Annotated in this window: 41 protein-coding genes and 1 pseudogene (2 of these 42 only partly in view); 26 read left to right on the forward strand and 16 right to left on the reverse strand. The window is 67.7% G+C overall.

The window, feature by feature from the left end; genetic code table 11:
• Positions 1 to 59, forward strand: a protein-coding gene (gene prfB / locus ACAM26_RS10245; protein ID WP_123140238.1) for a peptide chain release factor 2 (it extends 1,040 nt beyond the left edge of the window). Within the gene, positions 1 to 59 belong to an annotated coding region that runs on past the window's edge; the region does not span the whole gene.
• Between the two features lie 16 nt (positions 60 to 75).
• The gene (gene lysS, locus ACAM26_RS10250; protein WP_123140239.1) at positions 76 to 1,605 is read left to right on the forward strand and encodes a lysine--tRNA ligase; all 1,530 of its coding nucleotides are present in this window, start codon (positions 76 to 78) and stop codon (positions 1,603 to 1,605) included.
• Between the two features lie 17 nt (positions 1,606 to 1,622).
• Here lysS and ACAM26_RS10255 read toward each other — a convergent pair whose 3' ends face one another.
• Entirely contained in the window at positions 1,623 to 2,666 is a 1,044-nt protein-coding gene (locus ACAM26_RS10255) for a folate-binding protein YgfZ (protein WP_369613558.1), read from the reverse strand.
• 217 nt (positions 2,667 to 2,883) lie between these two features.
• Between ACAM26_RS10255 and ACAM26_RS10260 the strand changes: the two genes are divergently transcribed.
• Positions 2,884 to 4,716, forward strand: a complete 1,833-nt coding sequence (locus ACAM26_RS10260) for an RNB domain-containing ribonuclease (protein ID WP_369613559.1) — start codon at positions 2,884 to 2,886, stop codon at positions 4,714 to 4,716.
• Between the two features lie 130 nt (positions 4,717 to 4,846).
• On the opposite strand, the gene ACAM26_RS10265 is transcribed toward ACAM26_RS10260, so the two are convergent.
• Together ACAM26_RS10265 and ACAM26_RS10270 are read right to left on the reverse strand one after the other, a co-directional pair.
• Positions 4,847 to 5,374 carry a DUF882 domain-containing protein gene (locus ACAM26_RS10265; RefSeq protein ID WP_123140242.1) on the reverse strand — a complete coding sequence of 176 codons (528 nt, stop codon included), beginning with the start codon at positions 5,372 to 5,374 and terminating at the stop codon, positions 4,847 to 4,849.
• Between the two features lie 345 nt (positions 5,375 to 5,719).
• Positions 5,720 to 5,998: a hypothetical protein gene (locus tag ACAM26_RS10270; RefSeq protein ID WP_369613560.1), complete on the reverse strand. Its 279-nt coding sequence runs from the start codon at positions 5,996 to 5,998 to the stop codon at positions 5,720 to 5,722.
• A 120-nt stretch (positions 5,999 to 6,118) separates the two neighbouring features.
• Between ACAM26_RS10270 and ACAM26_RS10275 the strand changes: the two genes are divergently transcribed.
• Positions 6,119 to 6,811, forward strand: coding sequence for a lytic transglycosylase domain-containing protein (locus tag ACAM26_RS10275; RefSeq protein ID WP_369613561.1), 693 nt, complete (start codon positions 6,119 to 6,121; stop codon positions 6,809 to 6,811).
• A gap of 24 nt (positions 6,812 to 6,835) precedes the next feature.
• Here the strand turns inward: ACAM26_RS10275 and ACAM26_RS10280 are convergent, their stop codons facing one another.
• The gene (locus ACAM26_RS10280) at positions 6,836 to 7,057 is read right to left on the reverse strand and encodes a hypothetical protein (RefSeq protein ID WP_369613562.1); all 222 of its coding nucleotides are present in this window, start codon (positions 7,055 to 7,057) and stop codon (positions 6,836 to 6,838) included.
• A 108-nt stretch (positions 7,058 to 7,165) separates the two neighbouring features.
• Positions 7,166 to 8,020: a pentapeptide repeat-containing protein gene (locus tag ACAM26_RS10285; RefSeq protein WP_369613563.1), complete on the reverse strand. Its 855-nt coding sequence runs from the start codon at positions 8,018 to 8,020 to the stop codon at positions 7,166 to 7,168.
• 177 nt (positions 8,021 to 8,197) lie between these two features.
• Here ACAM26_RS10285 and ACAM26_RS10290 point away from each other — a divergent pair, with 177 nt between their 5' ends.
• The 4 genes from ACAM26_RS10290 to ACAM26_RS10305 all read left to right on the forward strand — a co-directional run bounded on the left by ACAM26_RS10290 (position 8,198) and on the right by ACAM26_RS10305 (position 12,508).
• A complete protein-coding gene (locus ACAM26_RS10290; RefSeq protein ID WP_123140244.1) occupies positions 8,198 to 9,475 on the forward strand; it encodes a bifunctional O-acetylhomoserine aminocarboxypropyltransferase/cysteine synthase in 1,278 nt (425 codons plus the stop codon).
• Positions 9,476 to 9,512: 37 nt separating this feature from the next.
• Positions 9,513 to 10,430 carry a bile acid:sodium symporter family protein gene (locus ACAM26_RS10295; RefSeq protein ID WP_123141813.1) on the forward strand — a complete coding sequence of 306 codons (918 nt, stop codon included), beginning with the start codon at positions 9,513 to 9,515 and terminating at the stop codon, positions 10,428 to 10,430.
• A 483-nt stretch (positions 10,431 to 10,913) separates the two neighbouring features.
• Positions 10,914 to 11,840 (forward strand): protein-methionine-sulfoxide reductase catalytic subunit MsrP, encoded by a 927-nt coding sequence (gene msrP / locus ACAM26_RS10300; protein WP_369613564.1) that lies wholly within the window; start codon positions 10,914 to 10,916, stop codon positions 11,838 to 11,840.
• Positions 11,840 to 12,508, forward strand: a complete 669-nt coding sequence (locus tag ACAM26_RS10305; RefSeq protein WP_369613565.1) for a sulfite oxidase heme-binding subunit YedZ — start codon at positions 11,840 to 11,842, stop codon at positions 12,506 to 12,508. Before msrP ends, ACAM26_RS10305 begins: the two co-directional genes overlap by 1 nt.
• Here the strand turns inward: ACAM26_RS10305 and ACAM26_RS10310 are convergent.
• A complete protein-coding gene (locus ACAM26_RS10310; protein WP_123140248.1) occupies positions 12,460 to 12,789 on the reverse strand; it encodes a hypothetical protein in 330 nt (109 codons plus the stop codon). The two genes, ACAM26_RS10305 and ACAM26_RS10310, sit on opposite strands and share 49 nt — an antisense overlap.
• Before the next feature lie 1,070 nt (positions 12,790 to 13,859).
• On the opposite strand from ACAM26_RS10310, the gene ACAM26_RS10315 reads away from it, so the two are divergent.
• Complete coding sequence (locus ACAM26_RS10315; protein ID WP_369613566.1) at positions 13,860 to 14,519, forward strand: class I SAM-dependent methyltransferase; 660 nt, start codon at positions 13,860 to 13,862, stop codon at positions 14,517 to 14,519.
• A 284-nt stretch (positions 14,520 to 14,803) separates the two neighbouring features.
• Positions 14,804 to 15,532, forward strand: a complete 729-nt coding sequence (locus ACAM26_RS10320; protein WP_369613567.1) for a nuclease-related domain-containing protein — start codon at positions 14,804 to 14,806, stop codon at positions 15,530 to 15,532.
• 42 nt (positions 15,533 to 15,574) lie between these two features.
• On the opposite strand, the gene ACAM26_RS10325 is transcribed toward ACAM26_RS10320, so the two are convergent.
• Both ACAM26_RS10325 and ACAM26_RS10330 read right to left on the reverse strand, forming a co-directional pair.
• Positions 15,575 to 18,661, reverse strand: a complete 3,087-nt coding sequence (locus ACAM26_RS10325; RefSeq protein ID WP_062276108.1) for an efflux RND transporter permease subunit — start codon at positions 18,659 to 18,661, stop codon at positions 15,575 to 15,577.
• Positions 18,658 to 19,764, reverse strand: a complete 1,107-nt coding sequence (locus tag ACAM26_RS10330) for an efflux RND transporter periplasmic adaptor subunit (protein WP_123140253.1) — start codon at positions 19,762 to 19,764, stop codon at positions 18,658 to 18,660. The genes ACAM26_RS10325 and ACAM26_RS10330 overlap by 4 nt, the downstream gene beginning before the upstream one ends.
• A gap of 213 nt (positions 19,765 to 19,977) precedes the next feature.
• Here ACAM26_RS10330 and ACAM26_RS10335 point away from each other — a divergent pair, with 213 nt between their 5' ends.
• Complete coding sequence (locus ACAM26_RS10335; protein WP_369613568.1) at positions 19,978 to 20,700, forward strand: class I SAM-dependent methyltransferase; 723 nt, start codon at positions 19,978 to 19,980, stop codon at positions 20,698 to 20,700.
• A 13-nt stretch (positions 20,701 to 20,713) separates the two neighbouring features.
• On the opposite strand, the gene cysZ is transcribed toward ACAM26_RS10335, so the two are convergent.
• Positions 20,714 to 21,934: a sulfate transporter CysZ gene (gene cysZ / locus ACAM26_RS10340; protein WP_123140255.1), complete on the reverse strand. Its 1,221-nt coding sequence runs from the start codon at positions 21,932 to 21,934 to the stop codon at positions 20,714 to 20,716.
• A gap of 192 nt (positions 21,935 to 22,126) precedes the next feature.
• On the opposite strand from cysZ, the gene amrS reads away from it, so the two are divergent.
• The 4 genes from amrS (at position 22,127) to ACAM26_RS10360 (ending at position 29,292) form a co-directional block, all read left to right on the forward strand.
• Positions 22,127 to 23,200 carry an AmmeMemoRadiSam system radical SAM enzyme gene (gene amrS, locus ACAM26_RS10345; protein WP_369613569.1) on the forward strand — a complete coding sequence of 358 codons (1,074 nt, stop codon included), beginning with the start codon at positions 22,127 to 22,129 and terminating at the stop codon, positions 23,198 to 23,200.
• 92 nt (positions 23,201 to 23,292) lie between these two features.
• Entirely contained in the window at positions 23,293 to 27,156 is a 3,864-nt protein-coding gene (locus ACAM26_RS10350) for a PAS domain S-box protein (RefSeq protein WP_369613570.1), read from the forward strand.
• 30 nt (positions 27,157 to 27,186) lie between these two features.
• Positions 27,187 to 28,101, forward strand: a complete 915-nt coding sequence (locus ACAM26_RS10355; protein WP_123142432.1) for a response regulator — start codon at positions 27,187 to 27,189, stop codon at positions 28,099 to 28,101.
• A 12-nt stretch (positions 28,102 to 28,113) separates the two neighbouring features.
• Positions 28,114 to 29,292, forward strand: coding sequence for a response regulator (locus tag ACAM26_RS10360; RefSeq protein ID WP_369613571.1), 1,179 nt, complete (start codon positions 28,114 to 28,116; stop codon positions 29,290 to 29,292).
• 10 nt (positions 29,293 to 29,302) lie between these two features.
• Here the strand turns inward: ACAM26_RS10360 and ACAM26_RS10365 are convergent, their stop codons facing one another.
• From ACAM26_RS10365 to recC, 4 genes are read right to left on the reverse strand one after another with little or no spacing between them, the layout of a single operon-like run.
• Positions 29,303 to 31,672 carry a Lon protease family protein gene (locus tag ACAM26_RS10365; protein WP_369613572.1) on the reverse strand — a complete coding sequence of 790 codons (2,370 nt, stop codon included), beginning with the start codon at positions 31,670 to 31,672 and terminating at the stop codon, positions 29,303 to 29,305.
• The gene (gene recD, locus ACAM26_RS10370; RefSeq protein WP_369613573.1) at positions 31,669 to 33,708 is read right to left on the reverse strand and encodes an exodeoxyribonuclease V subunit alpha; all 2,040 of its coding nucleotides are present in this window, start codon (positions 33,706 to 33,708) and stop codon (positions 31,669 to 31,671) included. Before recD ends, ACAM26_RS10365 begins: the two co-directional genes overlap by 4 nt.
• Complete coding sequence (recB, locus tag ACAM26_RS10375; protein ID WP_369613574.1) at positions 33,705 to 37,421, reverse strand: exodeoxyribonuclease V subunit beta; 3,717 nt, start codon at positions 37,419 to 37,421, stop codon at positions 33,705 to 33,707. Before recB ends, recD begins: the two co-directional genes overlap by 4 nt.
• Positions 37,411 to 40,902 (reverse strand): exodeoxyribonuclease V subunit gamma, encoded by a 3,492-nt coding sequence (gene recC / locus ACAM26_RS10380; protein ID WP_369613575.1) that lies wholly within the window; start codon positions 40,900 to 40,902, stop codon positions 37,411 to 37,413. The genes recB and recC overlap by 11 nt, the downstream gene beginning before the upstream one ends.
• A gap of 291 nt (positions 40,903 to 41,193) precedes the next feature.
• Here recC and ACAM26_RS10385 point away from each other — a divergent pair, with 291 nt between their 5' ends.
• The 6 genes from ACAM26_RS10385 to ACAM26_RS10410 all read left to right on the forward strand — a co-directional run bounded on the left by ACAM26_RS10385 (position 41,194) and on the right by ACAM26_RS10410 (position 48,521).
• On the forward strand, positions 41,194 to 42,852 hold the full coding sequence (locus tag ACAM26_RS10385) for an acyl-CoA synthetase (RefSeq protein ID WP_369613576.1): 1,659 nt from the start codon (positions 41,194 to 41,196) through the stop codon (positions 42,850 to 42,852).
• Positions 42,853 to 42,949: 97 nt separating this feature from the next.
• Positions 42,950 to 43,702 (forward strand): electron transfer flavoprotein subunit beta/FixA family protein, encoded by a 753-nt coding sequence (locus ACAM26_RS10390; protein WP_123140265.1) that lies wholly within the window; start codon positions 42,950 to 42,952, stop codon positions 43,700 to 43,702.
• A gap of 15 nt (positions 43,703 to 43,717) precedes the next feature.
• Positions 43,718 to 44,647: an electron transfer flavoprotein subunit alpha/FixB family protein gene (locus ACAM26_RS10395; RefSeq protein WP_132229684.1), complete on the forward strand. Its 930-nt coding sequence runs from the start codon at positions 43,718 to 43,720 to the stop codon at positions 44,645 to 44,647.
• 16 nt (positions 44,648 to 44,663) lie between these two features.
• On the forward strand, positions 44,664 to 46,439 hold the full coding sequence (locus ACAM26_RS10400; RefSeq protein ID WP_369613577.1) for an acyl-CoA dehydrogenase: 1,776 nt from the start codon (positions 44,664 to 44,666) through the stop codon (positions 46,437 to 46,439).
• A 10-nt stretch (positions 46,440 to 46,449) separates the two neighbouring features.
• Positions 46,450 to 48,093 (forward strand): electron transfer flavoprotein-ubiquinone oxidoreductase, encoded by a 1,644-nt coding sequence (locus ACAM26_RS10405; protein WP_369613578.1) that lies wholly within the window; start codon positions 46,450 to 46,452, stop codon positions 48,091 to 48,093.
• A gap of 14 nt (positions 48,094 to 48,107) precedes the next feature.
• Positions 48,108 to 48,521, forward strand: coding sequence for a MaoC family dehydratase (locus tag ACAM26_RS10410; protein ID WP_132229629.1), 414 nt, complete (start codon positions 48,108 to 48,110; stop codon positions 48,519 to 48,521).
• Positions 48,522 to 48,560: 39 nt separating this feature from the next.
• Here ACAM26_RS10410 and ACAM26_RS10415 read toward each other — a convergent pair whose 3' ends face one another.
• Complete coding sequence (locus tag ACAM26_RS10415) at positions 48,561 to 49,235, reverse strand: TetR/AcrR family transcriptional regulator (protein WP_223806074.1); 675 nt, start codon at positions 49,233 to 49,235, stop codon at positions 48,561 to 48,563.
• 505 nt (positions 49,236 to 49,740) lie between these two features.
• On the opposite strand from ACAM26_RS10415, the pseudogene ACAM26_RS10420 reads away from it, so the two are divergent.
• The 3 genes and pseudogenes from ACAM26_RS10420 to ACAM26_RS10430 form a co-directional block, all read left to right on the forward strand.
• Positions 49,741 to 49,875: pseudogene (locus ACAM26_RS10420) on the forward strand (helix-turn-helix domain-containing protein); the annotation flags it as partial.
• Positions 49,876 to 49,887: 12 nt separating this feature from the next.
• Positions 49,888 to 50,109, forward strand: a complete 222-nt coding sequence (locus tag ACAM26_RS10425) for a hypothetical protein (protein ID WP_369613790.1) — start codon at positions 49,888 to 49,890, stop codon at positions 50,107 to 50,109.
• A 181-nt stretch (positions 50,110 to 50,290) separates the two neighbouring features.
• Positions 50,291 to 50,947, forward strand: coding sequence for a hypothetical protein (locus ACAM26_RS10430; protein ID WP_369613579.1), 657 nt, complete (start codon positions 50,291 to 50,293; stop codon positions 50,945 to 50,947).
• Positions 50,948 to 51,441: 494 nt separating this feature from the next.
• Here the strand turns inward: ACAM26_RS10430 and ACAM26_RS10435 are convergent, their stop codons facing one another.
• Positions 51,442 to 51,894, reverse strand: coding sequence for a helix-turn-helix domain-containing protein (locus tag ACAM26_RS10435; RefSeq protein ID WP_369613580.1), 453 nt, complete (start codon positions 51,892 to 51,894; stop codon positions 51,442 to 51,444).
• Between the two features lie 464 nt (positions 51,895 to 52,358).
• On the opposite strand from ACAM26_RS10435, the gene ACAM26_RS10440 reads away from it, so the two are divergent.
• Both ACAM26_RS10440 and ACAM26_RS10445 read left to right on the forward strand, forming a co-directional pair.
• Positions 52,359 to 53,603: an ABC transporter ATP-binding protein gene (locus ACAM26_RS10440; protein ID WP_123142441.1), complete on the forward strand. Its 1,245-nt coding sequence runs from the start codon at positions 52,359 to 52,361 to the stop codon at positions 53,601 to 53,603.
• Positions 53,604 to 53,655: 52 nt separating this feature from the next.
• Positions 53,656 to 54,468 (forward strand): polysaccharide pyruvyl transferase family protein, encoded by an 813-nt coding sequence (locus ACAM26_RS10445; protein WP_243695642.1) that lies wholly within the window; start codon positions 53,656 to 53,658, stop codon positions 54,466 to 54,468.
• A gap of 8 nt (positions 54,469 to 54,476) precedes the next feature.
• Here ACAM26_RS10445 and ACAM26_RS10450 read toward each other — a convergent pair whose 3' ends face one another.
• Positions 54,477 to 57,671, reverse strand: the 3' portion of a protein-coding gene (locus ACAM26_RS10450; protein WP_369613581.1) for an AAA family ATPase. It continues 306 nt past the right edge of the window; the window shows 3,195 of its 3,501 coding nt (coding positions 307-3,501); the start codon falls outside the window, past its right edge — the gene reads right to left on this strand; it ends in the stop codon at positions 54,477 to 54,479.

Raw genomic sequence — 57,671 nt, forward strand, 5'->3', positions numbered from 1 at the left:
CGGTCCTCGACGGTAACCTCGACCCCTTCATCGAGGCCAGCCTCAAGAGCGGCCTGTGACGACCCGGAGACCCAGATGACCGAACAGGCACAACAGCCCGCCGTCGACGCCGACGAGAACAAGCTGATCGCGCAGCGGCGCGAGAAGCTCGCCGCGCTGCGCGAGGCGGGGGTGGCCTTCCCCAACGACTTCCGTCGCGACGCCCTCGCCGCCGACCTGCTCGAGCGTTATGCCGAGGTCGACGGCGAGGCGCTCGAGGCGCAGCCGGTGCGCGTGCGCCTCGGCGGCCGACTGATGAGCCGCCGGGTGATGGGCAAGGCAAGCTTTGCCCACATCCAGGACATGAGCGGACGCATCCAGCTGTTCGTGCAGCGCGACCAGCTCGGTACCGACGCCTATCAGGCGTTCAAGCGCGACCTCGACCTCGGCGACATCCTCGGCGTCGAGGGCGTGCTCTTCCGCACCCGCACCGGCGAGCTGTCGGTCAAGTGCGACAGCGTGCGCCTGCTGACCAAGTCGCTGCGTCCGCTGCCGGAGAAGTTCCACGGCCTCACCGACATGGAGAGCCGTTACCGCCAGCGCTATCTCGACCTGATCATGAACGCCACCACCCGCGAGACCTTCCGGGTGCGTACCGCGATCGTGCAATTCATCCGCGAGTATCTCAACGCCCGCGGCTATCTCGAGGTCGAGACCCCGATGATGCAGGTGATCCCGGGCGGCGCCGTGGCGCGTCCCTTCATCACCCATCACAACGCGCTCGACATGGACCTGTTTCTGCGCATCGCCCCCGAGCTGTTCCTCAAGCGACTGGTGGTCGGCGGTTTCGAGAAGGTCTACGAGATCAACCGCAACTTCCGCAACGAGGGGCTCTCGACCCGGCACAACCCCGAGTTCACCATGCTCGAGTTCTATCAGGCCTATGCCGATTATCGCGACCTGATGGATCTCACCGAGGCGATGCTGCGGGCGATGGCCGAGCGCGTGCTCGGGCGTACCACCATCGACTACCAGGGCGCGAGCTACGACTTCGGCAAGCCGTTCGCGCGGATGACGGTGCGCGAGGCGATCCTCCACTTCAACCCCGAGCTCGGCGCCGCCGACATCGATGATCTCGATGCCGCGCGTCGCGTCGCCGAGGGGATGGGTCTCGCGGTCAAGCCGGGCTGGGGCCTGGGCAAGGTGCAGATCGAGCTGTTCGAGCACACTGCCGAACACCAACTGATGGACCCGACCTTCATCACCGAGTACCCGACCGAGGTCTCGCCGCTGGCGCGGCGCAACGACGCCAACCCCTTCGTTACCGACCGTTTCGAGTTCTTCGTCGGCGGGCGCGAGCTGGCCAATGGCTTCTCCGAGCTCAACGACGCCGAGGACCAGGCCGAGCGCTTCCGCAAGCAGGTCGAGGAGAAGGAGGCCGGGGATCTCGAGGCGATGTACTACGACGCCGACTATGTGCGTGCGCTCGAGCACGGCATGCCGCCGACCGCGGGCGAGGGCATCGGCATCGACCGGCTGGTGATGCTGTTCACCGACGCCCCGTCGATCCGCGACGTGCTGCTGTTCCCGCACATGCGTCCCGAGGGGCGCGGTTCGGCGGCCTGAGCTACCGAACCGCCTCCTCAGGCCGCGGGTTCGAGGGCATAGGGCAGGGGCTGAACCTTCAGCACCGGCCCGTGCTCGCCGAGCCGCGCCTCGCCATGCTCGGCGATCGCGATCTCGAGGACTACCAGCAGTTCGTAGCGCCCGGCGCCGTGTGGCGCGGCGTCGACCACCCGACCGCTGGCCTGACCCGAGCTGCTCGCCGCCGCGAACAGGACGTCGCCCGGCTGCGGCGCCGGCGCCTCGGCCGGCTCGAGGGTGAGGGTGGCGCGATACATGCGGCGCTTGAGTTTGCCCAGGTGATGCATCCGGGCGACGACCTCCTGTCCGGTGTAGCACCCCTTGTTGAAGCTCACCCCGTCGATCAGTTGCAGATTGAGCATCTGCGGGATGAAGGCCTCGGCGGTCCCGGCATGGACGCTGGGCAGCCCGGCGCGGATGTCGAGCCGTCGCCAGATCGCACCGTCGCTCGGTGTGGCGTGCGCGGCCAGCGCCTCCCACAGCCCGCGCGCACGTTCGAGCTCGGCGAGCAGCAGATAGCGTGGTGTGGCGTCGGGCAGGGCGATGACCGCAACCCCGTCGCGCTGCGCGAGTCCGTTGGCGTGCGCCGGCACCGCCAGCTCGAGCCGTTCGAGCAGCGCCGGCGCCTCGGTGCCGGCCAGACCGAGCACGACCAACTGGTCGCCGGCGGCCTCGAGCCGCACGCGGCTACGCAGCACATAGCGCCGCAGATGGGCAAGCGTCGTCTCGATGCGCTCGGCGGGCAGCAGCAGCGCTCGGATCTCGTCGAGCGCGATCAGCCTGCCGCAGGCCAGTACGCGTCCCTTCTGGGTACAGAGCGCGGTGAGCTGGGTGTGCTCGGCGGAGAGTTCGCGTACATCGTTGGTGAGTTGCCCCTGGAGGAAGTCCGCGGCATCCTCGCCCCGGGCCAGCAGGACATCGAACTGGGTGAGCGCGAACAGTCGGCATGCCTCGCCGGCCGGGTGTTCGGGAAAGTGCGCCTGACCGAGATCGTCGAACCGGGCGCCGTGTGCGTCGAGAAAGTCTCGCCATTGCGTCATCATCAACCCCTGCCTTGGGAACCTTCGGTTGCTGATTGGGAACTTGCCAATCCTTATGCGACCGAAGCGTGCCCGAGACAACCCCGGCGGCTTGCATGCCGCCCGGGAGACGGTCGCGCCGGGCGACCGTCTTCGCCATCGTCGGCACCCACAACCCGAAGCCAGCAGGGAGCCTGTGCGCTCGTTCGTGCGGCCCCGTCCATATGGAGAGATCAGCCCCTTGTCGAGATATCAAGCGACCCCGCCCGTAGACAGTCTGGTGCTCTACAAGACCCATCCGGCCCGCGTCCTCGGCGTCGGCGACAAGATCGAGATCCAGCTCGACGGCGGCAGTACCAAGCGCGTGCGTCCCAAGGACATCGTGCTGCTGCATCCGGGGCCGTTGCGTTCGCTCGGTGAACTCGAGACGCGCCCCGAGGGCGCGGTGGAGGACGCCTGGGAGCTGCTCGAGGGCGAGCAGACCACGCTCGAGGATCTCGCCGAGCTGGCCTTCGCCGAGTTCACCCCGGTGACGGCCTGGGCGAGCTGGCTGCTGGTTGCCGAGGGGCTGCGTTTCTGCGGCACCCCCGAGTCGATCACGGTGCGCTCGCGTGCCGAGGTCGAGCGCGATCGCGCCGAGCGCGAGGCCAAGGCCGCCGCCGAGCGTGACTGGAAGGCCTTTCTCGAGCGCATGCGTGCGGCCACCCCGTCCGCGGAGGATCGCGGACGACTCGCCGAGGTCGAGCGGCTGGCGCTGGGGCAGACCGAACGCAGTCGTATCCTCGAGGCGCTCGGTTATCCGCAGACCCCGGAGCACGCCCATCGCGCGCTGGTCGAGGTCGCCTACTGGCCGGCCAACCACAATCCCTATCCGGCACGCCGCGGCGTGCCCGGGGAGGACGCCGCGCTCGCGGTGCCGGCGCTGGACGAGGACGAGCCGCGGCTCGATCTCACCCATCTCGAGGCCTTCGCCATCGACGACGAGGGCAACGAGGACCCGGACGACGCCCTGAGTCTCGATGGCGAGCGGGTCTGGGTCCACGTGGCCGATGTCGGTGCCCTGGTCGCGCCGGACGGTCCGCTTGATCTCGAGGCGCGCAGCCGGGGTGCCAACCTCTATCTGCCCGAGGGCATGGTCAAGATGCTCCCGCCCGAGACCACCACCCGGCTCGGGCTCGGGTTGCAGCCGGTCTCGCCGGCGCTCTCCTTCGCCATGCGTTGCGACGAGCAGGGCGAGCTGCACGACATCGAGGTCCATCGCAGCTGGGTCAGGGTGCAGCGCCTGACCTATACCGAGGTCGAGCGACGCCTCGATGAGGCGCCCTTTGCCGCGTTGCGCGCCACGATTGCGCGTTTTCATGCCCGTCGCCAGACCAATGGCGCCACCCGACTGGCGTTGCCCGAGGTCAGTGTGCGTGTCGAGAACGGCGAGGTGCGGATCCGCTCACTGCCGCGGCTCGAGAGTCGCGAGCTGGTCACCGATGCCATGCTGATGGCCGGCGAGGCCGCCGCGCGGCTCTGTCTCGAGCACGGCCTGGCGATACCCTTCGCCACCCAGGCCGCACCGGATCCGGCCGAGGAGGCCAGCGACCTGGCGAGCATGTATGCGCGCCGGCGCTGCTTCAAGCCGACCCGCTTGCTGTGTGAGCCCGATCTTCACGCCGGCTTGGGGCTGGCGCTCTATACCCGCGCCACCAGCCCGCTGCGTCGTTATTCCGACCTGCTGGTCCATCAGCAGCTGCGGGCCTGGCTCGCCGGCGCGACGCCGCTCGATCGCGAGCAGGTGGTCGAGCGGGTCGCGCAGGCGGAGCTGGCCGCCGCTGCGGTGCGCCGCGGCGAGCGACTCTCCAATCAGCACTGGAAGCTGGTCTATCTGCGTGACAACCCCGGATGGCGGGGCGAGGGCGTGGTGGTCGGTCTGGAGGAGCGCAGGGCGGTGGTGCTGGTGCCCGAGCTGGCGCTGGAGGCGCGGATACGGACCCGTGAGCGGCTGGCGCTCAACGACACCCTCAAGCTGGCGCTCGCCGATGTCGATCTGCCCGAGCTGAACGTGAGTTTCCGCGTGCTCGGTTGAGCTGTCGCGGCTTCGGGTATACCCTTGCGAACTTTGTGGCTTACTGCCGGGGCGTGGAGCGCCCCCGGCGGGCGGTCTGCCGGCGCCGCCCGTCCCCCTCGGGGGCGAGCGCCGTCCGGGCTTCGTGGCCTCAGGCGCCCCAGCGGCGCACCGTGCCGGTGTCGAGATGGACGAAGTTCGAGCGCGGGTAGTAACCGACACCGCCACGACCGAGCGCGACGGCGGTATCGCGCAGATGGCGGATGGAGAGGTCGGGGAAGCGGACGTCGACGGCCTGTCCGGTCATGTGCAGGCTCTTCTTGGCGACGCCGCGCGAGGTGCGGCGCAGCATCGCATTGGTGCGGGGCGAGCGGTAGGCGCTGAGGATCTGGTAGGTGGCGTCGGGGTCGCCGAGACGCAGCTTGACGTCGTAGAGGATGTCGAAGAGTTGCGGGTCGATGGCGACGATGTCGTCGGTGCGGAAGTCGCGGAAGAAGTGATTGAGCTTGTTCAGCGCTGCGCGTTGGTAGCGATCCCCGATGCGATAGGTGACGGCGATCTTCTCGTCCGTGTGCATGTGGTGCAGGGATAGCACCCGCGGGCGCTCGCTCGGCGACTTGGCCAGTACGGGCGCAGCTGCGGTCGATAGGGCGAGCCCCAGGAAATGGCGTCTGTTCATGTTCCCCCCCGGTACATGATGTTCAACGGATTGTATGGCGAAGATTTTTCCCTAATGCATCCAGCGTGAACGCATGACGTGTAAATGACGGCATTGCGTTCGACAGTGGTGCAGCTGGGAGCGGGCGAGCAGCCCGAAGTGACGTCGACATCCTGTGCATGTGCCCGCTCCATGGGGTTTTCATTATATCCATGCGGCCGATTGAGTCAAATGGAGATTGCCAAATAATGATTATTTGGAAACCTGAGAATTAACATTAGGTGTTATTGGTAAGGTCTTGTTGTTGTTTTTTTCTGTTTTTGGGTTTTAATAAATGAAGTGATTTGTTAATTCAGGTGCTCGAATCTACTCGAAGTCCTGTTTCTCGTCATTTTTGAAGCTTTTTTGAGTTTCGCTTTGTTGTTTCAAGTTGCTGTTTTTGATGGTTTTGAGGAATTGCTTTAACAGCTTTTTGAGTTGATGCTGTTTCTCGCATTCTGCATGATTTCTTTTTTGTTTTTCTGACAGGTTTTTCGAAGAATATTTTTTTTGCGATTTGCTGTTTTTCATTCGCTGGAGAAGTCGTGGTTGAATGGCGGTGAAGATTGTTGTTTCATGACTGAAACGCGCAGAGGTTCCTGCCATCCGGCTCGGGGACTGAACGTCAACCCAGGTGTGGCGACGATGGTCGTCGGACTCACTTCAGGGAGGCGCATGATGTCGGCGCAACGCATTGATAAATCAGCGCGCGTGAAGGTGTGGCAGATGCTGTTTGGTGCCTTCGGCGGGGGTGTTTGGCTGCTGTGCTGGGGGAGCGTGCCGATCGCGATGGCCGACGTCTACAAATATGCCGACGCACACGGCAACGTCTATTTCACCGATGTGCCGCTCAAGGGTGGACAGTACCGCTTGCAGTGGCACCGTGAGTCCGGTCAGCTCGCCGAGGAGAACCGCTCCAGGTTCTCGCAGCTGCAGATCGAGCGCTCGCCCAGGGGCGAGTCCAAGCCGCTCAGCCGCTCATTGCGGGCCCGGCGCGCGCGCTACGAGGCGTTGGTCTCGGCCAACGCGCGCCGTCACGGACTCTCGCCGGCGTTGCTGCACGCGGTGATCCGCGCCGAGTCGGCCTATGATCCGCGCGCCGTCTCATCGGCGGGCGCCCAGGGGCTGATGCAGTTGATGCCGGCCACGGCGGCGCGCTACGGCGTCGCCGACAGCTTCGATCCGGCCGACAACGTCAGCGGCGGCGCGGCCTATCTGCGCGATCTGCTGGATCTCTTCGACAACGACCTGCGTCTGGCCCTGGCCGGCTACAACGCCGGCGAGGGTGCGGTGCTCAAGCACGGGCGCAAGATCCCGCCCTATGCCGAGACCCAGGCCTATGTGCGCAAGGTATTGCAGTATCTGTGGGCCGAGCGCCCGGTGCACGTGACCATCTCGAGCGTACCGGGTGAGGACTGAGGTGGACGGCCAGCGGCGCTGTGCTCAGTCCTCGCCGATGACGCGCTCGTCGCGCGGGGTCGAGAGCAGTCGCTCGGCCTCGGCCTGTTGGGCGGCGAAGATCAGCCGGTAGTCGACGCCCGGAGAGGCCTCTGCGGCCTGGCGGCGGCTGCGCACCAGGGCGCGGGCGTCCTGGTAGTGCTCGAAGGTGTCGAGGTGTTCGAGCTTGAGCGGCTGCTGGGTGATGCTGTAGACGAAATACGGCATGCGGGCACTCCTGATACCGCCATCGGGCGGCTCGATCCCTGTGGGGTGGCGTTCGAGTGTATCGCAAAGTCGGGCGCCGGTGGATCGCCGCCGGCGCCCGTATCGGGCTCAGCGCAGGTTCTTCTTGTAGGAGGGCACCTGGGCGTTGCGCGCCTTGGAGACGTTGGCGAATTCCAGGGTGACGCTCGCCAGCTCCACCCGGGTGAAGTCGGCGCCGGTGAGATCGGCACGATGGAGGATGGCGCCGCCGAGCACAGCATCGGTGAGATCGGCGTCGGTGAGATCGGCGTAGCGGAAGTTGGCGTCCTGCGCCGAGGCATGACAGAGCCGCGCGCCGCGCAGATCGGCGCCTTCGAGATTGGCGAGATTGAGCACGGTGAAGCCGTCGCTGAAGGCGCTGCCGAGATCGGCCTCGCAGAGCCGGGCGCGGGTGAGGTTGGCGTCGTTGAGATGACTGTCGCGCAGATCGGCGCCGCTGAGATCGGCCTCGGCGAGGTTGGCCTTGATCAGGAGCGCGCGATGGGCGCGCACCCCGACCAGGTTGGCGCCCTGGAAGTCGGCGCCGCGCAGGTCGGCATGGGCGAGGGTGGCCCCGGCGAGATCGGCCTGGCGCAGCTCGACGTTGCGCAGGTCGGCGCCGCTGAGATCGGCCCCGGCCAGTCGTGCGGCGTTGAGCATCGCCGCGCGCGACGGGCGCTCGGCCCCGAGCCGGGCGCGCGTCAGGTTGGCCTCGGCGAGATCGGCCGCGCGCAGCTGCGCACCGACCAGGATCGCCTCGCGCAGGCAGGTCCCGTGCAGCCGGGCGCCGACCAGATCGCTGGCGCTGAGGTCGGCGCCGCTGAGATCGAGCCCCGAGAGATCGGCGCCGTCGAGCCGCATGTCCCGCAGGTCGGCGCCGACGAGAGTGTCGCGCTCGATTTCCGCCAGCACCTCGCCACTGTCGCGGTGTCTGATTTCGATCATGCCGGGATCTCCTCCTGGTCCTTGTCGTTGTTGGGTGGGGCCGGGGTCGTTGACGCCTCCCGCGCCGACCCGGGCCGATCGACAGCCTGTCGATCACGCGGATAAGATTCTCGGTTCGGCGACCGATGGCGGCCGTCGCTCGTGGGCGATTCACGAGACCATTCAACAGGAAGCGCCATGAAACTCGAAACTCTTGCCATTCATGCCGGGTTCGAACCCGATCCCACCACCAAGTCGGTGGTGACCCCGATCTACCAGACCACCAGCTACGCCTTCGACGACACCCAGCACGGCGCCGATCTGTTCGACCTCAAGGTCCCGGGGAATATCTACACCCGGATCATGAATCCCACCACCGACGTGCTCGAGCGTCGGGTCACGGCGATGGAGGGTGGGGTCGGTGCGCTGGCCTTCGCCTCCGGCATGTCGGCGGTGACCAACGCCATCTTCACCCTGGCGCAGGCCGGCGACAACATCGTCGCCGTCTCGCGGCTCTACGGCGGCAGCTACAACCTGTTCGCCCACACCCTGCCGCGGCTCGGCATCGAGGTGCGCTTCGCCGAGCCCAACGACATCGCCGCCATGGATGCCCTGGTCGATGCCAAGACCAAGGCGGTGTTCTGCGAGTCGATCGGCAATCCCGCCGGCAACGTCGCCGACGTCCAGGCGATGGCCGACATGGCCCATGCCCACGGTGTGCCGCTGATCGTCGACAATACCGTGCCCTCGCCCTATCTGCACCGTCCCTTCGAGCACGGCGCCGATATCGTGGTCCACGCCCTGACCAAGTACATGGCCGGTCACGGTACCACCATCGCCGGGATGATCGTCGACTCCGGCAAGTTCCCCTGGGCCGAGCACGCCGAGCGCTTCCCGATGCTCAACCAGCCCGATCCGTCCTATCACGGCGTGGTCTACACCCAGGACATGGGCGAGGCGGCCTTCATCACCCGCGCCCGGGTGGTGCCGCTGCGTAACATGGGGGCGGCGCTCGCGCCCTTTAACAGCTTCCTGGTGCTGCAGGGCATCGAGACCCTGGCGGTGCGCATGGACCGTCACTGCGAGAACGCCCTGGCCGTCGCCCAGTATCTCAAGGACCACCCGCGCGTGGCCTGGGTGCGCTATGCCGGTCTGCCCGACAGCCCGGACTACCCGCTGATCCAGCGCTACATGGATGGCGGCAAGGCCAGCGCCATCCTCTCGTTCGGCATCAAGGGCGGTCGCGATGCCGGTGCGCGCTTCATCGACGCGCTCAAGCTCACCGTGCGGCTGGTCAACATCGGCGACTCCAAGACGCTCGCCTGCCACCCGGCCACCACCACCCACCGCCAGCTCTCGCCCGAAGAGATGGCGCGCGCCGGGGTCAGCGAGGACCTGATCCGACTCTCGGTCGGCATCGAGCACATCGACGACATCATCGCCGATCTCGATCAGGCCCTGGCCGCCTCGGCCTGATCCGTTCGGCCCCGCGCCCGGCGCGGGGCCCCCCGTCATGGATCGAATCACCACGCTGTTTCCGCTCTGGGCGCTGGCCGCAAGCCTGCTGGCGCTCACCTTTCCAGACCCCTTGGCCGCGCTCAAGCCCGGTATCGTGCCGCTGCTCGGGGTGGTGATGTTCGGCATGGGCGCGACCCTGAGTCCGGGCCAGTTCAGCGCGGTGTTGCGTCGCCCCGGGGTCATCGGCCTGGGCGTGGTCCTGCAATACCTGCTGATGCCGTTTGCGGCCTGGGCGATCGGACTCGCCCTCGGTCTGCCGCCGCAACTCCTCGCCGGGCTGGTACTGGTCGGCGCCGCCCCCGGTGGTACCGCCTCCAACGTCATCTGCTATCTGGCGCGCGGCGATCTCGCGCTCTCGATCACCCTGACCACGGTCTCGACCCTACTCGCGGTGGTGCTCACGCCCGTGCTCACCCTGCTCTATGTCGGCGAGCGGGTCGCGGTCCCCGCCCTCGACATGTTCTGGTCGATCCTGCGCATCGTGCTGGTGCCGGTCGCACTCGGGGTGCTGGTCAACCGGCTGCTGGGGGCGCGGCTGGCGATGTTCGAGCGGGTCTTCCCGCTGATCTCGGTGGCGGCCATCGTGTTCATCATCGCGGTGATCGTGGCGCTCAATCACGACCAGCTCGTCACCCTCGGGCCGCTGGTCGCGCTCGCCGTGGTGCTGCACAACCTCACCGGATTGAGTCTGGGGTATACGCTGGCGCGTCTGCTGGGGCAGGGCGAGGCGCGGGCGCGGACCCTGGCGATCGAGGTCGGGATGCAGAACTCGGGGCTCGCCGTGGCGCTCGCGATCAAGTCCTTCTCCGCCGCCGCGGCACTGCCCGGTGCGCTGTTCTCGATCTGGCACAACCTCTCCGGCGCGCTGCTCGCCGCCTGGTGGTCGCGGCGGCCGCCGCCGTCTGGGGCTTGAACCGCGAAGAGACAAAATCTTCAACCACGAAGACACCAAGGGCGCAAAGGGGGGGAAGAGCTTCCAGCGATCAGCCGCCAGCCGCCAGTGGTGGTCTGTCCTCAACCACTGGCGCGAAGCACAGTCGCTGGAGCTAAAGGCGGCTGTCAGCGTCGTAGGATGGGCAAAGCGCAGCGTGCCCATCAAGGGTTGCGCTGCCGTCGAGTACGGCGCCCACTGGAGGCTGACGACTGGAGGCTTAACCTCTCTTCGCGTCCTTTGTGTCTTTGCGGTTTGTTTATTATCAACTGCTTGTAAATGTTTGATGATCCTCGATCGAGGATGAGGGCTTGCGCGGGGGTGGTGCCTGCCCCACCTCGTGGGAATCCTTCCATCGGTTGTCGGATTGCTCGAAGCCACTTCTGTATGGGTGCCTAACCCCTTGGCGGGGTAGGCGTGGCGGGCGTCGGCAGCGGGTGGTTGATGACCCGAGGAGCCTCCGTCATGCTGATTCGCAAGCCTGCCGATATCCCGTCCTCCGAGATCACCCCACCGGAGGTATGGCGCGCGCGTCGTACCTTCATCCAGGGCGCCGCGCTGGGGGTGGGCGCGGCGGCGCTGGCGCCGCTCGGTGCCGTCGCTGCGACCTATCCGCGTCCCGGCGAGGACGAACCCCTGACCCCGCGCGAGTTCGTCACCGGCTACAACAACTTCTACGAGTTCGGGACCGACAAGGGGGACCCGGCGGCACACGCCCATCGGCTGCGGACGCGCCCCTGGTCGGTGGTGGTCGATGGCGAGTGCGCCCGTCCCGGCGAGATCGGCATCGAGGACATCCTCAGCGGGTTCGATCAGCAGGAGCGCATCTATCGGCTGCGTTGTGTCGAGGCCTGGGCGATGGTGATCCCCTGGGTCGGCTTCCCGCTCGGTGAGCTGCTGGCGCGTTTCGAGCCGACCTCGCAGGCGCGCTATGTCGCCTTCGAGACCCTGCTCGATCCCGAGCAGATGCCCGGTCAGCGTCGCCGGGTGCTCGACTGGCCCTATCGCGAGGGGCTGCGTATCGACGAGGCGATGCACCCGCTGACGCTGCTCGCCACCGGGCTCTATGGCGAGACCCTGCCGAACCAGAACGGCGCGCCGCTACGGCTGGTAGTGCCCTGGAAGTACGGCTTCAAGAGCATCAAGTCGATCGTACGCATCCGCTTCACCGCCGAGCAGCCGCCGGCGACCTGGAACAGGATGCAACCCGACGAGTACGGCTTCTATGCCAACGTCAATCCCGCCGTCGACCATCCGCGCTGGAGCCAGAAGAGCCATCGCATGATCGGTGGCGGCTGGCTGGCGAAGCGGCGCGAGACCCTGCCGTTCAACGGCTATGCCGAGGAGGTCGCCGGGCTCTATGCCGGCATGGACCTGAGGCGCTTTTACTGATGACCGGGCGCGACTGGGTGGCCTGGGCCAAGCCCGGGGTCTTTCTGCTCTGTCTGCTGCCGCTGGCGTTGACCCTGGCGCAGGGGCTCGGTGGTGGGCTGGCGCTGGGGGCCAATCCGGTCGAGACGCTGCTCCATCGCAGCGGGCTGTGGACCCTGCGGATGCTGCTGCTCACCCTCGCGCTGACCCCGCTCAGTCGCGCCCTCGGGCGGCCCTGGCCGATCCGGCTGCGGCGCATGCTGGGGCTGTTCGCCTTCTTCTACGGCATGCTCCATCTGCTGGTCTATCTGTGGCTCGACCGCGCGCTCGATTGGCCGGTGATCGTCGAGGACCTGACCGAGCGGCCCTACATCATCGTCGGCATGGTGGCGCTGGTGCTGATGAGCGTGCTGGCGCTGACCTCGACCCGTGGCTGGCAGCGTCGGCTGCGGCGCAACTGGAAGCGGTTGCACCGCGTCGTCTACCTGATCGCGGTGCTCGGGGTGTTGCACTTCCTCTGGCTGGTCAAGGCCGATCTGCGCGAGCCGCTGATCTATGCCGTCATCCTCGGCGTGCTGCTGGCGCTGCGGCTGCCCTGGGGGCGTTGGCGGCGCGCCTGGACTCAGTCGGTTCAGTCGGTTCAGTCGGCTCCGGCGGTGGCGCGGCGCTCGGCAAGTTCGTCGCGATAATCGAGGAAGTCGAGCAGGTGTGCGCCCAGCCGGGCGTCGATCTCGCCGGCTTCGGGTTCGTGCTCGGGCTGGTCGCGATGCCGATAGGCCAGATCCGGGGCCACCATCTCCAGGGTGATGTAGGCGAACAGGCTCTCGGCGACCAGGGTCGCGGCCCGGCAGCGCCATTCCGGCTGGTCGCGATCGAGTCGAGCGAGCCGTTCGGGTTCGATGGTGCCGGTCTGCAACCGGGTCCAGTCCTCGATTAGTTGGCGGGTGGGGGCGTCGGTGGTGTCGTGCATGGCGTCTGGCTCCGGGAACTGAATCGGCCAGTCTAGGGATGCCTCCGGGGAGGGTAAACCCCGGACCCCGTCCGGGGTGGAGGCCGATGTCCGAGGCGAGGTGTTCCCGCGTGGCTGTGAATGGTCTTCTGATCCAGCCTCTCAGGGGCCGAGGCGCTCTTGTGTTCGCGCTCTTTGCGTGTTCCGCGCCGATCTTTCCATGCGCGTGACTTTTTCGGTTTCGAATCTTTTTGATTGTTTTTTATCAGGGTTTTATGGCCATTTTGCGGGGGTTCTTGAGAAGTCTTCGCTTGTGTCGCTTCGTTTTATCGGTATCATAAAAAACACAAATCAGCTTCACGGCGTCATGCTCTCACCAAGTCGGTGGGTGTTGCGGGGATGCCTGTTTCGACCCCTGTGATGGCGTGACAGGACAGGGTGATCGCGGCCAGTCCCCGCGCACTATCTACGCCAGAATCGGACATGCGCCGGTTGATCGGATCGCCCAGGTCACTGGCGTGAAGCTGTACCGTCTTTTCGTTCAACCGAGGACGCACGCGGGAGCGCCATCGCGCTTCCGCTGATGATCCGGCGGCTCGGTCATCGCCGATGATCGCCGGGACGTCCCGTCTCCATTCGCGCAGCAGTGCGCGTATCCGCCGCGTGGCGTGTCTGCCCGACTCAGGTCTCGGGTCCATGCCTCGCGATCCGCCGACAGGTCGCCGCGCCGCCCAGTGGCGTGGCCCTCGGCCCCCGACGCCGCCGCATGCGGCGTCTCGCGCGAATCTCGCGCCTCGTGCCCACCCGCGAATCGGGTGGCCAGCCAATGTCAATCGTCGCTCGGCGTCAGCGCGTGGTCTTCGGTCCACGCCATAAAAGCGCGCGTGTCCAACGGACCGCGCGATGCGGCTGCGCGCGCCGTCGCGACGTGTCGACCGTTGCAATGTGTTCGGGAGAGACCCCTGACGAAATGAAGTGAGGCCCGTCATCCGCGATGCTCAGGACGTGGGTACGCATTGCTCCTCACCCGTGCGAGGCAATCACCACGGCGAGTGCGCTTTTCGTGCTTGCCACAACACCACGGAGAGACCATGACCGACTCCAAGTCCATGAATCAGGCCGATCGTGATGTCAGCAAGCTGATCGGTGTGACCGCCGCCAAGCTCGACGAGCTCGAGCAGTACTACGACAGCTGGTCCGAGACCTACGAGGACGACCTGACGTCGATGGGCTACGAGGCCCCGCGCCTCGCCGCCGAGGCGATCAAGTCGCACCAGATCGACCCCGCGCAGCCGATCCTCGACGCCGGTTGCGGCGTGGGCCTGACCGGGCTGCACCTGGGCAAGCTCGGCTACACCGCGATCACCGGTGTCGACTACTCCCCCAAGTCGCTGGAGAAAGCCGAGGCGCGCAATTGCTACGCCGAGCTGGCGCGCGTCGATCTCAACAAGCCGCTGGACTTCGCCGAGAACCACTTCGCCGCCGCCCAGTGCATCGGCACCCTGACCTATATCGACAACATGGCCGGGCTGATGCGCGAGTTCCATCGCGTGGTCAAGCCCGGCGGCATCGTCCAGCTCAGCCACCGTGTCGACCTCTATGACGACGCCTACAGACAGGCCCTCGGCGCGCTCACCGACCAAGGCCACTGGACCCACGTCCATCACTCCGAGCCCCAGCCCTACATCCCCGGCCACCAGGACTTCGGTGACGACCAGGCGATCATCTTCGACATCTTTCGCGTGAAGTAAGCGTCCCGAGTCTTTGATCCGCAAGGGCCTGTGGCCGATGTTCAGCATCCGTCACGGGCCTCGTCGCCGAGTGTCCGATCGGCCTTGGTCGGCGGTTGTCCGTCTCCACGCTGGTCCTCGATCGCTGGAGCCTACAGGTGGGCACGTTGTACTGACCGACCGTCTTCTCGCGGACGTCGCCGAGTCGTTCGTAGACGGGGAGTCCTTCAGTTGCGTTATCATGGGACTACGCTCCGTTCGTGTCCTGCCCTGCTGTCGTCCGCTCCCCGTCTGCCGTGTCTTCCTTGTCCTCCGATCCCTCGGCGCTGGTGTTCCAGGCGCTGGTTCTGCCGTTGTTGTGGTGTCTGCCGCCGTTGCTGGTGTTGCTCGGCGCGCGATTGCTGTTGCCGCGCTGGCGGGGCTGGCAGGGTGAGCGCATGGTCGGGCGGCGGCTCGAGGCGCTGTTCCCCGAGGTCCTGCACGGGGTGGTGTTGCCCGACGGGCGCGGCGGGTTGACCCAGATCGATCATCTGGCGCTGACCCCGCGCGGGTTGCTGGTGGTCGAGACCAAGCACTATCGCGGCGCCATCCAGGGCGCGGCCGAGGCGACGCACTGGGTGCAGCTGATCGGTCGGCGGCGCTATCCCTTCGTCAATCCGCTGCATCAGAACCGTCGTCATGTCCGCGCGGTGGAGGCGCTGGGGCTGGGCCAGCCGGTCCATGCGCGAGTGGTGTTCACCGATGGGGCGCGGTTTGTCGACGCGGTTCCGGCCGGGGTGTCGCGCTGCGCGACCCTGGCGCGCGATCTTGGCTCCTTGCGTGGTGGCCGGGTGGGGCGTGCGAAGCTGGCGGCCTGGACACGGTTGCGGGGGCAGGTCCGACGCGGCTGGCTCGCGCGCTGGCGGCACCGGCGTCAGGTGGAGCGCCGCCACGGGCGCGACGACCGCACCCGGCTGGGCAAGGCGTTGCTCGGCGCGGCGGGCGCGTTGGCGGGGCTGTTGTGGTGGCGGGTGTGGGGGTCGGTCGGGCTGTGAGCCGGGCGGGGCGCCCGTGGACGGGTCCACGGGCGCCGGGGCTCAGCCGGCCTGGGGCGCGGTGTTCTCTTCGTCTTCGTCGGTCAGCGGGCCGCTGTGCTCCTTGGGTGAGAGCAACAGATAGAAGGCCGGGACCACGAACAGGGTGAACAGGGTGCCGATCCCCAGTCCGGTGACGATCACCAGACCGATGTCGAAGCGGCTGACCGCACCCGGACCGCCGGCGGTGAGCAGCGGGATCATCGCCACCAGCATCGCCACCGTGGTCATCAGGATCGGACGCAGCCGGATCGTCGAGGCCTCCTCGATCGCCGCGCGCTTGTCGAGCCCGTCGCGCTCGCGCAGCTGGTTGGCGAACTCGACGATGAGGATGCCGTTCTTGGCGATCAGCCCGATCAGGGTGATCAGTCCCACCTGGGTGTAGATGTTGACGCTGGCGAAGCCGAGGAAGAGGAAGGCCATGGCCCCGGCGATCGACAGCGGCACCGACATCAGGATGACGAAGGGATCGCGCCAGCTCTCGAACTGGGCGGCGAGCACCAGATAGATCACCACCAGCGAGAGGAAGAAGGTGACCTCGAGCGCGCTGCCCTCGGTCTTGTACTGACGCGACTCGCCCTTGTAGTCCCAGCTCACGCCGCGCGGGAACTGCTCGCCGGCGATCTCCTCGAGCGCGCCGAGCGCCTCGCCGAGGGTCACGCCCGGCATCGCCACGCCGGAGACGGTGATGGCGTTGAGCTGCTGGAACTGGATGCGCTTGGAGGGCTCGACCTGGTTGCGGACGGTCACCAGGGCGTCGAGCGGGATCAGCTCGCCGTCGCCGTTGCGCACATAGTAGTCGCCGAACTCCTCGACGCTGTCGCGGAAGGCGCGCTCGACCTGGGGGATGACCTGATAGCTGCGTCCCTCCAGGCTGAACCAGTTGACGTAGTCCTCGTTGAGCATCACCCCGAGACTGGTGCCGAGATCGGCCATGCTGATGCCGAGATCGCCGGCGAGATCGCGATCGACCTCGAGCACGGTACGCGGGCGCTCGTATTTCACGTCCTTGGTGAGGAACATGAACTTGCCGCTGCCCATCGCCTGACCGAGCAGGGCGTCGGCGATGCCGGTGAGCTCCTTGTGCGAGCGATCCGAGAGGATGACGAACTCTACCGGCAGGCCGTCGCCCGGGGTGGGCAGGCTGGGGCGCGGGAAGACCACCGTCTGCATCCCGGTGATCTGCGAGACGGCGCCCTGGAGCTGCGGCTCGATCTCCATCTGCGAGCGCTCGCGCTCGTCGGTCGCGGGCATCTTGAAGCCGCCGAAGGTGGTGCTCTGGTCGCCACCCATGCCGATGATGATGAAGCTCTCCTTGTACTCGGGGAAGGACTCGAAGATCGGCAGCAGCTCCGTGTCGACATAGTGCTTGTCGTAGTCGATGGTCGCCGTCTGCGGTGCGGTGGCCATGAAGAAGAGGATGCTCTGGTCCTCGGTGGGGGCCAGCTCCTTCTCGGTCATGGTGTACATCACATAGATGCTGCCGAGCAGCGCCACGGCCACCAGCAGGGTCACCGAGGGGTAGCGCAGCCAGCGCACCAGCAGACCGCGATAGCTGTTGGAGAGCCAGCCGAAGAAGCGCTCGACACCCTGCTCGAAACGGCTCTGCTCGCTGCTGGCGTGCAACACCCGCCCGGCGAGCATCGGCGAGAGGGTGAGTGCGACCACGCCCGAGACCAGCACCGCGCCGGCGAGGGTGAAGGCGAACTCGGTGAACAGCGAGCCGACCAGCCCGCCCATGAAGCCGATCGGGGCGTAGACGGCGATCAGCGTGGTGGTCATGGCGATGATCGGCAACGCCAGTTCGCGCGCGCCGTCGAGCGCGGCGCGCAGCCCGCTCTTGCCCATCTCGAGATGACGATGGACGTTCTCGACGACGATGATCGCATCGTCGACCACCAGACCGATGGCCAGCACCATCGCCAGCAGGGTGAGCAGGTTGATCGAGAAGCCGAACAGCAGCATCAGGAAGCCGGCGCCGATGATCGACAGCGGGACGGCCACCGAGGGCACCAGCGCGGCGCGGATCGAGCCGAGCGAGAGGAAGATCACCAGCAGCACGATCAGCACCGCCTCGCCGAGGGTGGCGAAGACCTCGTCGATCGAGGACTGGATGAACGCGCTGCCGTCATAGGCCTCGAATCCCTGCAGCCCCTCGGGGAACTGGGCGCGCAGCTCGGGCAGCAGCGCCTTGACCCGCGAGGCGACCTGCAGCGGGTTGGCCCCGGGCGTCGGCTCGATGCCGATGAAGATCGACGGCTTGCCGTTGTGCAGGCTGCTCGAATCGTAGCTCTTGGCGCCGAGCTCGACCCGGGCGATGTCGTCGAGCCGGATCAGGGTGTCGTCCTGATCGCGGATCACCAGGCGGCGGAAGTCCTCGACCTGGCTGACGTCGGTGGTCGCCGAGAGGTCGACCTGCACCATGTTGCCCTTGACCTTGCCGATACCGGCGAGGTGGTTGTTGTTGGCGAGCACCTGGGCGACCTCGTCGCCGCTGATCCCGAGCGAGGCCATCCGCGCCGGGTCGAGCCAGACGCGCATGGCATAGGTCTGGTCGCCGAAGATCTCGGCCTTGGCCACGCCGTCGATCGCCTGGAGCTGGGGCTGGACCACGCGCAGCAGATAGTCGGTGATCTGCGGCAGGGTCATCTGCTCGCTGGTGAAGGCGAGATACATGAGCGCGGTGGAGTCGCCGGTGGAGGAGTCGATCACCGGGTTCTGCGCCGCCTCGGGGAGCACGTTGGTGCGGCTGGCGACCTTGGCCTGGATCTCGGCGACCGCGGCGTTGGGGTCGTAGTTGAGCTTCATGTGCGCCTCGATCATCGAGGTGCCGGCGCTGCTGGTGCCGAGGATGAAGTCGATGCCGTTGGCCTCGGCGATGGCCTGTTGCAGCGGGGTGGTGATGAAGCCCTGCACCAGGTCGCTGCTGGCGCCCGGGTAGGCGGTGGTGACGGTGACCACCGTGTTGTTGGTCTCCGGGTACTGACGGATCTCGAGATCGAGGAAGGAGCGCAGACCGAGGATCAGGATCAGCAGGCTGACGACGCTCGCCAGCACCGGACGGCGGATGAAGATATCGGTGAATCTCATTCGGCCTCACCCTCGGCGTCGGTCGACGTCTGTGCTGGCTTGTCGACCACGCGCACCGGCTGGCCGTTGGTGAGCTTGACCTGACCGCCGAGCACCACCCGGTCGCCGGCGACGAGTCCGTCGAGGATGACGATCTCCTCGCCGCGCACCGCGCCGGTGGTGACCTGGCGGCGCTCGACCAGGGTCTGGCCGTCGCGCTCGACGACGCGATAGACCGAGTCGCCATAGGTGTTGAAGGTGATCGCCTCGCGCGGCAGGGTCAGCACCGCGTCCTGGGTCGGCAGCAGGGTCTCGACGCGGGTGAACATGCCCGGTCGCAGCGCCAGATCGGGGTTGTCGAAGCGGGCGCGGATCCTGACGTTGCGCGTGCCCTGGTCGATGCCCGGATCGATCGCCTGGATCCTGCCCTCGAAGACGCGCTCGGGATAGGCCGCCACCCGGACCCGAACCTGCTGACCGGCGTGGAGCTGGGCGAGATGGCGCTCGGGCAGGGCGTAGTCGACATAAACCGGATCGAGTGCCTGGAGCGAGACGATGGCGGTGCCGGCGGCGAGGAACTGGCCGAGATCGACCTGACGGATGCCGAGCTGACCGGCGAAGGGCGCGCGGATGGTCTTCTTGCGGATGTTGGCCTCGATGGCCTTGACCTCGGCGCGGGCCTGATCGAGCTGGGCGGCGCGCTCGTCGACGTCGCCCTGGGCGACGGCGCGATCGCGCAGCAGGGTGCGGTTGCGTCGCAGCTGGATCTCGGCGAGCTGCTCGGCGGCCTTGAGGCCCTCGAGGGTGGCGCGGTCCACATCGTCCTCGAGGCGCAGTAGAATCTGCCCCGCCTCGACCATGGCGCCGGACTCGAACAGGATCTCGCGGACCTGGCCGTCGACCTCGCTGTTGACCTCCACGCCCTGGACCGCCTGGACCGTGCCGACCCCGGAGAGGGTGGGACGCCAGTTGGTGGTGTCGACGCTGACGGCGGCGACGGCGGTGGCCGGGCGGGGCTGGGAGAAGGCGGCCATCTCCTGGGCGATCTGGCCGTATTTGAAGAAGGCGAGTGCGCCGATCAGCGCGGCGAGCGCCACCAGCACGGTGAGGATTCGGGCGATCATGCGTGCTACGAGCCTCTTGCGGTCGATGTCGTTGATGGTGGTGTCGTTGGGGTAGCGGGTGGAGGCTGCGCTCGTGCCGAACGCCGGGTGCTCCGGTCCGTCGAGTTACCTGGCGACGTGGTCGCCAATTATAGGGGCGTGAGGATGCGGGCGTCTCGTCGAGACGCCGCCGTTCGTGTCCAAGCGACCCGGATCGATATGGAGAGTTCCCCTTTGGTTCAACAGATGCGTCTCAACGACCCCAGTGCCTATCGCCTCGATCGCGAGCCCGAGGTGCTCGCCGGGCTGCTCGACCCGGCAGGTCAGGAGGTGCTCGAACTCGGTTGCGGCGCGGCCTGGATGACGCGGCTGCTGGTCGAGCGCTTCGGCGCCGCGCGGGTGGTTGCCACCGAGGTCGATCGCGCGCAGCTGGCGCGCAACCGTGCGCTCGATCTGCCCCCTGCGATCGAGTTGCGCGAGGGCGGTGCCGAGGCCATCGCCGATCGCGACGGACGCTATGCGCAGGTGTTCATGTTCAAGTCGCTGCACCACGTGCCGCCGGCGCTGATGACGCGCGCGCTGCACGAGATCCACCGGGTGCTGGCGCCGGGCGGCGCGCTCTATGTCTCCGAGCCGGTCTACTGGGGCCCCTTCGCCGAGCTGACCGGGCTGATCCACGACGAGCGCGCGGCACGCGCGGCGGCCTTCGCCGCGCTCCAGGGCGCGGTCGAGGCCGGGCTCTTCGACTGCGAGCACGAGGTCTTCTACCAGGCCAAGGGCAGCTATCCGGACTGGGCGCACTTCGCCGCGCGCTTCATCGATGTCAGCCATCGCGCCGAGCCTTTGCCCGAGGCGCGCCGCGCCGAGGTCCGCGCGGCCTTCGATCGATACCTGACCCCGAGCGGCGCGCACTTTCTCAAGCCGCACCGCGTCGACCTGCTGCGCAAGCCGGGGTAGTCGGGTTTCCGGCTCAGGCCGCCTCACCGACACGCGTGAGCACGCGCTTGGCCTCGTTGATCTTGGCGGCGAGATAGGCCGAGCCGCCGCGATCCGGGTGCATGCGCTGGATCAGCCGGCGATGGGCGGCACGGATCGCGTCGTTGTCGGCGTTGGTCGCCACCCCGAGGATGGCGCGCGCCTCGTCGTCGCCCATTCGCGTATCGCTCGGGCGCGGCGGCGCGCTGCGCGGCTCCTGTTCCTGACGGGCGCGGGCGCGCTCGGCGAAGCGCTGTCCGCGCTCGCGCGAGAGATAGACCTCGAGCGCCTCGGCCGAGGCGGCATCGCTGGCGCAGCCGCCGGCGAGCAGATCGAGCAGGGCCTCGGTGGCGATCGACTCGAGCCGCTGTCCCTGCAGTGGGCCGAGCAGGATCTCGCCGCCGATGCGCCCGGAGAGGTGGTCGATCTCGAGTCGCACCCAGCGCGTGGTCATGCGCGATTCGTAAGGGCCCTGATAGCGGGCGCGGGCGTGCTCGCGATTGAACTCGCGCACCCACATCGCGGTGGCGCCGGCCACCGCGCTCGGCATCAGGATGAAGTTGACCACCGGCACCATCCCGAGCCCGGCGGCCGCCGCGCCGAAGCCGAGGCTGAGTCCGCGCTCGCCGCGCAGCCGCGCGCGCATCTCGCGGAACTTCAGCCCGTGGTTGCCCATCGGGTAGTCGCTGTACTGCACCGCGAGGATCCAGGCGGTGTAGAGGAACCACAGCAGCGGGCCGACCACCGGGACGAACAGCAGCACCAGGAAGGGGATGGCCAGGGCCAGGGCGTAGACCACCTTCACCAGCTCGTCGAGCAGGGTCGGGAGCAGCTCCTTGAGGAGCTTGCCGACGCTGCCGCTGTCCTGCAGCGGTCGGCCGGTGAGCAGCAGCTCGACCTTCTCGGCGAGCAGGTTGTTGAACGGCGAGGCGATCAGGTTGGCGACCAGGTTGAAGGTGTAGAACACCACCACCAGCAGCAGCAGCGCGAACACCGGCCAGAGGATCCACTCGAGCCAGCCGAGCCAACTCGGGATCTGGGCCTCGACGAGGTCGAGGAAGGCGGCGAACTCGCGGGCGCCGAGATAGATCGCCAGCGAGAAGACGAGGATATTGACCGCCAGCGGGATCAGCACGAAGCGTCTGAGTCCGGGGCGGGTGATGAGCCGGACGCCTTGCAACAGGTATCCGGCACCGAGCATGGGTTTGGCGACCATAAGCGGCATCTGACGTCGTTGTCGAGGGGCTGGACACGATGGTCCTGACCCTGGGGTTAAGGGCGATCCTGTGGATCGAGGAGAGTCTCGGGATACGGGGGCGTTGCGGTCGGGACGCGGCGGCCCGCATCGGCAGCAGTATACTCAGCACGAGACCTCGATGCAGTGCACAAAACGCACGGGAGGTGGACGATGTCGATCGCGCGCCGCGCGCGTCACTGGCGAGCGCTTGCCGATGGTCGGGTGTGCTGTGAGCTCTGTCCGCGGCGTTGCCGGCTCGCCGAGGGACAGCGGGGGCTGTGTTTCGTGCGCGCCTGCCGCGATGGGGCGCTGGTGCTCACCGAGGCGGCCCGCCCGCTCGGTTGCCATCCCGACCCGATCGAGAAGAAGCCGCTCTACCACTTCCTGCCGGGGTCGCTGACCTATTCCTTCGGCACCGCCGGTTGCAACCTCGCCTGTCGCTACTGCCAGAACTGGGAGATGAGCCGGGCGCGTGTCGCCGCCACGGGTGGCGGCGCGCCGACCGATCCGGCGCGGATCGTCGCCGCGGCGAGGACGAGCGGCTGTCGCTCGCTGGCCTTCACCTACAACGATCCGGTGGTGTTCCACGAGTACGCGCTCGATTGCGCCGCGGCGGCGCACGCCGCGGGGCTGTATACGGTGGCGGTGAGCGCCGGTTATGTGCAGCCTGCGCCGCGCGCCGAGTTCTATGCCGCGATCGATGCGGCCAACATCGACCTCAAGGCCTTCGACGACCGCTTCTATCGTCGGCTCTGTGGCGCCCGGCTGGCGCCGGTGCTCGAGACCCTGGAGTCTCTGGTGCACGAGACCGCCGTCTGGGTCGAGATCACCACCCTGGTGATCCCCGGCGAGAACGACGATCCGCGCCGATTGCACGCGCTGAGTGCCTGGATCGCCGGGCATCTCGGCTGCGAGGTCCCGCTGCACCTCAGCGCCTTCCATCCCGCCCACCGCATGCGTGACCACGCCGCCACCCCGATCGCGACCCTGATGCGTGCCCGCGAGATCGCCCGCGCCAACGGGCTGCGTCACGTCTATCTCGGCAACCTGGGAGCGGAAATCGGCGGGGAGACGCGGTGCGTGAGCTGCGGTGCACGGTTGATCGCGCGCGTCGGCTACCGGGTGGTGGCGCGCGCGCTGGACGAGACCGGACGCTGTCTGGTCTGTGGCGCCCGCTGTCACGGTGTGTTCACGACGGCTGCCCGCGACACCGCCTTGGATCATCCCGCTCGCGGGCCTACCTAGTCAGTTGCGCCGGCGTTGTCCCCATGGTCGGTGTGTCGATATCCTTACCTCTTGGGAGACGCGGGCCCCGAGGCCCCACGGCGGATGAACCCATGGAGCAGCCCCGTTTGCACATCCTCCTGCTGGAGGATGCCTCCAGTGCGCCACTTGCGCTCGATGCCATGCTCGATGGCGCGGCACATGTGCTCGAGCGTCATCGTCTCGACCAACCCGGTCTGGCTGAGCTGATCGCCAGCCGTGTCGACGACTGGGATCTGGTTCTCTGCGATGGTCGCGCCGCGAGTGCCGACCTGGAGCGGGCGCTGACGGGGAGCGGCGCGTTGCCGGTGCTGCTGCTCTCGCCGCTCGACGATGGCGGCGCAGCTGTCTGTCGCGTCTGGGAGGCCCTGTCAGGCCCCCTCGTCGAGCATCTTGCCAGGCTGGCCGTGCCGCGTTCGGCGGGGGTGGGTGACGATGACTCGATCCGGCTGGAACGGATCGTCGCCAGTGTACCCGGCATGATCTACGCCTATCGGCTCGATGCCGAGGGCGCGCCACAGCTCCAGTTCATCACCTCGACGGTCGAGCCGATCCTCGGGATCCGTGCGAAGGAGCTGTTCAGCGACAGTCATCGCTTCATCGCCAACATCCACCCCCAGGACCTGCCGCGCGTGCTCGCGCATCATCGTCAGTGCGAGCGCGAACTCTGCCATCGTCACGATCAGTATCGCTATCTCCATCCCGGACGGGGTGAGCGCTGGCTGGAGGCCTGGTCGGTGCCGGGGCGTGAGCGCGACGGCACCATCCTCTGGTACGGCTATCTGCACGACATCACCGAACGCAAGCACGCCGAGATCGCGCTCGAGGAGGAGCGTCGCCGACTGAGCACGCTGATCGAGACCATCCCCGATCAGATCTGGCTGAAGGATCCCAGGGGACAGTATCTCGCCTGTAACCTGTCGTTCGCCCGCTGTATCGGGCTCGACAAGCGACGCATCCTCGGGCGCAATGACCGCGAGATCTTCTCCGAGACGCTCGCCGAGCGGGTGGAACGGCGTGATCGCGAGGCGGTCGAGCACGGCGGCGCGATCCGCTACGAGGTGTGGTTCGACTGCGCCGACGGTAAGCGGATTCGGATGCAGACGATCAACACCCCGATGTTCGATGCCGCTGGGGCGCTGGTCGGGGTGCTCGGCGTGGGGCGCGACATCACCGTCGCGCACGAGGCCCAGCGGGCTCGGTTCGAGAGCGAGAAGCGCTATCGCGATCTGATCGAGCACGCCAACAGCGCCATCATCCGGCTCGGGCGTGATGCGCGGATCGAGTTCGTCAACCCCTATGCCGAGCGCTTCTTCGGTTACCGCGCCGCCGAGTTGATCGGGATGCCCTTCACGGTGCTGCTGGCGCCTGCCTCGTGCGCCGCGCAGACCCTGCTGCCGGGGTTGATCGGGGATGCCGACGGCCACTCCAGCCGGGTCGAGCGCAATCGGTGTCGCGATGGGCGCGAGATGTGGATGAACTGGACCAACAAGCCGGTGTTCGATGCCGCCGGCGAGTTGGTCGAGGTGCTCGCCATCGGCAACGACATCACCGAACTCAAGCGTACCGAGTCGGCGTTGCGCGAGAGCGAGGAGCGCTTCCGCGCCCTGTTCGAGAACATGCACGTCGGTTTCGCGCTGCACGAGGTCGTCACCGATGCCCAGGGGCATGCGATCGACTACCGCTTCCTGGCCGTCAACCCCGCCTACACCCGGATGACCGGCCTCGCCCAAGAGCAGGTCATTGGTCGTCGTGTCGGGGAGGTGATCCCCGGCATCGAGGACGATCCGGTCGACTGGATCGGGCGTTACGGGCGGGTGGCGCTCTCCGGTGAACCGATCCGCTTCGAGGCCTATGCGGCCTATTTCGAGCGCTGGTTCAATCTGCTCGCCTATTCGCCTGCGCCCGGACAGTTCGCGGTGCTGGTCGAGGATATCAGCGAGCGCAAGCGGATCGAGACCGAACTCGAGAGCCGGCGGCGCGATCTCGAGGCGCAGGTGCGCGCGCGCACCGCCGAGCTGGAGACGGCCAAGCGCGCCGCCGAATCGGCCAGCGAGGCCAAGAGCCTGTTTCTGGCCAACATGAGCCACGAGATCCGTACCCCGATGAACGCCATCATCGGATTGACCGAGCTGCTGCGCCGCGAGCAGACCGATCCGGGTCTGACCGAACGGGTCGAGCGCATCAACGAGGCGGCCCATCATCTGATGGGGTTGATCGACGACATCCTCGACCTGTCGCGGATCGAGGCGGGCAAGCTGGTGATCAACCGCGAACCCTTCGCCATGGCCGATCTCTTCGATCAGTCGATCGCCCTGCTCGAGAACCGCGCCGAGGAGAAGGGATTGAGGGTTCGGCGCGAGATCGCGTCGGACATCCCGGCGGTGCTGGTCGGTGACGTGTTGCGTCTGCGCCAGATCCTGCTCAACTTCCTCGGTAACGCGGTGAAGTTCACCGAGCAGGGCGAGGTGGTGGTCTCGGCCGGGCTGATCGAGCGCGATGCTGCACGGGTGCGGCTGCGCATCGCGGTGCGCGACACCGGCATCGGTCTCGACACCACCCAGCAGGAGCGTATCTTCGAGCTGTTCGAGCAGGTCGACGGCTCGCCCACCCGGCGCTATGGCGGTGTCGGTCTGGGGTTGGCGATCAGTCGTCGACTGAGTCTGCTGCTCGGTGGCGAGATCGGTGTCGAGAGCCGTCTCGGGGTCGGCAGTACCTTCTGGGTGGAGCTGCCCTTCGAGATCGCCGAAGAGGGCCAGCACGCGCCAGCCGCGCAATCCTTGCAACGCCCCGCGACCGAGCGTCTGCGCGGGGCGAGGGTGTTGCTGGTGGAGGACAACCGGGTCAACCAGGACGTGGCGCGCGAGATCCTCGAGTGGGTCGGGGTGCGGGTCGAGGTCGCCGGAGATGGCGCAGAGGCGCTGGCGCGGGCTCGCGAGTCGGTGTTCGATCTGGTGTTGATGGACATCCAGATGCCGGTGCTCGACGGTTTCGAGGCGACCCGGCGCTTGCGCCGGCTGCCCGGCTATGCCGAGACCCCGATCCTGGCGATGACCGCGAACGTCTTCGAGGAGGTCGAGCGTCGTTGTCTGGCGGCGGGCATGAACGGTCATCTCGCCAAGCCGATCGATCCCGAGCGGCTCTACGGGGTCATCGCCGACTGGCTGCAGCGCTCATCGGCACCGATGGCGCGCGATCAGGGTTTCGAGGAGCGGATGCGTGCGCTCTCCGGGGTGGACCTCGAGCAGGGGATGATCAGGGCCGGGGGACGCGTCGAGAGCCTGGCGCTGCTGCTCGCGCACTTCATCGAGGCGCATGGCGCCGATCCCGCGCGGTTGCGCGCGCTGCTCGCTACTGGGCGACCCGACGATCTTGAGCTGGTGGTGCGCCGTGCCCACGAGCTCGGGGAGGGGGCCGGCGCGCTGGGACTGACACGCGTGATGGCAGGCGCCGCCGGGTTCGAGCAGGCGGTGCGCGAGGGGACCGGTCACCGGGCGGCCTTGGCGCTGCTCGAGCTGGCGCTGACCGAGACCTGTGACGGTGTGCGTCGGGCCCTGGCCGCAGTCGCTCGCCCTGACGCCTCGCCGCGACAGGACTCGGGCGAGGAGGAGACGTTGATCGACTGGAAGGCGCTGCGCGACAAGTTTGGTGGTCGGGATGCGTTTATCCAGCGTCTGCTCGCCTCCATGTGTGATTCACATACAGGGACTCCGGCACTGCTGCGTGCAGCTGCCGAGAGTGAGGATCATCAACGGATCGCCTCCATGGCGCACACCCTGGCCGGCAGCGCGGGGAATCTCGAGGTCCCGTCGGTGGCGCGCCTGGCGCGCGAGGTCGAGCGTGCGGCGCGCGACCGCGATGCGCAGGCTGGCGCATTGGCCGGTCGGCTGGCCGACAGACTCGTGCGCCTGCTCGAGGAGATCGCCCGCCCGCGCTGATGCTGGAGGATTTCTCGTGGAGAAGGACAGATGACAGAGTTGCTGGTGGTCGATGACGAACCCTTGAATCTGGAGATCATCGCCGACTTCCTCCAGGCGCCCGAACGGATCTTCACCTTCGCGCAGGATGGCCAGGAGGCCTGGGACAGGCTGCAGGCCGAGCCCTCGCGCTTCGACCTGCTGATCCTCGATCGACGGATGCCGCGGATGGACGGCATCGAGCTGCTCGAGCTGGTGGTCAGGGATCCGCGCTTCGAGGATCTGCCGGTGATCATGCAGACGGTGGCCAGCTCGCCCGAGGAGGTCGCTCAGGGATTATCGGCGGGTGCCTGGTACTACCTGGCCAAACCCTACCAGGCCGAGGCGTTGCAACGGATCGTCAACGCTGCGCTGCTCGATCGGCGCAACCGTCATGCCTTGCGCCAGCTCCAGCGCGAGATCTCCAGTACCTGGGGACTCCTCCAGGAGGGGCGCTTCCGTTTCCGCGAGCCGCGCCATGCCTCGCTGCTGGCGGTACAGCTCGCCGATCTCTGTCCGCGCGCCTCGCTGGTGGCCATGGGGCTCTCCGAGCTGATGATCAACGCCATCGAGCACGGTCTGCTCGGGATCGGCTATGAGGAGAAGGGGCGGTTGCTGGCGCAGGATGCCCTGACCGACGAGATCGCGCGCCGCCTGGCCCGCCCCGAACAGGCCTCGCGCTGGGCCGAGCTGTGGCTGCGGCGCGAGGCCGAGCGGATCTGTTTCACCGTCTGCGATCATGGTCCCGGATTCGACTGGGCGCCCTATCTGGAGCTGGCGCCGGAACGCGCCTTCCATCATCACGGTCGCGGGATCGCCATGGCCCGTCAGCTCGCCTTCAGTGCGCTCGACTATCAAGGACGGGGGAACGTCGTGCAGGCGTGGGTGAGCCTGAACGAGTCGACGCCGGAGTCCAACGATGACTGAGTCGAGGCCTGCATGCGTCGGGCATTGATCGTCGAGGACGACCAGTCCATCGGCCCCTTGCTGGTCCAGCTGGTACGCCGCCTCTGGCCCCAGGCCGCGGTCGAGCACTGTGTCGACGGGCGCTCGGCGCTCGATGCCTGGCAACGTCACGGCGGGGCCGATCTGGTGCTGCTCGACTGGGGCCTGCCGGATACCACCGGGACGGCGCTGTTGAAGACGATTCGCGCCACCGGCCACAAGGTGGTGTGCGTGATGGTCTCGGGACATGCCGATCGTGATCGCATCATCGAGGCGCGGCGTTTCCAGGCCGATGCCTATATCGTCAAACCCTTCCGTGCCGCCGAGGTGATGGCGCGATTGCGCGAGGTCGTCGAGGAATCGGGCGCGGTGACGGCGGCGAACGACGATCTCGACGCCCTGCCCGAGTTCGTGACGCGGATGCTCGAGCACGAGTCGCTGGGGGTACCGCTCGATCCGGCGCTGGCCGAGGCGCTGGAGGGGATGGCCGATCTCGATGCCGAGGCCCGTCTCAAGCTGATGCGTCGCTGCCAGTTCGAACCGGCGTTGGTCGGTCCCTTGCTGGGGCTGGCCAACAGCAGCCCCTACAATGACGGCTCGGTGCTGATCGAGACCCCGGCGAGGGCGCTCGAACGGGTCGGTTCGGCGGTGCTGGTCAATATCGCGGTGACCGCTGCGCTCCATTCCGGCAGCGCGCTCGTCGCCGAGGTGCTGGTGGCGCACCAACGCCGTCTGCGCCAGGAGGCGCTGGCGCTGATGCGGCTGCTCAATGTCCTCGGACGCGTGCTGCGCGTGGATGTCGCCGGGTGCCGTGCCGCGGCCATGCTCACGCGTCTCGGCGAGCTGGCGCTGCTGGTGCTCCAGCAACGCTGGGTCGATCTGGGCGGACGACTCGACCCGAGCGCATGCGAGCGACTGCTTGCCGCACGCGCCGCCGAGACCGGTCATCAACTCAAGGTGCAATGGGGAATACCGACCGCGCTCCAGATGCGGATCGGCGCGGTCTATCAGCTACCGAGTGGAACCGTCCATCGCGATGCCATCCTGATGCGGATCGCCGGTCTGGTGCATGGCGAGCGTGACGGTGATGAGCTCAACCGGCTGCTCTCGCGCCTCGGTATCGAGCAGTCGCCGCAATGGTTGCGCGCACAGGCGGCTGAACTCGGCGACTGAGGCCTCGATCTCAGTCCCGTCGGGCGGCTGCGATCGCCCGCGCATGCTCGATCAATGTCTGCTCGACACGCTGGTTGACGCTGCCCTCGGGGTAGCGACCGGCGCCGTCGCGCTCCCCGGCAGGGGTCGCGGTGAGCAGGGCGATGGCCTCGTCGATGTCCGCGACGGCGTGGATGTGGAACTCGCCGGCGGCGACCGCCGCGACCAGCTCGTTCGAGAGCATCAGCGTCCTGACGTTGGCCGTCGGGATCAACACCCCCTGCTCGCCGTCGAGCCCTCGCGCCCGGCAGAGCGCGAAGAAGCCCTCGATCTTCTCGTTCACCCCGCCGATGGCCTGGATGGCGCCGTGCTGATCGATTGCGCCGGTGATCGCCAGCGACTGACGCAGTGGCAGCCCGGAGAGCGCCGAGAGCAGGGCGCAGAGTTCGGCGGCCGAGGCGCTGTCGCCGTCGATCGGGCCGTGGGACTGCTCGAACACCAGGCTGGCGGCGAGCGAGAGCGGCTGGTGGCGGGCATAGCGCCCGGCGATGAAGCCCGAGAGGATCAGCACGCCCTTGGAGTGGAGCGGCCCGCCGAGCGCGACCTCGCGCTCGATGTCGATCAGTTCGCCCTCGCCGGCGCGCGCGCTGGCGCTGATCCGCACCGGGTGGCCGAAGCCGCTGGCGCCGAGTTCGACCACCGCCAGGCCGTTGACCTGGCCCGGCAGGCGCCCGGTGGTGGCGATGCGCAGGGTGTCCTCGAGGATCGCCTCCTGGATGCGGCGGCTGATGCGGTCGCAGCGGCGCCGGCGCGCAGCGAGCGCCCGATCGACGTCTTCGGCCTCGACCAGCTCGGTGCCGCGGACCCCGGCATGATGGTCGGCCTCGTGGACCAGATCGGCGAGCGCGCGCATCTGGCCGCTGAGATGCGTGCGCTCGCCGGCGAGCCGGGCGCTGTGCTCGATCACCCGGGCGACGGCGGTACGCGAGAAGTGACGTAGCCGCGAATCCCGGACCCAGCTGGCGACCAGTCGCGCCAGGGCGTGTTCGTGCTCGGGGTCGCGCGGCAGCCGCTCCTCGAATTCGGCGCTGACCTTGAACAACTCCTCGAACTCCGGGTCGGCCTCGGCGAGCAGGGCATAGAGCATGTGCTCGCCGAGCAAGACCACCTTGACCCGGAGCGGGATCGGTTCGGGTTCCAGCGAGACGGTGGTCAGCGGGCCGTTGCCGCCCTCGGGCGAGTCGAAGCGGATCTCGTCGTTGTGCAGCGCGCGTTTGAGCGTCTCCCAGGCGAGGGGTTGGGCGAGCAGCTTGCGTGCCTCGATCACCAGATAGCCGCCGTTGGCGCGATGCAGCGCGCCGGGACGGATCATGGTGAAGTCGGTCTCGAGCGCGCCGAGCACGGCGCGGTGCTCGATGCGCCCGACCAGCTCGCGGGGGCTGGGCAGGTCGCACTGCACCACCGGCGCGCCGGCATCGTCCTGGTGCGAGAGCAGCGGATTGACCCGGTAGCGATGCATCCAGGGGGTGCCGTCCTGGGGGCTTTGCGGCTCCTCGTCGGTGACGAGGAACTGGTCGAAGTGTGCGATCACGTCGTCCTCGACCGCATGCAGATAGGCCAGGGTGTCGGGTTGGCCGTGGTGACGGCGCTCGATCTCCTCGAAGAGATGACGCACCGCGCCGCGCGCCTGATCGCTGTTGAGCCGGTCGATCTCCTCCTCGCAATGGCGCTTCCAGCGCGCCACCTGATCCATCACCGCGTGCAACGCCTCGCGCAGCTGCTCGATCTCGGTCTCGATGCTTGCGCGCTGCTCGGGTGCGAGCGCGGCGAAGGCCTCGGGCGCCATCGCCTTGCCCTCTTGCAGTGGCGCCAGACTCAGGCCCTCCTGGGTACGCAGCAGTGCCACACCACGCGCGCGGGCGCGCTGCCCGATCTTCTCGAAGGCCCGCTCCCGACGTTGTTCGAGACCGTGTTCGATGGTGCGGGCGCGGTTGCGGTAGTCGTCGCTCTCGAAGGCGCGTCGCAGTGCCCGTTGCAGGTCTCTCACCAGCCGCTCCATGTCGCGGGCCAGTCCGGGGCCCTGACCCGGTGGCAGGCGCAGCGCCCTGGGGTGGTGTGGATGACTGAAGTCGTGCACATAACACCAGTCGTCCGGGAGCGGGTCGCGTCGAGCGCGCCGTCGCAGCGCATCGAGCACCAGCGCCGACTTGCCGCTGCCGGCCGGACCGATGGCAAAGAGGTTGTAGCCGCGATGACGGATGTCGATGGCCAGGCCGATCGCCTCGAGCGCGCGATCCTGACCGATGAAGCCCGTCAGCGGCTGCAGCTCGGCGGTGGTGGTGAAGGCCAGTCGCTCGGGGTCGCAGCAGAGCCGCAGCGCAGAGGCAGGCAGGGCGGTCATGATCTCTGCTCCTCGTCTTCGGCGCCCAGCCGTAGCCCGCTGACGCGCCTGACGCGGCGCCGCAGCGCGGCCTCGAGCACCCGTGGGCTCTGATGGACCAGGGTGAAACGCTCGCGGGCACGGGTGATGCCGGTATAGATCAGCTCGCGGGTGAGCACCGGGGTGGGGTGGTCGGGCAGGGCGAGGGCGGTATGGGTGAACTCCGAGCCCTGGGACTTGTGCACCGTCATCGCGAACACCGTCTCCACCGCCTGCAACCGGCTCGGCAGCACCCAGCGGATGGCGTCGCCGCCGTCGGGGTGCGGGAAGGCGACACGCAGCACCCGCCGCTGTCCACCGTCGGCGTCGCGCAGCGGCGTCTCCAGAGCGATGCCGATGTCGCCGTTCATCAGCCGCAGCCCGTAGTCGTTGCGGGTGATCAGCACCGGTCGCCCGGCGAACCAGGCGTGATCGGTGCCGTCGAGCAGCCCGGCGCGGGTGAGCCAGTCAGCGATCCTGGCGTTGAGTCCGGCCACACCCCAGGGGCCGTGGCGCAGCGCGGCGAGGAGCTGGAACTCGCCGTGGGCGGCGAGCACGGCGCGTGCCCAGTCGTCGATCTCGGTGTTGTCGGCCTCCGCGGCGGGGGCCTGCGCTCGCATCAGGCGGAGATAGCCGTGGTAGCCGGAGACCACCAGGTCGATCAGCGCGGGATCGTCGGGGGTCCGGACCGTCAGTTCGGCGATCACCCCGAGCGCCTCTTGCTGGGGGGCGGTGAAGAGCGCCTGGATCTCGGTGCGGGTGGGCGCGGGCTCGGTGTTGATGCGCTGGGCCAGCGCGCCGATCCCGCCCTCGGCGCGGAAGCGATAGCTGTGCCTGAGCATGGCGATGGCCTGGTCGAGCGGTGTGCCGGCATCGTCGAGGGTCTCGGGCGGGAGTGACTGACCACAGGCGGCGCCGACCCAGGCGGCGGTCGCCTCGGTGTAGTGTCCGGCGCTGGCGCGGCGGCAGAGATCGCCGAGCACCGCCCCGGCCTCGACCGAGGCGAGCTGGTCCTTGTCGCCGAGCAGCACCAGCGCGGTCTCGGGGCGCAGCGCCTCGATCAGCGCGGCCATCAGCTCGACATCGACCATCGAGGCCTCGTCGATCACCACCAGGTCGGCGTCGAGCGGGTTGCGGGCGTGGTGGCGGAAGGCGCGACTGTCGGGGATCGGGCCGAGCAGCCGATGCAGGGTCGAGACCGCGGTGGGGATGGTCGCGCGCAGCGACTCGGCCACCGGCAGATCGGCTACCCGAGGGGCGATCGAGGCGTTGAGTCGGGCGGCGGCCTTGCCGGTGGGGGCGGCCAGACGGATGCGCAGCGGCGCCCGGTCGGCGGCGAGCGCGAGCCCCTGGAGCAGTGCGAGCAGACGCACCACGGTGGTGGTCTTGCCGGTGCCGGGACCGCCGGTGATCACCGCGAAGGGACTGCGCGCGGCGAGCACGCAGGCGATCCGCTGCCAGGGATCGCCGTGCTCGGCGGGGAAGAGATCGGCGAGCAGTGGGCGCAGCCGTGCCGGGTCGAGAGGCTGAGGGCGCGCCAGACGCTGCGCGATGCCCTGTTCGATGATCCGCTCGTAGCGCCAGTAGCGGCGCAGATAGAGCAGCGGGCGTCGGGGCGTGCCGGCGAGCACCAGCGGCGCGCCGCCGTCGTCGTCGCTGCCGGCGAGATCGCAGACGGCGCTGCTGGCGCCGAGTCGCGCCGCCCAGGCGGCGGGGTCGAGCCCGGCGAGTCGGGCGGTGAGCGCGTCGTGGATGCCGGGCTCGGGCGGGCGCTCGGTGTCGCTGGCGAGCAGGGTCTCGGGGTGGGCGAGCGCATCGCCGAGGTCGAGACAGACGTGACCGTGACCATTGCGCTCGCTGACCAGGGCGACGGCGAGCAGCACCGCCGGGTCCTGCTCGCCCGCTTCGCGCTGGACGAAGCGGGCGAGCGCGAGATCGAGTGCGCGCAGTACACCCTGTTCGACCCACAGGGCCAGCTCGTCGAAGAGCGTCCGGGCCGTCTCGTTCATGTCGTTCATGCCGCCGCCTCCCGTTCGCCGGCGAAGAGCCGGTCGAGCGCCTCGACGAAGGCCACTGGCGGGCGGTCGAGATGGAGCCCCTGAGAGCTTGCCGCGGCGCCGCGCAGGAAGGCGTAGATGGCGCCGCCGAGGTGACGCTCGGGGTCATAGTCGGGCAGGCGCGCGCGCAACAGACGATGGAGCGCGAGCAGATAGAGCGCGTACTGCAGGTCGTAGCGCGCGGCGAGCACCGCCTCGCGCATCGCCGTCTGAGCGTAGGCGGCATCGTCCGGGCCGAGCCAGTTGGACTTCCAGTCGAGCAGGTAGAAGCGTCCCTGGTGCTCGAAGACCAGGTCGATGAAGCCCTTGAGCATGCCCTCGAGGCGCTGGCGCTCGAGCGCCGGGCGCGCCGCGCCGGGGGCGATGTAGCGGCGCACCAGGGCATCGAGCGCGGCGGTGTCGACGGCGCGGGTCTGGATCCAGAACTCGAGCTCGACCTGGAGGCGCTCGGGGTCGAGTGCGGTGAGCCGGAGATCGGCGCCGTCGATCGCGGCGAGCGACCAGGTGCGCGTCAGATAGCCGGCGAGCCACTGATCGAGTGTGTCGATCCAGTCGGTCAGCCCGCGTCTGTTACAGCGGCGCGCGATGGTCTCGCGGCGCAGCGCGGTGGCGGCGAGCGCGGCGCGGTAGCCGCGCAGGGTCTCGCCCTCGGGGGCGCGCCATTCGAGGGTCGCGGCCCATTCGAGCAGGCCGTGGAGGAAGGTGCCGTAGCGACTGCCGCGCGGGAAGGCGTGCAGCCCGGTGAGGCGCGTCGGCTCGACCGGTCTCGCCCTCGGGGCCTCGGCCAGCGCTTCCTCGAAGGCGGTCTCCTGGGCGGCGGTCTCGCGCTCGCCCGGCGTGTCGTCGGGCTCCTCGCTGGCGCTGTGGCGGGCGAGCGCCGAGTAACTGGTGATCCACCAGGGGCGTGGTGGCCGGTGTGGTGGTGGCCGGGCGCTGTCGAGCGAGACCTCTGCCGCGGTTTGCGCGAGCGGCGTGGTCGCTCTCGGCTCGTCGAGCGTGGTGAGTGCCGGCCAGTGCGCGAGTCTCTCTCGGAGCGCAGAGGGTTCGTCGATCCCGAGCAGATGACCGAGCGCGGTGACCGGCAGCTCCTTGGTGGCGCCGAGTCCGAGCCAGAGTGCGTCGCGCGCCCGGGTGAGGGCGACATAGAGCTTGCGCAGGTCCTCGCCGAGGCGCTCGCCATCGGCCTGCTCGACCAGCGTCGGCGCGGCATGGAGATGGAGCCGCAGTCGGCCCTCGGCATCATGGGTCTTGAGCGGGAGGTCGTCGCTGCGTACCTGACGGGTGGTGGCGACGAAGGGGACGAACACCAACGGATACTCCAGCCCCTTGGATTTGTGGATGGTGATCACCTGCACCAGGTCGGCGTCGCTCTCCAGTCGCAGCTGCTGGGTCTCGGCATCTTCGCCGCTCTCGCCCTGGATACGCGCCTCAAGCGCGCGCACCAGGGCCTGCTCGCCGTCGAGTTGCTGGCTGGCGCGGGCGAGCAGCTCGCCGAGATGGAGCAGGTCGGTGAGCGCACGCTCACCATCGGCGCGGGCGAGCAGCCGGGGTGCGATGGCGAAGTCGGCGATGACGCGATAGAGCAGCGGCAACACCCCCTGGGTGCGCCACAGCTGGTGATAGCGCCTGAGCCGTTCGCCGCAGTCGTCCCAGTAGAGTTCGTCGTGGTTGAGCCGGTCGAGCTGGTCGAGCGGCAGGCCGATGAGGTCGCAGGCCAGCGCCTGACGCATCAGCCGCTCGTCGAAGGGATCGGCGACGGCGCGCAGCAGCAGGAGCAGGTCGTGGGCCTGGCGGCTCTGATAGACGCTGTTGCGCTCGGAGAGATAGACGCTCGCCACGCCGAGCTGGTGCAGTTCGGCACGGACCTGTGCGGCCTCCTGATGGCGATTGACCAGGACCGCGATGTCGCCGGCGCGCAACGGGCGGTGTCCGCCCCGTCCATCGGGGAGGGTGGCACGCCCGCTGGCACCCTGTTCGAGCAGCGAGACGATGGTACGCGCGGTGCAGGCGGCCATCCGCTGGGCATAGTCCCCCTTGCCGAGCGGTTTGCCCTCATCGCCGTCGAGCACCCAGGCCTGGAGCACCGGGGCGGGTTCGCCGTCGATCCTGAGGCGGTCGTCCTCGGCGCGGCTCGGATTGGGCGAGACGGCGAGGAAGGGGACCGGGTCGGCGGTCTGGTCGCGGAACAGGAAGGCGCCGCCGGGGCGTTGCTCGGCCTGGGCGAAGAGCGCGTTGATGCCCTCGATCAGCGCCGGGCAGGAGCGATAGTTGGTGTCGAGGCTGTAGTGCCGGGGCGCGGTGGCGGCGCGGGCGCGCAGATAGGTGTGGATGTCGGCGCCGCGGAAGGCATAGATCGACTGCTTGGGGTCGCCGATCATGAACAGTCCGGTCTCGGGGGCGTTCTCCTCGGGGCGGTAGACGGTGGCGAAGATGCGGTACTGCAGCGGGTCGGTGTCCTGGAACTCGTCGACCAGGGCGAAGGGGAACTGACGGCGGATGGTGGCCGCCAGGCGCGCGCCCTGCGGACCCTGCAGCGCTTGGTCGAGTCGTTCAAGCAGATCGTGCTGGGTGAGCAGGGCGCGCGCGCGCTTCTCCTCCTCGATGCGTTCGGCAACCCGGTGCAGGGCGTGGGCGAGCAGCGGCGGTTGGAGTTCCGGGAGGTCGGCGAGCTGCTCGAAGAGCGTCTCGAGCGCACGGCAGGCGGGATGATCGACGGGTGGGGCGTCATCCTTCCAGATCTCTGCGACGGCCCGTGATGACATGCGCTGCCAGGAGCGGCTGTCGGCCTTCAGTGCGGGGTGTTCGGCCTCGGGGTCGAGGATCCAGGCACGCAGTTGCGTGATGACATCGGCGCGATGCTTGCTGTTGAGCTGGCGCTGGTTGAATGCCTTGCGCGCGGCGGCCTCCTCGAAGAGGGTCTCGAGCTGGCCGCACCAATCCTGCTCCGACCACGCCCGCTTGAGCGCATCGATCCGTCGGCGACGCGTCTCGAGCACGTCGGCGATGATCGTCTCGGGTGGTTGTTCGGGCGCCCTCGGGGCGTGCTCGCGCAGCCCGAGCAGTCGGGCGAGTCGCTGTTCGAGCGCGAGCGGGGACGACCAGTGCACGTGGACCCGGGCGAGGGTGGCGCGATCGAGGTCGCCGTAGCAGCTGCGCCAATAGTCCTCGACGGCCTGACGCAGTAGCGGGGCGGCATCGTTCTCCAGTTCCAGCTCGAACATGTTGCCGCTGTCGAAGGCGTGCTCGCGCAGCATTCGGTGACACCAGGCGTGGATGGTCGAGATCGCCGCCTCGTCCATCCACTCGGCGGCCTGTTCGAGATGACGGGCGCAGAGGTTGGGGTCGGTGTGCGCGCTCATCTCCTCGCGCAGCCGGGCGAGCAACGGATCGCCGCTGTCAGTCTCCGGACAGCGGAAGGCGGCGGCGGCCTCGACCAGCCGGGCGCGGATGCGCCCGCGCAGCTCGTCGGTGGCGGCGTTGGTGAAGGTCACCACCAGGATCTCGGGTGGCTGCAGCCGGGTGCGCGCGCCGAGCGCGACACCGTGACCGAGCACCAGACGGAGATAGAGCATCGCCAGGGTGAAGGTCTTGCCGGTGCCGGCGCTGGCCTCGATCAGACGGGCGCCGCAGAGCGGGATGGCGAGTGGGTCGAGACGATTGGGTTCAGCTGTCATCCCAGGTGGCCTGGTCGGGGTTCTTGATGTCGGTGTGCAGGTCGGTATAGAGCCGCTCGGCCCAGTCGGTGAACTCGGGATGTCGCTGGAGGCTTGAGGCGTCGGGATAGCAGCGAGCGAGATAACCGCTGTGCTCCAGGGCCGCGGTGAAAGACGGTTCGAGGTCCGGGGCGTCGTCGCGGCGTCCGAGCCAGGCGATGCCGGTCTCCAGGGTCGCCGGCAGCGGCGCGCGCATCCCCGCCCACCAGGCCGCGAGCAGTCGTTGGAGACGGGTACGCGAGAGTTCGGGATCGAGCGGTCGCAGGTGCAGCCGACCCGCCGGGGTGAGCACCCAGGTGGCGACCGGCTCACCGGTGAGCTGGGCGGCGAGATGGTGCAACCAATGCTCGACGATCTGGTGCCAGCGGTAGTGCTTGTCCTTGACGATGCTGCTGGCGCTGAGCCGGAGCTGGATGCGTGTGTCCTGGTGCTCGGCGCCGAGCCGGGGGGCGAGCTGGTCCTCGAGACGCAGCGCCACATCGCCGTCGGTGCGGTGTTCGAGGCTGAGCGGTGAGGGGTGCCCGAGATCGCGTGGATACTCGCGACGCAGTGTCTGCCAGCGCTGGTGGAGCGGCAGCAGTCGCTCGCCGATGCCGGCGGCGAGCAACTCGCCCTGGGCGCCCGCGGGCAGTTCGCCACGGGCCTGCAGCCGTTCGAGCGCGGCCTCCAGCCGGGGGGCGAGTGCGAGTTCGACGTCGGCGGGATCGAACAGTTCGGTGATCAGCTGGTCGCTGAGCTGCCAGTTGAGCAGGCCGTCGAGGGCGAAGGTCTCGACATCGGATGGCCGCTCGCTGGCGCGCGGGCGGTCGACCTGGAGACGCTGACGGAACAGCGCATCGACCGGGGCGCGGAGGAACTGGGCGAGTCGACGCAGGTCGAGCGGTCCTTCCGGGCTCCAGGTGGGGAGATCGCTGTCGTCGTCGGTGCCGGGTGTGTCGTGGATTGCGCGCCACTCGCTGGCATAGGTGAACAGCCGGGGGTCGCGACCGGGGCGGAAGTAAGCGCGACTGAAGGGCTGCAGCGGGTGCTCGGTGGTGAGCGCGGCGAGCAGCGTCTGACCGTCGCCGTCGGGGTTGGCGCAGCGCCAACCGGCGGCGAGGTGGTCGCGCAGCTGACCGACCAGGACCGAGGGGGTCTTGGGGGTGTTGTCGCGGATGTCGCGCCCGATCCAGCTGATCGACAGCCGCTCGCGTGCCGAGAGCAGCGCCTCGAGGAAGAGATAGCGGTCGTCCTCGCGGCGCGAGCGATCGCCCGGGCGGTAGTCGTCGGCCATCAGGTCGAAGTCGGGGGGGCGATGGTTGCGCGGATAGTCGCCGTCGTTCATCCCCAGCAGCCAGATCTGGCGGAAGGGGATGGCGCGCATCGGCATCAGCGTGGCGAAGTTGATCGCGCCGCCGAGAAAGCGCTGGGTGAGGCTGGGTGCGTCGAGCCCGCGCAGCAGGGTGTCGCGCAGCACCTCCAGCGGCAGGGGCTCGGCGCCGGCGTCGGCCTGACGACAGTCCTCGTCCCACTGCTCGAGGCTCTCGCGTACGCGCGCCAGGGCCAGCTCGTCGCTCTCGCCGCAGGGGCTGAAACAATCCTCGAGCAGTTGCTCGATGGTCGTGACCCAGTCGCCCGGGGTGCGCGGCTGGTCGAGTCGTTCCCAGTAGCGCTCCAGGGTCTCCAGCAGGTCGATCAACGGGCCGAGCAGTGTCGCCTCCAGGCCGCCGACCTCGGCGTGCGGCTCGATCCCGCGCCAGGCGCAGGTCGCGCCGGCGGCGAAGCCGAGCAGCATCCGCCGCAGTCCGAAGCGCCAGGTGTTGCGCTCGGCCGCGGCGGGCAGTCCGAGGTGTTCGCGCTGGCGCCCGTCGAGTCCCCAGCGCACGTTGGCGCCGATGATCCAGCTGCGCAGCCGGGGCAGCTCGCCCTCGGTGAGACCGAAACGCGCGCGCAGCGCGGCGATGTCGAGCAGATCGAGCAACTCGGTGACGGTGAAGCGCGCTCGCGGCAGGTCGAGCAGCGTGGCGACCCCGATCAGCAGCGGATTGCGGTGGCGCTCGCCCTGGTCGGCGATGTGGAAGGGCAGATGACGCGGATCCCGGCGCGGGATGCGGCCGAACACCGCAGCGATGTGCGGCGCATAGAGGTCGATGTCGGGGACCATCACCAGGATCTCGCGCGGGGCGAGTGGGCGGCCCTCGGCCTCGGCGGTGACGAAGGCGGCGAGCAGCTGGTCGTGGAGGATCTCGACCTCACGCTGGGCGCTGTGGGCGATGGTGAAGCCCAGGCTGTGGTCGTCGGTGGGATCGATCGCCGTGTTCTGCTGCTGGCGCTCGCCGAGCGGTCGCAGGTCGAGGATGTCGTCCTGGAGCTGGGCGAGCAGATGGTGCTCGGTGGCGGACTCGAACAGGTCGATGTCGAGCGACTGCTGGCGGAACACGCCTTCGTAGTGCTCGCGCCGGTCGTGCTCGTCGAGCAGACGGATGTAGTCGCGCCCCTGCCGACCCCAGGCGGCGAGCAGCGGGTGACCGTGGAGATGGAGGGCGGTCTCGTCGACGTCCTCGGGGACCTTGCGCGCGTGGTTGCGCCCATAGGCGCGGGCGAAGAGTGCGCGACCCTCGATGATGTCGCCCCAGTAGTGTCGGCTGGGATTGTGGACGAAGAGCATCACCTGACTGTGGGCGGCGATGCCCTCGAGTACCTCGAGGGTCTGGCGCGGTAGCGAGGAGATGCCGAAGACGATCACCCGCCGCGGCAGCCGGGCCGGGGCGGCGTCCTCGACCGTGGCGAGGAAGCGACGGTGGATCTCGGCGCGGCTGGCCTGGGCGAGCGGGTCGTCGGTGGTCGTCCCGGCGAGGTCCTGGTGGAGCAGTCGCCACAGCAGCGGTTGCCAGCGCTGTTGCTCGGGCACGGGCTGTTGCGTGGCGTCGGCGCGGATCAGGATGTCCTTGCCGCGTCCCCAGGCCTCGAGCCAGTCGGCGCGATAGACCTGGTACTGGTCGAAGAGGTCGGCGAGTCGTTCGGCGAGTTGATGACGTCGGCGCGCGCTCTCCTCGCCGTGCATGAAGGCGTGTAGCGGCGCGAGCACCGGATCGGCGGGGCGTTGCAGCAGCTCGCCGAGCAGCCGGTGGATGCGCCAGGTGAGTGGCGCCTTGTCATAGGGGGAGCTTGGCGGCAATGCGCCGAGCACGCCGCGGTAGGCCTCCCAGACGAAGCGTCCCGGCAGCATTACCCGCAGCGCGGCGGAGATGCCGCAGCCGCCACCGAGTTCGCCCCCCGGCGGTTCGGCGAGGGCGAGTTTGATCCACTGGGCGATGCCGTTGCTCTGCACCAGCACCACCTCGTCCTCGAGCGGGTGGAGCGGGTAGCGTGCCACCCAGGTGGTCAGCAGGTCGCGCAGTGACTCCAGCCGGTTGCCCTGGATCAGCATGAACCCGGTGGGCCAGTCCCCAGATCTCGTCACCCCGTGCGACTCCTCTCGTGTATCCGCTCGCCCTCGTCGGGCTTCGATGTTCTTGTCCCATCCTGCATCAGGAGCCGGGGGCGATCAATCCGCGGCTGCCGAGTCGCCGTGATCGCGATGGGACGATGACCGCGGGATGTCGTGGCAATCACGAAAAACTTTTCACACGATCGTTTGACAAGCTAGTTTTTGGGGTGATAGCGTCATTGCCGAATCGCAATCAGGCAGGCGCAGGCTTCCGGCTGAAAATCAGGGAAGCGGTTCTCAACACCATCGGAGTTACAGGAACGTATGTCCGAGCCAGTCGTTGATCTCTACGAGCAGGACCTCGAGCCGAGAGCGGCCAACCACGAGCCGCTCAGTCCGCTGAACTTCATCGAGCGCACCGCGGCGATCCATCCTCGCAAACTGGCCATGGTGCATGGCACGATCAGGCGCGACTGGGCCGAGACCTATCGTCGCTGTCGCCAGCTCGCCAGCGCGCTCGAACGGCGCGGGATCGGCCGCGGCGACACCGTCTCCATCGTCGCCCCCAATATTCCGGCACACTTCGAGGCGCATTTCGGCGTGCCCATGGCCGGGGCAGTGCTCAACTCCATCAATACCCGACTCGATGCCCCGGCGATCGCCTTCATCCTCGAACACGCCGAGGCGAGGGCGGTACTGGTCGACTGCGAGTGCGCCGAGGTCGTCGGTCGGGCGCTGGCGCGCATCGAGCGCGAGATCCTGGTGATCGACATCGCCGACCCGGACTTCGCCGATGCCCAGGCGCCGATCGGCGAGATCGACTACGAGTCCTTCCTCGCCGAGGGCGATCCCGATCATCAGTGGTCGGTGCCCGACGACGAGTGGCGGGCGATCACCCTCAACTACACCTCGGGCACCACGGGTGATCCCAAGGGGGTGGTCTATCACCATCGCGGGGCCTATCTCGGCGCGATCAACAACGTGCTGAGCTGGGGACTGCCCAACCACGCGGTCTATCTCTGGACCCTGCCGATGTTCCACTGCAACGGCTGGTGCTTCCCCTGGACCATGGCGGCGATGGCCGGGGTCAATGTCTGTCTGCGTCATGTACGGGCACACACCATCGTCGAGACCATCGCCCGTGAGGGCGTGACCCATCTGTGCGGCGCGCCGATCGTGCTGAAGATGATCAACGAGGTGCCGGCCGAGGCGAAGGCCGCGATCACCCAGTCGGTGCGGGTGATGACCGCCGGTGCGCCGCCGCCCTCGTCGGTGATCGCCGGGATGGAGGCGATGGGCTTCGAGGTCACCCATGTCTACGGACTGACCGAGACCTATGGTCCCTGTGTGGCCTGTGCCTGGAACGACGAGTGGGACGGGCTGGCGCTGGAGGAGCGGGCACGGCTCAAGGCGCGCCAGGGGGTACGGATGCCGATGCAGGCGGCGATCATGGTCGCCGATCCCGCCACCCTGCAGCCGATCCGCCAGGACGGCGTGACCCTGGGCGAGATCATGATCCGCGGCAACCTGGTGATGAAGGGGTATCTGAAGAACCCGGACACCACCCGACGCGCCTTCGATCGCGGCTGGTTCCACAGTGGCGATCTCGCCGTCTGGCACCCGGACGGCTATGTCGAGATCAAGGACCGCTCCAAGGACATCATCATCTCGGGTGGCGAGAACATCTCCTCGATCGAGGTCGAGGAGGTGCTCTTCGGCCATCCGCTGGTGCAGGACGTCGCCGTGGTCGCCAAGCGCGACGAGAAGTGGGGCGAGGTGCCCTGTGCCTTCATCACCCTGGTCGCCGACGCCGAGCTTAGCGAGCAGGCGGTGATCGACTATTGCCGCGCCCGCATGGCCCATTTCAAGGCGCCCAAGCATGTGGTCTTCGCCACCCTGCCACGCACCCCCACCGGCAAGCTGCAGAAGTATCTCCTGCGCCAGTGGGCGAACGATGCCCAGAGCGAGGTCGCGACGGCCTGAACGCCGTATCGACCGAGATCGAGTGATGGAGAGAGACGAGGCGACGACCGTCGTCGTACCGGCCCCTGTCGATGACTGGGGCCCGAGGAGGAGCGTCATGAAGATACTGGTCCCGATCAAGCGGGTCATCGACTACAACGTCAGGGTCAGGGTCAAGTCCGATCACTCGGACGTCGACCTGGCCAACGTCAAGATGGCCATCAATCCCTTCTGCGAGATCGCCGTCGAGGCGGCCGTCCGGTTGCGCGAGGACGGCAAGGCCGATGAGGTGGTGGCCGTCTCGGTCGGTCCCAAGGCGGTGCAGGAACAGCTGCGGACCGCGTTGGCGATGGGGGCCGATCGCGCCATCTGGGTCGAGACGGCCGAGGATGCCGATCTCGGCCCGCTGGGGATCGCCCAGTTGCTCGCGGCGCTGGTGCGCGAGGAGCAGCCGGGGCTGGTGCTGCTCGGCAAGCAGTCGATCGACGGCGACAACAACCAGGTCGGGCAGATGCTCGCCGGTCTGCTCGGTTATCCCCAGGGCACCTTCGTCTCCGGACTCGAGGTGGTGGACGAGGGCATCGAGGTCGTCCGCGAGGTCGACGGTGGTCTGCAGACCCTGGCGTTGCGACTGCCGGCGGTGATCACCACCGACCTGCGACTCAACACCCCGCGTTTCATCCGTGCCCCCGACATCATGAAGTCCCGGCGCAAGCCGATCGCGCACACCGGAGCCGAGCAGCTCGGGGTCTCTCCGGCAGCGGGGCCGCGCCTGCTGGCGGTACATCCGCCCGAGCCGCGCGCCGGCGGGATCCGGGTCGAGTCGGTCGGCGAGCTGCTCGAGCGGCTGAGACAGGCACAGGTGATCTGAATGGAGGAGGGGATGATGCGCACTCTGGTGATCGCGGAACAGGACAGGGGCCGGCTGGCGCCGGCGACACTCAACGTCCTGGGCGCCGCCGGCGAACTCGATGGACCCTGCGACCTGCTGGTGGTCGGGCATGACTGTGCGGCGGCGATCGAGTCCGCCCGCGTGCTTCCTGGCGTCGAGCGCGTGCTGGTGGCCGATGCCCCGGTCTATGCCGATCGGCTCGCCGAGAATCTCGCCGAGCTGGTGGTGGCGGTCGCGCCCGGCTACAGCCATCTGCTGGCCGCGGCCAGCACCTCGGGCAAGGATCTGATGCCGCGGGCAGCGGCGCTGCTCGGGGTCAATCAGGTCTCCGAGGTGATTGCGGTCGAGTCCCCGGCGCGGTTTCGCCGACCGATCTATGCCGGTAACGCCATCGCCACGGTGGAGAGCGACGACCCGGTGAAGGTGCTGACGGTGCGTCAGACTGCCTTCGCCGCGGTCGAGCCCGCTGGCGGCACGGCCGAGGTGGTCGAGCTCGAGCAGGTGATCGAGGCGGTCGCGACCCGGCTGGTCGGCGAGCAGCTGGCCGAGTCCGAGCGCCCGGAGCTGACCAGCGCGCGGGTGGTGGTCAGCGGTGGTCGCGGACTCGGCAGTCGCGAGGGCTTCGAGCTGGTCTATCGGCTCGCCGATCGGCTCGACGCCGCCGTCGGCGCCTCGCGTGCGGCGGTGGACGCCGGCTTCGTCGCCAACGACCTGCAGGTCGGCCAGACCGGCAAGGTGGTCGCGCCCGAGCTCTATATCGCGCTCGGCGTCTCGGGGGCGATCCAGCACCTGGCGGGGATGAAGGATTCGAAGGTGGTGGTGGCGATCAACAAGGACCCGGATGCGCCGATCTTCGAGGTTGCCGACTACGGGCTGGTCGCCGATCTGTTCGAGGCCGTGCCCGAACTTATCGAAGCACTCTGACTCCCTTGGTATAACCATGAGCAGCTATCAGCATTGCTATCGCGAGAGTGATTTCGTCCTTCGCCATCTGATCGATTTCGACGGACTCTGTGTCGAGAACGGCTTCGAGGGCGTGGATCTGGACCTTGCCAACAGCCTGATCGACGAGGCCGCGCGCTTCGGCGCCGAGGTGTTGGCGCCACTCAATGTCGTCGGTGACCGTGAGGGTGCCCGGATGGGTGAAGGGGGCGTGGTGGAGACGCCCGGTTTCGCCGCTGCCTATCGGCAGTTCGCCGAGGGGGGCTGGCAGTCGCTCAAGGTCGACGAAGGCCATGGCGGACAGGGGTTGCCCGATGTGCTCAATGCCGCGGTCAGCGAGATCTGGCACGCGGCCAACCTGTCGCTGGCGCTCTGCCCGATGCTCACCGAAGGCGCGATCGAGGCCCTTGCCGAGCACGGCGACGAGACCCTGCGCGCGCGTTATCTGCCGCGTCTGAGCAGTGGCGAGTGGACCGGCACGATGAACCTCACCGAGCCCGACGCCGGCTCGGATCTGGCGGCGATCAAGACCCGCGCGGTGCCGAATGGAGAGGGTTACCGCATCAGCGGTCAGAAGATCTTCATCACCTGGGGCGATCACCGGATGACCGACAACATCGTCCACCTGGTGCTCGCGCGACTGCCCGATGCGCCGCCCGGGGTGAAGGGGATCTCGCTGTTCGTGGTCCCCAAGTATCGGCTGGACGCGCATGGCGACCCGGCCGAGGCCAATGGGGTGCGCTGTCTCTCACTCGAACACAAGCTCGGCATCCATGGCAGCCCGACCTGTGTGATGGCGTTCGACGACGCCTGGGGCGAGTTGGTCGGCGAGCCGCATCGCGGGCTCGCCTATATGTTCACCATGATGAACCGTGAGCGCCAGGTCGTCGGCCTGCAGGGCTTGGCGATTGCCGAGCGCGCCTATCAGCAGGCGCGTCTGTATGCGATGGAGCGGTTGCAGGGCACGCGTCGTGACGGCACGCGGGTGGCGATCATCGCGCACCCGGACGTGCGGCGGATGCTGATGACGATGAAGAGTGGCATCGAGGCGATGCGCGCCCTGGTGCTGGAGACCGCGGCCGAAGCCGACCGGGCGCGGGGCGCGAATGAGGGTGCGCGTCGGGCGCATCATCAGGCCAGGCTCGAACTCTTCACCCCGATCGTCAAGGGCTGGATCACCGAGTTCGCCCAGGAACTGACCTCGCTGGCGATCCAGGTCCACGGCGGCATGGGCTTCGTCGAGGAGACCGGGGTGGCGCAGCACTATCGCGACGCACGCATCCTCACCATCTACGAGGGGACGACCGGGATCCAGGCGCTCGATCTGATCTCGCGCAAGCTGCTCGCCGACGAGGGGCGGGCGATCGGGGCGTTGTTCGACGAGATGGAGGAAACGCTCGGCGTGCTCCGGCAGGCCGAGGAGGCGTCTCTGGTCGTACTCGCCGCCCCCTTCGCCGATGGGCTCGCCGCGGCACGACGGGCGTGCGACTGGGTGCTGCGCGAGGCGCCAGACGATCGCCAGTTGGCCGGTGCCGTCAGCGTCGAGTTGCTGATGCTGCTGGGCTATCTCTGTGGTGGCTGGATGCAGGTGCGCAGCGCACTGGCTGCGCATCGCGCGATCGAGGACGGGGAGGGCGATGCGCTCTTTTTCGATGCCAAGCTCAAGACGGCCCGTTTCTATTGCGAGCACGTGCTGGCACGGACCCAGGCGGCGCTGACCTCGGTGCTGGCCGGATCGACGAGCCTGATGGCGCTCGATGCAGGGCAATTCTGAGGAGTCGTCGATGAGCGAACGCGATCTGATGGAGTTCGACGTGGTGATCGTCGGCGCCGGACCGGCCGGGCTGGCGACCGCGATCCGGCTGGCGCAGGCCGACCCGGCGCCGAGCGTGTGCGTGGTGGAGAAGGGGGCCGAGGTCGGTGCTCATATCCTCTCGGGCGCGGTGATCGAGACCCGGGGTCTTGATGAGCTGATCCCGGACTGGCGTGAACGCGGCGCGCCGTTGGAGACCCCGGTCGAGCGCGAGGAGCTGTATCTGCTGCGCGATGCGCAACGCAGCTGGCGGATCCCCGAGGCGATCTCGCCACCGAGTTTACATAATTCAGGCAATTATCTGGTCAGTCTCGGCAACCTGTGTCGCTGGTTGGCCGCTGAGGCCGAGGGTCTGGGCGTCGAGATCTTCCCTGGGTTCGCCGCCACCGAGGTGCTGTTCGGCGAGCACGGTGAGGTGATCGGTGTCGCCACCGGCGACATGGGGATCGGCGCCGATGGCCGTCCCAAGGACAATCATGCCCCCGGGGTCGAGTTGAGGGCGCGCCAGACCGTCTTCGCCGAGGGGTGTCGGGGCCATCTCGGCAAGCAACTCTACCAGCGCTTCGGCCTGGATGCCGAGTCGACTCCTCAGCATCATGCCTTGGGCATCAAGGAGTTGTGGGAGATCGCGGCGGATCGGCACGAGCTCGGGCTGGTGCAGCACGGTACCGGCTGGCCCTTGCCAGAGGGAACCCATGGTGGCTTCTTCCTCTATCACCTGAGCAGGTGTCAGGTCGCCGTCGGGTTGATCGTCGATCTCGATTATCCCAATCCCTGGCTCAGTCCCTTCGACGAGTTCCAGCGGATGAAGCACCACCCGCTGTTCGCCGCCACCCTTGAGGGGGGAAGACGGATCGCCTATGGCGCACGCGCGCTGGCCAAGGGTGGTTTCGATGCCTTGCCCAGACAGTACTTCCCCGGGGGCTGTCTGGCCGGGTGCGAGGGCGGTACGCTCGACAACGCCAAGCTCAAGGGGGTTCATACCGCGCTCAAGAGCGGGATGTTGGTCGCCGAGGAGATCCTTGCGGCCTTCGCCGTCGGTGATCCCGGTGGGCGTGAGCTGACGGGCCTCGAGGCGCGGCTGCGTGCATCCTGGCTGTACGAGGACCTGCGTGTCGGTCGCAACTTCGGCCGATCGCTGCACCGTTTCGGGATCCTGCTCGGTGGGGCTGTCAACAGCCTGGATCAGCGCCTGCTCGGCGGCAGACGACCGATCCGGCGTCCGGGCGATGCGCCGGACCATACCTGGCTGGAACCTGCCGCACTGAGCGAGCCGCTCAGCTATCCCGGGCCCGATGGGGTGCTCAGCTTCGATCGGCTCTCCTCGGTCTATCTCGCCAATACGGCACACGAGGAGGATCAACCCTGTCATCTGCATCTGGCCGACCCGTCGATCCCGACCGGCTCGAATCTGGCCGAGTATGCCGAACCCGCGCAGCGCTACTGTCCGGCCGGGGTCTACGAGCTGGTGGGCGAGGGCGGTGATGACCCGCGTCTGCAGATCAATGCAGCCAACTGTGTGCACTGCAAGACCTGCGACATCAAGGACCCGGCGGCCAATATCACCTGGGTCGCCCCCGAGGGCGGTAGTGGCCCGAACTATCCGAACATGTGAATGAGGAACCAAGGATGCCGACCCTCGAAATCGGTCAGCGCGCAACCCTGACCCGGGCCTTCAGCGAGGCCGATGTGCGTTTCTTTGCCGAACTCTCGGGCGACTGTAATCCCGTGCATCTCGACCCCGTCTATGCGGCCGAGACTCGCTTCGGTGAGCGGATCGTTCACGGGATCCTGGTCTCGAGTCTGTTGTCGGCCTTGCTTGGCCATCATCTGCCGGGCGACGGTGCGATCTATCTCGGCCAGGAGCTCAATTTCAAGGCGCCGGTCTATCTCGACATGCCGGTCACCGCCTCGGTCGAGATCACCGCAATCCGTAGCGACAAGCCGATCGTCACCCTGGAGACGCGCTGCGTGGACGCCGAGACGGATCGGCTCCTGATCTCTGGTGAGGCGCGAATGTACGTACCCTGGTTGCAAGCCTGACCGCCCGATTGGAGCGATATCGAGTACGGGAGATGCCGGTCAGGTGTCTCCCGTGTTCGTTTGTGTCAGATGATGTGTCGACTGCACGCCTTGACGTACCATATCGAGCATGATGTCGGCGATCTCCTCGGGGGAGCGGATGCCGCGACGGTACCACAGGCATGCCCAGTTCATCCCGCCGAGCAGGAACAGGCGCAACAGCGAACGATCGGTGTCCGGGGCGACCGGAAGATCCTCGATCAACTCCCTGAACAGATTCTCGTAGGTCTTGCGAAAGGGCGTGATGCGCTTGAGCAGGTTGTGCTTTCCCACCAGCGCCAGGTTGCGTCCGGTGATCCTGTCCACCGGTGATCCCTCGACGATTCCGGCGACATGGACCTCGCAAGCGACGCGCAATCGCTCCCAGGGGTCGTCTAGATCCGCGATGGCGGCCTTGATCCTGGCCTCGACCCTGGTGATTCCGGTGCGATGTACGGCGAGATAGAGTTCCTCCTTCGAAGGGAAATAGTGATAGACGGAGCCTGGCAACAGGCCCACCTTTCCGGCGATATCGCGGATGGAGGTGCCGTCGTAGCCGAGGTCGAAGAAGAGCTCTGCGGCCGCATCGAGGATACGGGTCTTGCGATCTCGTGGCGGAGCGTCCTCGGCGGGTTCGTCCTCGGACAGCGCGCCACGAGCGAGCAGGGCGCGTTGACGTTGGTCGAGTGATTCCATTCCTTTTGGTGAACTGCGTACCAGCGCCCTGAGACGCTTTACCTGGGTCTCGAGTCCGTGGCGTTGGAGGACATAGCGGACGCCGGATGGTGAGATTCTGAGCCCTGAGGCGCAGAGCAGACGTGAGATCGACGCCTGTCCGAGCTCAGGACGCTCGCGTGCCAACCTTAGGATTGCTTCTTCTCGAGCTGGGTCTGTTGGTGGGTTTGGTCTCATTCTGGATCGCTGCCGTTATGGGATGTTGATCGAGAGTAGCATGTTGCTTTTTACTTATAAACTATCTAAACGAATATTTGACAAGTCCAACTTATATGATTGGTTTCCGTCCTTTAGGTAGGCTTTTGAGGAAAGTCCAAAAAGAAACCAATGGGAATATCTTGCCCAAGAGTTAACATAATATACATTATGCGTAATCAAGGGTGAGGGCCGTTCAGGCCCCGCTCCGCGTGGCAACTGGGCTGAACACGAACTCCTCGCCGAAGGGTTCGCGGTCAATCCGGCCACCTTGCGCGATCTCCAACGACGCTGCCGGTTCACGCATCAACAGGCCGCCCAAGCCTGCTGCGTCTCCGAGCGCACCTATCGGCGCTGGCTCCAAACCGGACGCCCCAATCCCGCCGCACTCCGACTCCTTGCGGTCCTCGCAGGCTTCATGCCCTGGGATGACTGGCAAGGCTGGGAGATCCACCGCGGTTACCTGTTCCCGCCCGGCTATCGGCGCCACGGCATCCGGCCCGGACAGTTCTTCGCCATCGTCTTCTACCGCCAGCAGATCGACACGCTGCGCCGGACCAACGCCAAGCTCCAAACCCGCATCGACGCCCTTGAGGCCGCCTTGGCCGACGCCCGGCGCGGGAGTCCGTCCCGTGGATGAGGCGCTCCTGGCCTATCTGGATGGCGACATGCCGGGCGCGGCGAAGCCGCCCCGGCCTGGGCTTGTCCCTTTATCAACAAGTGCGACGCCCCCTGAGTCAGCCCCTCAGCGCGCGGCACAACCGGCCCCCGACGGGACCACGCAGTTCGTCATCGACCCCGCACAGGGACGCATCCGCCGCATGCGCTCCTCGATCCTCACCGGGGCGCGCCTGATCCAGGAACGCATGGCGAACAGCGGCCAGCGTTGGAAGCCCGCCTTCCTCCACCTCACCTATGCCGACCAGGACGCCTTCGACGCCCGCCAGATCAGCGGGCTGATCGATCGCATCCGCAAGTGGGCCAAGCGCCGCGACCTGCCGCCGCTGCCGTTCATCTGGGTGCTCGAGCGCGGCTCGCGCCACGGACGCCTGCACTACCACCTGATGATCTGGCTGCCCAAGGGGGTGACGCTCCCCAAGCCCGACAAGCAAGGCTGGTGGCCCTGGGGATCGACCCGCATCGAGTGGGCGCGCAGCGCCGTGCGCTACATGGCCAAGTACGCCTCCAAGGGCGGCAAGGACACCGATCAGCCGTTCCCCAAGGGGGCGCGGATTCATGGCAAGGGGGGTCTGACGGGCACTGAACGCTCACAGTGCGCGTGGTGGCGGGCCCCGACCTGGGTCAAGCACGTCTGGCCGGACTGGCAGGACGAACCACGCCCGGCGGTCGGGGGTGGCTGGATCTCCAGGGTCACTGGCGACTGGCTGCCCTCGCCTTGGATGCTGATCGGCTTCGAACTCGGTCGACCCGTCGTGCGCTGGATCGCCGACCGGCCCTGCCCGTTCGCGGCGGCCTGAACCCTCAACCCTCGACGAGCGCAGCCGAAGGCAAGCGGGATGCTGCAACGCCCCTCGCCTCGTGCCCAACCCCGGACAACACCACCCCCTGGCCAAACCCGAAGGCCAGAACATGCCCCATCGGCCATCAAGAAAGTCGAAGGGAACGCAGTGACCGAAGCTCAGGTGGGATACGCCGGCACGCCGTCAAGTGGTGCGTCCAACGCTTGTGCGTATCCGGGAAACCATGCGAGGCCCGATCGGGCAACGGCATCTGTCGCAGAACGCCTTGAACGCGGGCAACCTTGATAACTTCAGCGCCCCGCAACCCCGGCGTGTTCACGCCAGCCCTTGCACGACGCGCCCTGGGGCACGATGGAGCGGTTCCCCGGCTGAAATGATTTGCCCCTGAAAGCCCGGCGCGGTGCGCTCTTCGCCGAAGCGCACGCGGAGACGACGAGCGCACCGAGACGGGCGACCTGTGGCAGAGGGTGACAACCGATCACCGCCACCCATCAGTCGCCGCGAGGCGAGATCGGCGGGGACTGGTCCGTGACTCCGCCCTCGCCCGAGTCCGTCGGCAACGGCAACCGTTCCGGTGGATTGCGCCACAGCGACAGCCAGGTCCGGTTCTCCGGCGAGAACGCTTGCTCCATGCCGCACGCCCGGCAGTACCCATCGACCACCTCGATGATCGCCGCCTTGTTCACATCGGGAAGCCGCATCGCCCGTTCGAGCGTCTGCTTGAGCACCGCATCCCGAGGCATCCGTTCCACGTCCAGCATCAGCGAATCGGGTGAACACCCGAAAGCCTCCATCAGCTTGTAGAGCGTCGAGAGTTTCGGGTCGCCGTCCTGGCGTTCGAGCTTCGAGAGGTGGCCAACCTTGATGCCGGTCCGCTCCGAGAGCTGAAGCAGCGTCCAGCCCTTGTCCTGGCGCATTCGCCGGAGGTTCTTTCCCAAAGACACGTGCTCCCCCTTGAGGGCCCTGTGGGGCCTATTTGATCGTTAGAAGGGAAATTGTAACGCCCGATTTACCCCCTCGGGGTTGATAGCCCCCACAAGGGCATGTAGATTTGCCCTGAAAGGACATTGACAGGGTTTGCGGGGGCAGTGAGGCGACCGGACTATACATTATGCGCAATTAAGGGTGAGGGCGGCTCAGGCCCCGCTCCGCGTGGCAACTGGGCCGAATACGAAGCCATCGTCTTCTACCACCACACGCATCAGCGCCAGCTCATCCAAGTCCGTAACCAGCGCCACATAGCAACCGAAGCGTGTTGCGTCTCCGTTTGCCCCGACGTTTGACAATCCTCTCACCCATGAAGAAGCTATCGAACGTTACCCGGACCAACCGGCCCCATGCTCCGCCCGCTGCCGGTTCGATCACTCACTCAGTCCATTATCGACTGCATTCATGGACGTACCTCAATATGTCGATCATCGAAGTCGAGCATCTGACCAAGGAGTTCAAGCTCGGTCAGCTACATAGTCTGAAGAGCTCACTCGTCAATCAGGCGCGCCGCATTCTTGGCCAAGCACCGACCGAGACCCCGCCCTTCAAGGCACTCGACGATGTCGGTTTCAGCATCGAGGAAGGTGAAGTCGTCGGTATCATCGGACACAACGGCGCCGGCAAGAGTACCTTGCTGAAGCTGCTTGCGAACATCACCAGCCCGACCTCGGGAACGATCAGAGTGGATGGCCGGATTGCGCCGCTGATCGAGGTCGGCGCCGGTTTCGTCCCGGACCTGACCGGACGCGAGAACGTCTATCTCAACGGCGCCATTCTGGGCATGTCGCGTCAGCGGATCGAGGAAAAATTCGACGAAATCGTCGATTTCGCCGAGATGTCGGCCTTCATCGACACCCCGGTCAAGCGTTACAGCTCGGGGATGAAGGTCAAGCTCGCCTTCGCCGTCGCCACCAGCATCGACTCGGAGATCCTCATCGTCGACGAGGTCCTCGCCGTCGGTGATCTCGCCTTCCAGCGCAAGTGTTTCGATCGTATGGAAGACCTGATCCGGCGGCGCGGCAAGACCGTCCTGCTGGTCAGTCACAACATTCGTCAGGTCTCGCGCATCTGCTCGCGGGTGATGCTGTTCGAACGCGGGCGCGTGCTGATGGATGATGCCCCGCAACCAGTCGTTGACCTTTACTACCAGAAGAGCAACGAGAAGGTCCTGGCCGATCACTCGGAAGCGATCCTCAAGCACGCCCGTATCGACACCTCCGGCGAGGCGGAGGTCCTCAGCGTAACCCTGCTCGACGACCAGGACAGCCCGACCGATGCCGTCGAGTCCGGCGGGCCGCTCAAGGTCCGGGTGCGCTTCAAGCTCCATGTCGCGCTCGAACAACCCGAGATCGTGATCGGCACCCATACCACGGACTTCGTTTATCTCGACTCGGGTTCGACCGCCGGGATCGCCGAACGGCCCGACCTCGCAGCCGGCGAACACGAGGTCGAATACCGGATCGATACCTATCCCCTCGCCCCCGGGACCTACAACATCCGTTTTGCCCTGCTCGATCGCAACCGACGGATGGTCTACATCGGCGAGGCACTGAAGGTGTTCATGGTGAAGTCACAGGGTAACGAGGCCAATGAGGCCTCGGCGCGCATGCTCTCGTTGCCTGCTTCCTGGGTACTCGACGGTCGAGCCTATGCCGGCGCATAAGATGAGACGCATTATCAATTTCCATCGTGATGATCCGAATATCGGCGATCAGATGAGCGCGCCGACGCGCTATTTCGACTTCCCCGACCACGAGGTGGTGCGCGCGGATCTGATCGACGAGACGTCACTCGACCTCGACGAGGCCATCGTCATCCTCGGTGGCGGCGGTCTGCTCGACACCTTCTTCCTGCCCGCCATCGAGCGGATCAGGACCGCCAGCAGGACGGGGCGGCTCATCGCCTGGGGGGTCGGCCAGCAACTCGATACCGGCCCCTGGTGGCAACGTTATCCCGAGTTCCCCTACGCTCGCTTCCTCGAGGGGTTCGACCTCGTCGGAATCCGCGACGACGGCTTTGCCCACCCCTGGGTGCCTTGCGCCAGCTGCATGCACCCGATCTTCGACGCCCCGCCGGCGCCGCATCACGAATTCGTGGTCTTCTCTCACCGTTCACGCCCACTGCCGATCCTGGAGTGGCCCAACCTGCGCAACGATCAGGCCGATTTCGAGGAGACCATCGCCTTTCTCGCCTCGGGCGAGACCATCATCACCAGCTCCTACCACGGCCTGTACTGGGGCATGCTGCTCGGGCGGCGGGTGCTCGCCTTCCCGTTCAACTCCAAGTTTCTCACCCTGCGTCATCCCCCAACCCTGTACCCGGCGATCTGGGAGCGCCCGGGGCGACTGCAGCGACTGCTCGGGCGGCTGCGTGCACGCACCCCCTCTCCCTATGTCTGTCGCGATGTCGAGGGCTGGCGGCTACTTGCGGGCGCCAGCCGCGCCCAACCAGAGATGCTGGAGGCCTGTCGGGCAAGCAATCGCGCCTTCCATCAACGGGTTCTAGAGCTGATCGACCAGGGTGACTGACCCCCTGCTCAACCGCCTTGGTCCAGGGCATGGATGAAGATCCGCCGCCCCTCCGGATCGACCTCTCGCGCCAGCTCGAGCAGGTGTCGGTGATGGGTGAAGAGGATCACCTGGGTCTGTGCGGAGAAGACGGCCAGGGTCTCGAGGGTGGCGCGGGCACGGGCGTCATCGAATTGCACCAGGATGTCGTCGACCACGAAGGGCAAGGGCTCGGCCTGGCGCAGATGGTGCTCCAGCCCCGCCAGACGCAGTGCGAGATAGAGCTGATCGCGCGTCCCGGTGCTCATCGCCTCGACCCGCACGCGTTCACCGTTGGCGCGAACCCCCACCAGCACCGCTTGATCGTCCTCGCCGAAATCGCTCTCCACCCCGCTGAAGGCGCCACAGGTCAGCCGCGCGAAGGCCTCGGCGGTGCGCGCCAGGATCGGGTCGCGATGGCTGCGCCGAAAGCCCTCGATGGTCTCGCGCAGCACCATCGCCGCCAGTCGGTAGCGTAGATAGCGACCGCACTGATCGCGCAGCTGCGCATCGATGCGCTCGATCTCCTCGGCCTCGGTGGCAGCGGCATCGGCGCCATTCATGGTCGCCAGACGATGCTCGGCCTCGACCCGTACGGCAAGCAGACGTTCGCGCTCGGGATCGAGCGTCTCGTCGAGACGGCGCTCGAGTCGGGCGAGCGCCTCGAGCAGCGCCTCCCCGGCGATCTCGGCGGCACCGGCCTCGGTCTCGAGCTGCTCGAGCGCGAGACCGTCGCCCGTCTCCATCAATCTCCCCTCGACGGCGATCAGCTGCTGCTCGAGCTCGCGTTGCAGTCGCGCACGTTCCTCGATCCCGGCCAGGGCATCGAGGCCCTCACAGCCGGCCAGGCGACAGAGTTCGGCGATCCTGGTCTCTGCGCTACTCGAGGCGCTACCGGCCTCCTCGAGTTGACGCCGCGCCTCGTCACGCTGGCGCAACAGCTCGTCGCGCCGCTCCTGCCGGGCGCGCATCCCCTCGAGCCGAGCATCCAGGGTATGGAGCGCCAGCTCCGCTGGCTCCTCGGCGAGATCCGGGGCGATCCGCGCGATCCGCTCGCGCAGCTGCGCGAGAAAGCCCCGGGCATCGGCATCGATATCATCGATGCGGGTCTGAAAACCGGCCGCCTCGCGAGCATCCTGCAACGCCTCGGCCAGTTCGGCGAGATGCTCCTGGGCCTCGCTCGGCAGGCTGTGGACGGCGAGGCCGACCCGCGCCATCGCCTCACCCCAGTCGCGTTCCCAGGCCGACCAGTCACGTTCGGCCTGCTCACAGGCGCTCCCAGCCCCCTCACGGCGCTGCCGGGCCCGCTCCAGCTCGGCGAGCAGGGTCTCATGCGTCCGGGCATGTCGTTGCAAGGCATCGAGCACGGACGCCGCCTCACTCATCCAGACATCCATGCCCTCCCCATCCGGCCCCTGTCGATCGAGCGCCAGCAACGCCCTGCGCAAGGCATCGACACAGTGCATCTGACGCTGCTCGAGCAGCTGACGTTGCTCGCGCACCGCGGTGAGCCGCTCGCCCTGCTCGCGCAGCCGCCGCGCCTGTCCCAGCCAGCCGCGCATCTGTCGCGGCGAGCGCGGCTCCTGCACCGAGCAGGCTTGCCAGAGCGCGCGCCAGGCGGCGTCGAACTCGCACTCGGCGCTCTCCAGCTCACGCCAGGCCAGATCGCAGGCCGCGCGCTCGCGCTCGCACGCCTCGCGCCGTATGCACAACGACTGATAACGCTGTACCCGGTCACTCTCGCGCCTGAGCCGGTCGGCCAGGACATCGGCCTCGTGCAGCGCCGTCTCGAATCGTCGCGCCAGCGCCGCCCCGACCTCCAGTCGCAGTGATGCATCGTGCGCCTTGAGTGCTTGCCAGTGACGCTCACGCGTCTCACGCGCGGCGGTCAATGCCGTTTCGCTGGGAACCTCTCCAGCGATCCCGAGGGTGCGCGCCTCGGTGTCGATATCGACCATCTCCCGTTCGCAGCCTTGCCGCCGCTCGCGCAGACGTTGGCGCTCCAGCGCCAAGGCATCGGCGCGCAGCATCCAGTGCTCCAGGGCGTCGAACTCCGGTAGCGGCGCACACAGCAAGGACTCCAGCCCCTGACTCCAGCCACTCAAGCGAGAGAGTTCGGCCGCGCACTGTTGCCCGAGGGCACGTTCCTGCGCCTCGAGCTCGGCCAGATCGGCGTCCAGCGCGCCGGCGCCACGCGCCTGCTCGAGCGCCAGCTCCAGGGCCGCGACCGAACGTGGCGGTGTACGCGCGGCAAGTTGACGCTCGCAATCCTCCACCGCCCGTGTGGCCTCGTCGCGCGCCAGCCGGGCGCGTTGCAACTCGCTCCACAGCGCCTCGCGCCGCTCCCCCAGGGCGTTGATTCGACGACGCGCATCGAGCCAGTCACGCAATGCCTCGGTCGGTGCCTGCGCAGCCCCGGCATCGACTCGGGCGACCCGTTCGACGACCCGGGCGTGCAGGGCGTCGCGTCTGGCGATCAGCATGGGGCGATCCGCCGCGGCCTTGCGATGGCTGCCGAGTCGTTCACGCAGCTCGACCAGTTCGGCGCCAGCGGCAAGCAACCGGGGTTCGATGACGATACCCGCCAGCTCTTGTTCGAGCGCCGTGAGCCGCGTCGAGACCAGTTCGCCCAACTCGATGGCGCGGATACGCTGGGCCTCGGCCTGCTGGCGACGCGCGCCGAAGTCCTCCGGCAGATGCAACCGCTCGCCCAACCCGTCCAATCGCGCCAGCAACCCCCGGCGCACCTCCAAGTCGGCGCGGGTGCGACGGATGCGCTCGAGCCGGGCCCGCTCGCGCAATACCCGGTCACGTTCGGCATCGAGTTCGGCGAGCGCCCGGCAAGCCGTCTCATGGGCGGCACGCGCCCGTTCCCAGTCCACGGCGCCGAGTTCGAGGTCGCGCTGACGACGCTGTCGCTCGGCCCGCTCGGCGAGCGCCATGTTGATCTGCTGCTTGCGCCCGCGGGGACGAAACAGCGCATCGGCCGAGGCGTCCAACCCCTCGAGCACGCGATGGACCGCCACCCGGCCGAGCCCGGAGCCGAACAATGCCTCGGCCTCGCGCCCCCGTTCCTCGAGCAGGGTACGCCCCCCGCTGACCAGGGTCTCGTGATCGATCCCGAACAGCCGCTCGAACAACGCCGCATCGACCCCGCCGAGCAGATGTTGCAAGCGCTGTTCGTC

The organism is Marichromatium sp. PS1, from assembly GCF_041155115.1.
Classification (GTDB): Bacteria; Pseudomonadota; Gammaproteobacteria; order Chromatiales; family Chromatiaceae; genus Marichromatium; species Marichromatium gracile.

What these genes read in the sequence shown, in the direction of transcription:
- ACAM26_RS10445 (WP_243695642.1), top strand. Translation starts at nt 53,656, where the DNA reads ATGAGCGCGCCGACGCGCTATTTCGACTTCCCCGACCACGAGGTGGTG.
- ACAM26_RS10295 (WP_123141813.1), top strand. Translation starts at nt 9,513, where the DNA reads ATGGATCGAATCACCACGCTGTTTCCGCTCTGGGCGCTGGCCGCAAGC.
- ACAM26_RS10410 (WP_132229629.1), top strand. Translation starts at nt 48,108, where the DNA reads ATGCCGACCCTCGAAATCGGTCAGCGCGCAACCCTGACCCGGGCCTTC.
- ACAM26_RS10440 (WP_123142441.1), top strand. Translation starts at nt 52,359, where the DNA reads ATGTCGATCATCGAAGTCGAGCATCTGACCAAGGAGTTCAAGCTCGGT.
- msrP (WP_369613564.1), top strand. Translation starts at nt 10,914, where the DNA reads ATGCTGATTCGCAAGCCTGCCGATATCCCGTCCTCCGAGATCACCCCA.
- ACAM26_RS10330 (WP_123140253.1), bottom strand. Translation starts at nt 19,764, where the DNA reads ATGATCGCCCGAATCCTCACCGTGCTGGTGGCGCTCGCCGCGCTGATC.
- ACAM26_RS10310 (WP_123140248.1), bottom strand. Translation starts at nt 12,789, where the DNA reads ATGCACGACACCACCGACGCCCCCACCCGCCAACTAATCGAGGACTGG.
- ACAM26_RS10400 (WP_369613577.1), top strand. Translation starts at nt 44,664, where the DNA reads ATGAGCAGCTATCAGCATTGCTATCGCGAGAGTGATTTCGTCCTTCGC.
- ACAM26_RS10355 (WP_123142432.1), top strand. Translation starts at nt 27,187, where the DNA reads ATGACAGAGTTGCTGGTGGTCGATGACGAACCCTTGAATCTGGAGATC.
- ACAM26_RS10305 (WP_369613565.1), top strand. Translation starts at nt 11,840, where the DNA reads ATGACCGGGCGCGACTGGGTGGCCTGGGCCAAGCCCGGGGTCTTTCTG.
- ACAM26_RS10325 (WP_062276108.1), bottom strand. Translation starts at nt 18,661, where the DNA reads ATGAGATTCACCGATATCTTCATCCGCCGTCCGGTGCTGGCGAGCGTC.
- ACAM26_RS10280 (WP_369613562.1), bottom strand. Translation starts at nt 7,057, where the DNA reads ATGCCGTATTTCGTCTACAGCATCACCCAGCAGCCGCTCAAGCTCGAA.
- lysS (WP_123140239.1), top strand. Translation starts at nt 76, where the DNA reads ATGACCGAACAGGCACAACAGCCCGCCGTCGACGCCGACGAGAACAAG.
- ACAM26_RS10395 (WP_132229684.1), top strand. Translation starts at nt 43,718, where the DNA reads ATGCGCACTCTGGTGATCGCGGAACAGGACAGGGGCCGGCTGGCGCCG.
- ACAM26_RS10285 (WP_369613563.1), bottom strand. Translation starts at nt 8,020, where the DNA reads ATGATCGAAATCAGACACCGCGACAGTGGCGAGGTGCTGGCGGAAATC.
- ACAM26_RS10270 (WP_369613560.1), bottom strand. Translation starts at nt 5,998, where the DNA reads ATGGCAGGAACCTCTGCGCGTTTCAGTCATGAAACAACAATCTTCACC.
- ACAM26_RS10415 (WP_223806074.1), bottom strand. Translation starts at nt 49,235, where the DNA reads ATGGAATCACTCGACCAACGTCAACGCGCCCTGCTCGCTCGTGGCGCG.
- ACAM26_RS10405 (WP_369613578.1), top strand. Translation starts at nt 46,450, where the DNA reads ATGAGCGAACGCGATCTGATGGAGTTCGACGTGGTGATCGTCGGCGCC.
- ACAM26_RS10430 (WP_369613579.1), top strand. Translation starts at nt 50,291, where the DNA reads ATGCGCTCCTCGATCCTCACCGGGGCGCGCCTGATCCAGGAACGCATG.
- ACAM26_RS10365 (WP_369613572.1), bottom strand. Translation starts at nt 31,672, where the DNA reads ATGACCGCCCTGCCTGCCTCTGCGCTGCGGCTCTGCTGCGACCCCGAG.
- amrS (WP_369613569.1), top strand. Translation starts at nt 22,127, where the DNA reads ATGTCGATCGCGCGCCGCGCGCGTCACTGGCGAGCGCTTGCCGATGGT.
- ACAM26_RS10275 (WP_369613561.1), top strand. Translation starts at nt 6,119, where the DNA reads ATGCTGTTTGGTGCCTTCGGCGGGGGTGTTTGGCTGCTGTGCTGGGGG.
- ACAM26_RS10350 (WP_369613570.1), top strand. Translation starts at nt 23,293, where the DNA reads ATGGAGCAGCCCCGTTTGCACATCCTCCTGCTGGAGGATGCCTCCAGT.
- ACAM26_RS10425 (WP_369613790.1), top strand. Translation starts at nt 49,888, where the DNA reads ATGCCCTGGGATGACTGGCAAGGCTGGGAGATCCACCGCGGTTACCTG.
- ACAM26_RS10290 (WP_123140244.1), top strand. Translation starts at nt 8,198, where the DNA reads ATGAAACTCGAAACTCTTGCCATTCATGCCGGGTTCGAACCCGATCCC.
- ACAM26_RS10265 (WP_123140242.1), bottom strand. Translation starts at nt 5,374, where the DNA reads ATGAACAGACGCCATTTCCTGGGGCTCGCCCTATCGACCGCAGCTGCG.
- ACAM26_RS10315 (WP_369613566.1), top strand. Translation starts at nt 13,860, where the DNA reads ATGACCGACTCCAAGTCCATGAATCAGGCCGATCGTGATGTCAGCAAG.
- recD (WP_369613573.1), bottom strand. Translation starts at nt 33,708, where the DNA reads ATGAACGACATGAACGAGACGGCCCGGACGCTCTTCGACGAGCTGGCC.
- ACAM26_RS10255 (WP_369613558.1), bottom strand. Translation starts at nt 2,666, where the DNA reads ATGATGACGCAATGGCGAGACTTTCTCGACGCACACGGCGCCCGGTTC.
- ACAM26_RS10360 (WP_369613571.1), top strand. Translation starts at nt 28,114, where the DNA reads ATGCGTCGGGCATTGATCGTCGAGGACGACCAGTCCATCGGCCCCTTG.
- ACAM26_RS10385 (WP_369613576.1), top strand. Translation starts at nt 41,194, where the DNA reads ATGTCCGAGCCAGTCGTTGATCTCTACGAGCAGGACCTCGAGCCGAGA.
- cysZ (WP_123140255.1), bottom strand. Translation starts at nt 21,934, where the DNA reads ATGGTCGCCAAACCCATGCTCGGTGCCGGATACCTGTTGCAAGGCGTC.
- ACAM26_RS10390 (WP_123140265.1), top strand. Translation starts at nt 42,950, where the DNA reads ATGAAGATACTGGTCCCGATCAAGCGGGTCATCGACTACAACGTCAGG.
- recB (WP_369613574.1), bottom strand. Translation starts at nt 37,421, where the DNA reads ATGACAGCTGAACCCAATCGTCTCGACCCACTCGCCATCCCGCTCTGC.